50 protein-coding genes (1 of these 50 running past the window's edge) are annotated in these 57,671 nt (G+C 58.6%); 11 read left to right on the forward strand and 39 right to left on the reverse strand.

The genetic code is table 11. From position 1 onward, the window contains the following. The coding region (locus tag BMY54_RS27990) for an RHS repeat domain-containing protein (protein WP_139213449.1) at positions 1-1,440 on the forward strand (1,440 nt) is incomplete at its 5' end. After that, on the forward strand, positions 1,437-1,814 hold the full coding sequence (locus BMY54_RS27995; RefSeq protein ID WP_093441580.1) for a hypothetical protein: 378 nt from the start codon (positions 1,437-1,439) through the stop codon (positions 1,812-1,814). The genes BMY54_RS27990 and BMY54_RS27995, both read left to right, overlap by 4 nt. 43 nt (positions 1,815-1,857) lie before the next feature. Here the strand turns inward: BMY54_RS27995 and BMY54_RS28000 are convergent, their stop codons facing one another. Beyond that, on the reverse strand, positions 1,858-3,648 hold the full coding sequence (locus BMY54_RS28000; protein WP_093441585.1) for a bifunctional diguanylate cyclase/phosphodiesterase: 1,791 nt from the start codon (positions 3,646-3,648) through the stop codon (positions 1,858-1,860). 134 nt (positions 3,649-3,782) lie between these two features. Then, the gene (locus tag BMY54_RS28005) at positions 3,783-5,867 is read right to left on the reverse strand and encodes a carboxy terminal-processing peptidase (protein ID WP_175559678.1); all 2,085 of its coding nucleotides are present in this window, start codon (positions 5,865-5,867) and stop codon (positions 3,783-3,785) included. Positions 5,868-6,005: 138 nt separating this feature from the next. On the opposite strand from BMY54_RS28005, the gene BMY54_RS28010 reads away from it, so the two are divergent. Further along, entirely contained in the window at positions 6,006-6,968 is a 963-nt protein-coding gene (locus tag BMY54_RS28010; RefSeq protein ID WP_093441598.1) for a zinc-binding dehydrogenase, read from the forward strand. A gap of 145 nt (positions 6,969-7,113) precedes the next feature. On the opposite strand, the gene BMY54_RS28015 is transcribed toward BMY54_RS28010, so the two are convergent. From BMY54_RS28015 to BMY54_RS28040, 6 genes are all read right to left on the reverse strand, one after another. Continuing rightward, positions 7,114-7,767 (reverse strand): HAD family hydrolase, encoded by a 654-nt coding sequence (locus tag BMY54_RS28015; RefSeq protein ID WP_093441602.1) that lies wholly within the window; start codon positions 7,765-7,767, stop codon positions 7,114-7,116. A 34-nt stretch (positions 7,768-7,801) separates the two neighbouring features. Beyond that, positions 7,802-8,791, reverse strand: coding sequence for an ABC transporter ATP-binding protein (locus BMY54_RS28020; protein WP_093441607.1), 990 nt, complete (start codon positions 8,789-8,791; stop codon positions 7,802-7,804). Beyond that, positions 8,788-9,588, reverse strand: coding sequence for an ABC transporter permease (locus BMY54_RS28025; protein ID WP_007916333.1), 801 nt, complete (start codon positions 9,586-9,588; stop codon positions 8,788-8,790). Before BMY54_RS28025 ends, BMY54_RS28020 begins: the two co-directional genes overlap by 4 nt. After that, positions 9,575-10,411 carry an ABC transporter permease gene (locus tag BMY54_RS28030; RefSeq protein WP_175559682.1) on the reverse strand — a complete coding sequence of 279 codons (837 nt, stop codon included), beginning with the start codon at positions 10,409-10,411 and terminating at the stop codon, positions 9,575-9,577. The genes BMY54_RS28025 and BMY54_RS28030 overlap by 14 nt, the downstream gene beginning before the upstream one ends. 5 nt (positions 10,412-10,416) lie before the next feature. Further along, the gene (locus BMY54_RS28035; protein ID WP_093441617.1) at positions 10,417-11,223 is read right to left on the reverse strand and encodes an alkaline phosphatase family protein; all 807 of its coding nucleotides are present in this window, start codon (positions 11,221-11,223) and stop codon (positions 10,417-10,419) included. Positions 11,224-11,403: 180 nt separating this feature from the next. Next, positions 11,404-12,471 (reverse strand): ABC transporter substrate-binding protein, encoded by a 1,068-nt coding sequence (locus tag BMY54_RS28040; protein WP_093441622.1) that lies wholly within the window; start codon positions 12,469-12,471, stop codon positions 11,404-11,406. A gap of 351 nt (positions 12,472-12,822) precedes the next feature. Between BMY54_RS28040 and BMY54_RS28045 the strand changes: the two genes are divergently transcribed. Then, on the forward strand, positions 12,823-13,536 hold the full coding sequence (locus tag BMY54_RS28045; RefSeq protein WP_064121017.1) for a UTRA domain-containing protein: 714 nt from the start codon (positions 12,823-12,825) through the stop codon (positions 13,534-13,536). Positions 13,537-14,044: 508 nt separating this feature from the next. Here BMY54_RS28045 and BMY54_RS28050 read toward each other — a convergent pair. The 8 genes from BMY54_RS28050 to minC all read right to left on the reverse strand — a co-directional run bounded on the left by BMY54_RS28050 (position 14,045) and on the right by minC (position 22,169). After that, entirely contained in the window at positions 14,045-15,379 is a 1,335-nt protein-coding gene (locus BMY54_RS28050; protein ID WP_093441626.1) for an amidohydrolase, read from the reverse strand. A gap of 64 nt (positions 15,380-15,443) precedes the next feature. Beyond that, complete coding sequence (locus tag BMY54_RS28055; RefSeq protein ID WP_093441630.1) at positions 15,444-17,597, reverse strand: mechanosensitive ion channel family protein; 2,154 nt, start codon at positions 17,595-17,597, stop codon at positions 15,444-15,446. A gap of 77 nt (positions 17,598-17,674) precedes the next feature. Further along, positions 17,675-17,851: a hypothetical protein gene (locus BMY54_RS30700; RefSeq protein WP_175559679.1), complete on the reverse strand. Its 177-nt coding sequence runs from the start codon at positions 17,849-17,851 to the stop codon at positions 17,675-17,677. A gap of 212 nt (positions 17,852-18,063) precedes the next feature. After that, positions 18,064-19,353: a M18 family aminopeptidase gene (locus tag BMY54_RS28060; protein WP_007919200.1), complete on the reverse strand. Its 1,290-nt coding sequence runs from the start codon at positions 19,351-19,353 to the stop codon at positions 18,064-18,066. A gap of 116 nt (positions 19,354-19,469) precedes the next feature. Continuing rightward, positions 19,470-20,105 (reverse strand): RluA family pseudouridine synthase, encoded by a 636-nt coding sequence (locus BMY54_RS28065; RefSeq protein WP_007960625.1) that lies wholly within the window; start codon positions 20,103-20,105, stop codon positions 19,470-19,472. Positions 20,106-20,195: 90 nt separating this feature from the next. Next, positions 20,196-20,450: a cell division topological specificity factor MinE gene (gene minE / locus BMY54_RS28070; RefSeq protein ID WP_003223146.1), complete on the reverse strand. Its 255-nt coding sequence runs from the start codon at positions 20,448-20,450 to the stop codon at positions 20,196-20,198. Continuing rightward, positions 20,450-21,262 (reverse strand): septum site-determining protein MinD, encoded by an 813-nt coding sequence (gene minD, locus BMY54_RS28075; protein WP_007913953.1) that lies wholly within the window; start codon positions 21,260-21,262, stop codon positions 20,450-20,452. Before minD ends, minE begins: the two co-directional genes overlap by 1 nt. A gap of 169 nt (positions 21,263-21,431) precedes the next feature. Beyond that, on the reverse strand, positions 21,432-22,169 hold the full coding sequence (minC, locus tag BMY54_RS28080; RefSeq protein WP_026000431.1) for a septum site-determining protein MinC: 738 nt from the start codon (positions 22,167-22,169) through the stop codon (positions 21,432-21,434). Positions 22,170-22,286: 117 nt separating this feature from the next. On the opposite strand from minC, the gene BMY54_RS28085 reads away from it, so the two are divergent. Both BMY54_RS28085 and BMY54_RS28090 read left to right on the forward strand, forming a co-directional pair. Then, positions 22,287-23,219, forward strand: coding sequence for a lipid A biosynthesis lauroyl acyltransferase (locus BMY54_RS28085; protein ID WP_093441635.1), 933 nt, complete (start codon positions 22,287-22,289; stop codon positions 23,217-23,219). Between the two features lie 35 nt (positions 23,220-23,254). After that, a complete protein-coding gene (locus BMY54_RS28090) occupies positions 23,255-24,439 on the forward strand; it encodes a patatin-like phospholipase family protein (protein ID WP_093441640.1) in 1,185 nt (394 codons plus the stop codon). Positions 24,440-24,560: 121 nt separating this feature from the next. Here the strand turns inward: BMY54_RS28090 and BMY54_RS28095 are convergent, their stop codons facing one another. The 8 genes from BMY54_RS28095 to puuE form a co-directional block, all read right to left on the reverse strand. Further along, positions 24,561-25,346, reverse strand: coding sequence for an outer membrane protein OmpK (locus BMY54_RS28095; RefSeq protein WP_093441644.1), 786 nt, complete (start codon positions 25,344-25,346; stop codon positions 24,561-24,563). A gap of 374 nt (positions 25,347-25,720) precedes the next feature. Then, positions 25,721-26,506, reverse strand: coding sequence for an outer membrane protein OmpK (locus tag BMY54_RS28100; RefSeq protein WP_064118622.1), 786 nt, complete (start codon positions 26,504-26,506; stop codon positions 25,721-25,723). Positions 26,507-26,666: 160 nt separating this feature from the next. Then, positions 26,667-28,019, reverse strand: a complete 1,353-nt coding sequence (locus tag BMY54_RS28105; RefSeq protein ID WP_093441648.1) for a nucleobase:cation symporter-2 family protein — start codon at positions 28,017-28,019, stop codon at positions 26,667-26,669. A 168-nt stretch (positions 28,020-28,187) separates the two neighbouring features. Continuing rightward, positions 28,188-29,501 carry a urate hydroxylase PuuD gene (locus BMY54_RS28110; protein ID WP_093441653.1) on the reverse strand — a complete coding sequence of 438 codons (1,314 nt, stop codon included), beginning with the start codon at positions 29,499-29,501 and terminating at the stop codon, positions 28,188-28,190. A gap of 51 nt (positions 29,502-29,552) precedes the next feature. Next, positions 29,553-30,056 carry an ureidoglycolate lyase gene (locus tag BMY54_RS28115; RefSeq protein WP_034151759.1) on the reverse strand — a complete coding sequence of 168 codons (504 nt, stop codon included), beginning with the start codon at positions 30,054-30,056 and terminating at the stop codon, positions 29,553-29,555. A 120-nt stretch (positions 30,057-30,176) separates the two neighbouring features. Continuing rightward, on the reverse strand, positions 30,177-31,172 hold the full coding sequence (gene alc, locus BMY54_RS28120; RefSeq protein WP_007913974.1) for an allantoicase: 996 nt from the start codon (positions 31,170-31,172) through the stop codon (positions 30,177-30,179). An 87-nt stretch (positions 31,173-31,259) separates the two neighbouring features. Beyond that, the gene (gene uraD, locus BMY54_RS28125; protein ID WP_093441657.1) at positions 31,260-31,775 is read right to left on the reverse strand and encodes a 2-oxo-4-hydroxy-4-carboxy-5-ureidoimidazoline decarboxylase; all 516 of its coding nucleotides are present in this window, start codon (positions 31,773-31,775) and stop codon (positions 31,260-31,262) included. After that, entirely contained in the window at positions 31,772-32,698 is a 927-nt protein-coding gene (gene puuE, locus BMY54_RS28130) for an allantoinase PuuE (protein ID WP_093441662.1), read from the reverse strand. Before puuE ends, uraD begins: the two co-directional genes overlap by 4 nt. Before the next feature lie 421 nt (positions 32,699-33,119). Here puuE and uraH point away from each other — a divergent pair, with 421 nt between their 5' ends. Next, positions 33,120-33,473, forward strand: a complete 354-nt coding sequence (gene uraH, locus BMY54_RS28135; RefSeq protein WP_003223171.1) for a hydroxyisourate hydrolase — start codon at positions 33,120-33,122, stop codon at positions 33,471-33,473. A 133-nt stretch (positions 33,474-33,606) separates the two neighbouring features. On the opposite strand, the gene BMY54_RS28140 is transcribed toward uraH, so the two are convergent. From BMY54_RS28140 to BMY54_RS28175, 8 genes are all read right to left on the reverse strand, one after another. Continuing rightward, positions 33,607-35,493, reverse strand: a complete 1,887-nt coding sequence (locus tag BMY54_RS28140) for a hypothetical protein (protein ID WP_093441811.1) — start codon at positions 35,491-35,493, stop codon at positions 33,607-33,609. 50 nt (positions 35,494-35,543) lie between these two features. Then, positions 35,544-37,388 (reverse strand): response regulator, encoded by a 1,845-nt coding sequence (locus BMY54_RS28145; RefSeq protein WP_093441667.1) that lies wholly within the window; start codon positions 37,386-37,388, stop codon positions 35,544-35,546. An 80-nt stretch (positions 37,389-37,468) separates the two neighbouring features. Next, positions 37,469-39,142, reverse strand: a complete 1,674-nt coding sequence (locus BMY54_RS28150) for a hypothetical protein (RefSeq protein ID WP_093441671.1) — start codon at positions 39,140-39,142, stop codon at positions 37,469-37,471. A gap of 247 nt (positions 39,143-39,389) precedes the next feature. Then, positions 39,390-41,234 carry a hypothetical protein gene (locus BMY54_RS28155; RefSeq protein ID WP_093441676.1) on the reverse strand — a complete coding sequence of 615 codons (1,845 nt, stop codon included), beginning with the start codon at positions 41,232-41,234 and terminating at the stop codon, positions 39,390-39,392. 150 nt (positions 41,235-41,384) lie between these two features. Then, positions 41,385-44,930, reverse strand: coding sequence for a calcium-binding protein (locus tag BMY54_RS31105; protein ID WP_256573993.1), 3,546 nt, complete (start codon positions 44,928-44,930; stop codon positions 41,385-41,387). Positions 44,931-45,164: 234 nt separating this feature from the next. Beyond that, positions 45,165-45,794, reverse strand: a complete 630-nt coding sequence (locus BMY54_RS28165; RefSeq protein WP_038366975.1) for a LysE family translocator — start codon at positions 45,792-45,794, stop codon at positions 45,165-45,167. A gap of 90 nt (positions 45,795-45,884) precedes the next feature. Beyond that, positions 45,885-47,234, reverse strand: a complete 1,350-nt coding sequence (locus BMY54_RS28170) for an NCS2 family permease (RefSeq protein WP_093441681.1) — start codon at positions 47,232-47,234, stop codon at positions 45,885-45,887. Positions 47,235-47,525: 291 nt separating this feature from the next. Next, a complete protein-coding gene (locus tag BMY54_RS28175; RefSeq protein WP_093441687.1) occupies positions 47,526-47,972 on the reverse strand; it encodes a MarR family winged helix-turn-helix transcriptional regulator in 447 nt (148 codons plus the stop codon). An 82-nt stretch (positions 47,973-48,054) separates the two neighbouring features. Between BMY54_RS28175 and BMY54_RS28180 the strand changes: the two genes are divergently transcribed. Next, entirely contained in the window at positions 48,055-49,221 is a 1,167-nt protein-coding gene (locus tag BMY54_RS28180) for an aminotransferase-like domain-containing protein (protein ID WP_093441692.1), read from the forward strand. Positions 49,222-49,382: 161 nt separating this feature from the next. Here the strand turns inward: BMY54_RS28180 and BMY54_RS28185 are convergent, their stop codons facing one another. From BMY54_RS28185 to BMY54_RS28205, 5 genes are all read right to left on the reverse strand, one after another. After that, entirely contained in the window at positions 49,383-49,754 is a 372-nt protein-coding gene (locus BMY54_RS28185) for a glutathione S-transferase N-terminal domain-containing protein (protein WP_093441696.1), read from the reverse strand. Between the two features lie 104 nt (positions 49,755-49,858). After that, positions 49,859-50,404: a GTP cyclohydrolase I FolE gene (gene folE / locus BMY54_RS28190; protein WP_003442011.1), complete on the reverse strand. Its 546-nt coding sequence runs from the start codon at positions 50,402-50,404 to the stop codon at positions 49,859-49,861. A gap of 77 nt (positions 50,405-50,481) precedes the next feature. Continuing rightward, positions 50,482-51,039 carry a Smr/MutS family protein gene (locus BMY54_RS28195; protein WP_038366959.1) on the reverse strand — a complete coding sequence of 186 codons (558 nt, stop codon included), beginning with the start codon at positions 51,037-51,039 and terminating at the stop codon, positions 50,482-50,484. Positions 51,040-51,113: 74 nt separating this feature from the next. Beyond that, positions 51,114-51,434 (reverse strand): hypothetical protein, encoded by a 321-nt coding sequence (locus BMY54_RS28200; protein WP_093441702.1) that lies wholly within the window; start codon positions 51,432-51,434, stop codon positions 51,114-51,116. 130 nt (positions 51,435-51,564) lie between these two features. Continuing rightward, the gene (locus BMY54_RS28205) at positions 51,565-52,155 is read right to left on the reverse strand and encodes a cysteine hydrolase family protein (protein ID WP_007914026.1); all 591 of its coding nucleotides are present in this window, start codon (positions 52,153-52,155) and stop codon (positions 51,565-51,567) included. 239 nt (positions 52,156-52,394) lie between these two features. Here BMY54_RS28205 and prmB point away from each other — a divergent pair, with 239 nt between their 5' ends. Then, positions 52,395-53,303 (forward strand): 50S ribosomal protein L3 N(5)-glutamine methyltransferase, encoded by a 909-nt coding sequence (gene prmB, locus BMY54_RS28210; RefSeq protein ID WP_093441705.1) that lies wholly within the window; start codon positions 52,395-52,397, stop codon positions 53,301-53,303. A gap of 137 nt (positions 53,304-53,440) precedes the next feature. Here the strand turns inward: prmB and BMY54_RS28215 are convergent, their stop codons facing one another. Both BMY54_RS28215 and BMY54_RS28220 read right to left on the reverse strand, forming a co-directional pair. Beyond that, positions 53,441-54,232: a hypothetical protein gene (locus BMY54_RS28215; RefSeq protein ID WP_093441710.1), complete on the reverse strand. Its 792-nt coding sequence runs from the start codon at positions 54,230-54,232 to the stop codon at positions 53,441-53,443. Between the two features lie 99 nt (positions 54,233-54,331). Then, on the reverse strand, positions 54,332-55,285 hold the full coding sequence (locus tag BMY54_RS28220; protein ID WP_093441816.1) for an alpha/beta hydrolase: 954 nt from the start codon (positions 55,283-55,285) through the stop codon (positions 54,332-54,334). A 130-nt stretch (positions 55,286-55,415) separates the two neighbouring features. On the opposite strand from BMY54_RS28220, the gene aroC reads away from it, so the two are divergent. Both aroC and BMY54_RS28230 read left to right on the forward strand, forming a co-directional pair. Then, the gene (aroC, locus tag BMY54_RS28225; RefSeq protein ID WP_093441715.1) at positions 55,416-56,507 is read left to right on the forward strand and encodes a chorismate synthase; all 1,092 of its coding nucleotides are present in this window, start codon (positions 55,416-55,418) and stop codon (positions 56,505-56,507) included. A 34-nt stretch (positions 56,508-56,541) separates the two neighbouring features. Continuing rightward, positions 56,542-57,671, forward strand: the 5' portion of a protein-coding gene (locus tag BMY54_RS28230) for an MFS transporter (protein ID WP_093441720.1). 16 nt of this gene lie beyond the right edge of the window; the window shows 1,130 of its 1,146 coding nt (coding positions 1-1,130); it begins with the start codon at positions 56,542-56,544; the stop codon falls past the right edge of the window.

The following is a 57,671-nucleotide window of genomic DNA, read 5'->3' on the forward strand; positions in this document are numbered from 1 at the left end:
CTGTACCGCCGCGATTATGCCTACAGCGCCAACGGCAATCTCGCGCACATCGCCGACAGCCGCCACGGCCAGCGCACCTACGGCTACGACGCCCTCGACCGGCTGATCCGCGTCCGTCACTCACGCGACGAACTGCCGGAATCCTTCGCCCACGACCCGGCCGGCAACCTGCTGATGCAGGACCGTCCCGGCCCCAGCCAGATCCAGGGCAATCGCTTGCTGATGCAAGGCGATCGTCATTACGACTACGACGCCTTCGGCAACCTGATCCGCGAACGTCGCGGCCGCGCGCAGACTCTCGTCACCGAATACCGCTACGACAGCCAGCACCGCCTGATCGGCCTGACCCGCCCCGACGGCCAGACCGCCAGTTACCAATACGACGCCTTCGGCCGGCGCATCCGCAAAACCGTCAACGGCGAGATCACCGAATTCTTCTGGCAAGGCGACCACCTCGTCGCCGAAAGCAGCGAAAGCGAATACCGCAGCTACGTCTACGAACCCGGCACCTTCCGCCCGCTGGCGCTGCTCGACGGCAAAGGCCCGAAAAAAGCCTGCCCGTTCTACTACCAGCTCGACCATCTCGGCACCCCGCAGGAACTCACCGACTACAGCGGCGACATCGTCTGGTCCGCGCAATACGACGCCTACGGCAAAGTCGCCACGCTGACACTGGCCGGCGAGGACTACCTGAACCAGCCGCTGCGCTTTCAGGGGCAGTACTTCGACGGGGAAAGCGGGCTGCATTACAACCGGCATCGGTATTACGACCCGAGGCTGGGGCGGTATCTGACGCCGGATCCGATCAAGTTGGCGGGTGGGTTGAATCAGTACCAGTACGTGCCGAATCCGACGGGGTGGGTGGATCCGTTGGGGTTGACGTCGAACTGCCCGCCGCCGAATAAGCCGGGTTGCGAGGTGCCAGGTGGGATTGGTGGGGCTAAGGTTGACGAGGGTGAGCCCGCGCTACCGAAGATGACGGCGCAGGAGCGTAGAGCGAGGATTGATGACTTGGCGGAGGCAAATGCTTTTAGGCGTTTGGATGAAATGGAGAAAGCCACACCAGGCGCACACTTCGTAGAAAAACATGGCAAACAAACCACATTGGCCTCTCAGCAAGAACGTTCAGTGACGGGAAGAAATCCATCGACCGGAGTCATAGAGCTTTACACCAACGGAAGGCGAGCAGGGCAGCCAAAAATTCCCAGTGCAGCCACTCACTTTTTTAGTAATCGAGACCAACTGAACGCCATACATCGTGCCCAGCTTATTTTTAGGCGGAACGGACAAATCGCGTCGAAGGAGCCAATGAATATGGGCAAAATTGTAGGTGAAGGATACAAGAGGGGGGGAGTCATTTACGGACAGCAAACACATGCGGTAGTAATTCTTGATAGAGCCGGCAAGCCGATAACCTCTTATACGGATTTTATGGAATGAAACGTAAACCTGAGTATTTTGTTTTGCGTGGTCTGCTGTTTCTATTTGATATAGAAAATACTGACGACGACGCTCGTGAAAAAATCATTGTTTCAAAGAACGTGAATGATAAGAAGGAGCTTGCCGAGCTATTCGATATTCTTATGAAACCTGAGTTTCTCTCTTATAGCGTTGAAGAGCGCGAGTGGTGTGTTGAAACGTTGAAACACTATTTGGACGTCGATGATGACTTTGATGCGGTATTCACGAAAATCACCACCTATTTCGATGATGATGTAGAGGATCAACGGCAGTTTATGCAGGTTTTGTTGAGTTGTTTATTGAGGTATCAAATCGAAAATCTAAAGGTTGACCCAGTAAACAAATTTGATTGAGCTGCCTCTTCGCGCGGCCTGAGGGTTTGACAGCTTTCAGGAGTCAACATTGGCCAATTAGCTGCGATTGGCGCAGGTCGGGCGCGGCAAGACTGTCAATCACATGCACGCTGTACCCCGGAATATTCTTCGCATGATGCTTCGCCTGGGAAGCCATTTCCGCGAGTTGACTGGCATCGAGTTGTGCGCAGGCCTCGGGGTGTAGATGCACCACGCCGATGGACAGCGACAACAGCGGAAACTCCTGCCGCACTCCCTGGCGATTCGGTGCGATGAAGCAGCCAGCCTCAAGGTGTTCAGGGCGGTAGAAACGTCGGCACTGACTCTGGAAATCATCAAGCAGTTGATTAAGACGTTTGCGCCAGTCTTCCGGACCGAGGACGAGCAGGAAGTCGTCGCCGCCAATATGGCCCACGAAGTCGCGGCTCGGGTCGACGCGCTCGTTGAGGCATTGCGCCAGACACAGCAGGACTTCGTCGCCGCGCCCGTAGCCATAAATGTCGTTGAAGGGTTTGAAACTGTCGATGTCGACGTAGCAGATGACCGACTCGCGACCCTGCTGTAACAGGCGAGTCAGGCATTGTTGAATCGGCACATTACCCGGCAGCAAGGTCAGTGGATTGGCATAACGCGCCTGTTGAATCTTCAGTTCGGTGATCAGTTTGAGTACGTCGATCACCCGGCCAAGACCCAGGTAGCCGCCGTTAAGAGTAATGATGAAGTCTTCTTCGATGCGTTGCCGCGCGCGGCTAGTGATCAGGCGGCTGACCTGTTGCAGCGACTGGCTCATTTCCACGGCGAGGAAATCGTCGTTCATCAGGCGGCTGATCGGTTTACGCGCGAACAGGTCGGTGGCGAACGGTTTGAGCAGGGCATCCGACAACGAGTGGCGGTGGACGATGCCGCAGGGTTGGCCTTGTTCGTCGAGTACCGCCAGTGAGTTGAGGTTGGCCTGGCGGCGGAAGGCCTCCAGCACGTTGGCGGTGGGTGTGTCGCGGTGCACGGCCGGTTGGTCGTTGAGCAGGGCGCTGAGGTCGCTGCCTTCGTCGTTCAGCGCAACGCTGTTGCTGTCGTGTTTGGGCATCAAGGCGCGGGCGTCGCGGGGCGGATGTTCCTGAGGACGACCGAGCAAGTAACCCTGCACCAGATCGACACCCATTTCCGTCAGCACCGCGAGCTCTTCCGGCAGCTCGATGCCTTCGGCGATGACTTGTGCGCGAGAGGCTTTGGCGATTTGCAGGATTGAGCCGACGAACTCTCTCTTCAGCGCGTCCTGATGAATGCCATCGATGAAGTGTCTATCGATCTTCACGTAATCCGGGCGCAGCTCCGACCACAGACGCAGGCTTGAATAGCCGGCACCGAGATCATCCAGTGCAATGGAAAAACCCATGGCCCGGTAGTGATGCAAGGCGGTTTGCAGCAACTGGAAATCGTCGATGGGCGTCTGTTCGGTCAGTTCGATGACTACCTGACTCGGCGGAATGCCGAAATCCTGCAGCAGCTGTAACGTGCGCCCCGGTTGGTGGGCGGCTTCAAGCAAGGATTCCGGCGAGACGTTGAGGAACAGTTTGCCCGGCAGTTGTTGCTCGTTGAAGCGACGGCAAGCGCTTTGGCGGCAGGCGATTTCCAGCTCGCTCAAACGCCCGGCCTGACGGGCCACGGCGAACAGTGCGATCGGCGAGTGAAGAGGGCTGTTGGAAGGGCCGCGCGTGAGCGCTTCGTAGCCGAGAATGCGCCGTTCCGAGAGACAAATGATCGGTTGGAACAGGCTGTGTAAACCGCTTTGAGTCAGGATCGAGCTCAAGGCACTCAGCTGTTCGGTCGTGGTCATGGCAATCTCTGGCGATAAAAAAAGGACTGGGAGCGTTCTCGATGAAGAGAATGGCTCCCAGTCCTTTATTGCACGACAGAATGATGACTGTTTGATGACGATCCGGGGATCGTCAGCACTAAATTGCCATCACCTTACTTCTTGGCCACCTGATTGCTCAGCTTCAGATAATCCAGCAGCACGCGACCGGTTTCGCTCAGGTAGGCATCGTCTTCCGGTTTGACCTTGTCCGGGTCAGCGGCCGCAAGGGCGTCTTCGTCTTCCTTCTTCAACTCTTTGAGCGGCTCTTCGCCTTTGGCCTTGCGACGGATGTTTTCCATCGTCAGCTGTTTGGCGTCGATATCGGCGTGCTGGGCACGGCGCTCGGCTTCGTTGAGGCTGACGGTTTTTTCTTCCATCAGTTTCTGCGCCAGGGCGAGCTTGTCACGGATGAACACGAACTCGGCATCCTTGGCGGTGCGCGTGTCATGCTCGGACTTGAGCTGCGCCAGGAACGGCTTGAACGGATCGGCCGCCGGTTTGATCGCTGCGCGGATGGTGTCCCACGGCATGGCTTCCGGCAGAGCGCTCTCGCCGATTTCCTTGGTGTCGATCAGCGACGGGTAGTCGATGTCCGGCAACACGCCCTGATGCTGGGTGCTCTGACCGGAAACCCGGTAGAACTTGGCCAGAGTCAGCTTCAGTTCGCCATGGTTCAGCGGCTGAATGGTCTGCACGGTGCCTTTACCGAAGGTCTGGCCGCCGATGATCAGCGCGCGGTGGTAGTCCTGCATGGCGCCGGCGAAGATCTCCGAAGCCGAGGCGGACAAGCGGTTGACCAGCAACGCCATCGGGCCTTTGTAGAACGCGCCCGGGTTTTCATCTTCGAGTACGTCGACACGGCCATCGGCATTACGCACGAGGACGGTCGGACCCTTGTCGATAAACAGACTGGTCAGTTCGGTGGCTTCCTGCAAGGAACCGCCGCCGTTGTTGCGCAGGTCGATGACCACGCCGTCGACTTTGTCTTTCTGCAGTTCGGTCAGCAGTTTCTTGACGTCGCGAGTGGTGCTCTTGTAGTCCGGATCACCAGCGCGGAACGCCTTGAAGTCGAGGTAGAAGGCTGGAATCTCGATCACGCCGAGTTTGTAGTCCTTGCCGTCCTGTTTCAGGTTGAGCACGGATTTCTTCACGGCCTGGTCTTCAAGCTTCACTGCTTCACGGGTGATCGGCACGATCTTGGTGGTCTGGTCGTTCGGCGCATTGCTCGCCGGAATCACTTCCAGACGCACCACGGTGCCTTTCGGACCACGGATCAGTTTGACCACTTCGTCCAGACGCCAGCCGACCACGTCGACCATCTCTTTGTTGCCTTGGGCAACACCGATGATCTTGTCGGCCGGGGCAACCTGTTTGGTCTTGTCAGCCGGGCCTGCCGGCACCAGACGCACGACTTTCACCTGGTCGTTGTCGCTTTGCAACACGGCACCGATGCCCTCGAGGGACAGGCTCATGTTGATGTCGAAGTTTTCCGCGTTATCCGGCGACAGATAGTTGGTGTGCGGGTCGTACGACATGGCGAAGGTGTTGATGTACGCCTGGAAGATGTCTTCCGGACGGGTCTGGTCCAGGCGCGCCAACTGGTTCTTGTAGCGCTTGGTCAGGGTTTCCTGGATCTGCTTCGGCTCTTTGCCGGCGATCTTCATCCGCAGCACTTCGTCCTTGACGCGTTTGCGCCACAGGTCGTCGAGTTCAGCGGTGGATTTGAGCCAAGGTGCGTCCTTGCGATCGATCAGCAAGGTCTCCTTGGTGGTGAAGTCCATCTTGTCGACGCCTTTGTTCAGCTCGGCAAGGGCGAAGTCCAGACGCGCCTTGACGCGGTCCAGATAGCGCTTGTAGATGGTGAACCCGGCGTTGAGGTCGCCGCTTTTGAGGAAGTCGTCGAACTGGGTCTTCCACTTGTCGAATTCGGTGATGTCGCTGGCCATGAAGTAGCTGCGCGACGGATCCAGCAGCTTGAGGTAGCTGTCGTAGATGATCACCGAGCGCGCATCGTCGAGCGGCGGCTTGCTGTAGTGGTGACGCTTGAGCAACTCGACGACGTTCAGGCTGGCGATGACTTCATCGCGATCAGGCTGCAACTTGTCCCAGCTGTTGGCTGCGAATGTAGTGCCCGACACCGGCAACAAACCGATACCGATGAAAAGAGCGAGGGCGGTGCTGGGGAGCAAATGCTTCATGCTGATTCGACGCGGGGACAATTGATAACGCATATTAGGCCGTCTTTGAAGTCGCCGGTTCTACGAGAGCCGGTCGCATAATGCAAAAAGCCCGGCGCTACAGCTTCGGGCTCAGTCCAGACTCACTATGGAGGCACTGTGAAGGCATTGCAAGGCGTTGACGGTCAAGTGGCATGGGTTGAAGAGCCGAGTCCTACGTGCGATGTAGGACAAGTCCGCATCCGAGTGGCGGCAGCGGGCCTTAATCGCGCTGATTTATTACAGAAAGCGGGGCTTTATCCGCCACCACCAGGGGCCAGCCAAGTGCTCGGTCTTGAGTGCTCCGGGGTGATCAGCGAGGTCGGCGCGGGGAGTGCGTGGCAGGTCGGTGATCGGGTTTGCGCCTTGTTGGCCGGGGGCGGGATGGCCGAAGAGGTGGTCGTCGACGGGCGGCACGTGCTGCCGGTTCCCGAAGGCGTCTCGCTGATCGAGGCCGCCGCATTGCCTGAGGTTTATGCAACAGTCTGGCTGAATGTGTTTCAACTTGCGGCGCTCAAACCAGGTGAGAAAGTTCTCCTGCATGCCGGCGCAAGTGGAATCGGTTCAGCCGCCATTCAGTTGTGCAAGGCGTTCGGCAATCCGTGCTGGGTCAGCGTCGGTTCGGCCGAGCGTCTGGCTTACTGCGAAGCACTCGGCGCGCAGGGCGGGGTGGTGCGCACCGATGATCTGGAGAGCCTGCGTGATTTCGGGCCGTTCAATGTGATTCTCGATCCGGTCGGCGGTAATTATTCGGCGCTGAACCTGAAGCTGATGGCGCTCGATGGGCGCTGGGTGTTGATCGGTTTGATGGGCGGCCGTGAGGCCAAACTGGATCTGGCGCAGGTCTTGGCCAAGCGTGTGCAACTGCTGGGCTCGACGTTGCGCAGTCGTGACGATCAGTTCAAGGCGGATCTGTTGAGTGATCTGGGTCAGCAGGTGTGGCCGTTGTTTGCGGAAGGGCGCTTGAGTCCGCAGTTGGCCAAGGCGTTTGCGGTGAAGGATGCCGAGGCGGCGTTTACGGAGCTGGCGAGCAACAAGGTGGCTGGCAAACTGGTGTTGGTGATTGACGAAAGTCTGAGCTGAGACCAAGGCAAAAAGCCCCTCACCCTAACCCTCTCCCAAAGGGAGAGGGGACTGACTGAGTTGTTCTGTCGAGCTACATCGACCTGACACATGGAGTCGAACTCATGTTCGGGGTGTCAGCCTGCAATTGCAGATTAAATCTTTGTCATTTCCAGAGGTGGATTGGCCAGTTGGCCTTTTCGGCGTGTTCCAGCAGCACTGGGTCCGGATTCACCACGTGTGGGAAATCCACCTTCAGCAACAGCGGCAGATCATTGCGCGAGTCGGAATAGAAACTCGCACCTTCCAGGTTCTCTTCTTCAGCATCCAGCCATTCCAGCAAACGGGTGATCTTGCCTTCGCGGTAGGTCAGGGTGCCGACGGTATGGCCGCTGTAAACGCCATGGGCGACTTCCAGTTCAATCCCCAGAATTTCATCGATGCCCAAGCGCTCGGCAATCGGTTTGACCAGATGCGTGCCCGACGCCGAGATCACCAGAATCCGGTCGCCTGCCTTGCGGTGGGCGGCGATGGTCTTGGTCGCGTCGCTGAAGATGATCGGTTCGATAAAGTCTTCCACCCACGGCCCGACCAGATGATCGACTTCTTCTGGCGTACGGCCGATCAGCGGTTCGAGGCTGAACTCCATGTACTCTTCCATGCGCAATTTGCCATGGCTGTAGGCGTCCATCAGCTCGTTGTTCTTGCGCATGAACGACTCGGGATCGACCCAGCCCAGGCGCCCCATCTGCTCGCTCCAGAGGGTGGCGCAGTCGCCGTGGATCAACGTTTCGTCCAGATCAAAAATTGCCAGGGCCATCAGTGCAGTTCTCTCTTCAACGTCAGCAAAGTCATCAGGCTACCTCACACAGGGCCGTTGGATCGATGGAAAGTGCCAGTCGCTGACCGTCGGGATGCAGATCGGCCGCCGAGCGGTTGAGCACATCCACCACCAGTTCGACACCGCGCGCTTCGATCCGGTAGCGGATGACATTGCCGAGCAGGCTGTGGCTGCGGATCTGCGCGTCGAGTTCGCCGTCAAGGCTCAGTTCGATGGCTTCCGGGCGAATGGCGATGCGGTGGTTGATCGGGCGCTGCAACAGCTTTGATGCGTCGTCGGCATCAAGCAGGTTGTAGTTGCCGATGAAGCCGGCGGCGAACACATCGACCGGTGCGGTGTAGAGGGTTTCGGCATCGCCGCTCTGGACGATTTTTCCCTGATTCATCAGGAAAATCCGGTCAGACATGGTCAGCGCTTCTTCCTGATCATGGGTGACGAAAATCGTCGTCAGGCCGAGTTCGCGTTGAATCTGCCGGATCTGTTCACGCAAGTGTTTACGAATTCGTGCATCAAGGGCCGACAGCGGCTCATCCAGCAGCAGCAATCGCGGACGCGTCACCAGCGAACGGGCAAGGGCAACACGCTGACATTGGCCGCCGGACAACTGATGCGGATAGCGGCTGGCGAAGTCGTTCAGTTCAACCAGTTTCAACACTTCCGAAACGCGTTTATGGCTGTCGTCGGCATTGACCTTTTGCATGCGCAAACCGAAGGCGACGTTTTGCTCGACGGTCATGTTGGGGAACAGCGCGTAGCTCTGGAACACCATGCCGATCCCGCGTTTCTGCGGACTCAACGGCACGATATCGACACTATCGAGCAGGATCTTGCCGCCATCGACTGGCGTCAGTCCGGCGATGCAACGTAGCAGGGTGGACTTGCCGCAACCGGACGGGCCGAGCAGGGTGACGAATTCGCCTTTGTTAATCTCGCAGTTGATATCGCTGAACACGGTCGTGCCAGCGTAGTTTTTCTGCAGGTGTTGGACGCTGACATAGCTCATTCGCTTTTGTCCTTGTTCAAGATGTTGGCGATCCAGGTCAGGACCAGCACGAAAAAGAAATACGAGATAACCAGCGCACTGGTGAAGTGGCCGCTGCTGTTGCGCATGTTGTTCAGGTACACCTGCAGGGTTTCGTAGCGCGTGCCGACCAGAATGTTGGCAAACACGAACTCACCGAACAGGAACGAGAACGACAGCAGCAACGCGACCATCAGGCCTTTGCGCAGGTTCGGCAGCACCACCAGAAACGCCGCCTGAAAGGTGCTGGCGCCGAGCAGTTGTGCGGCGTCCATCAGGTCGCGCAGGTTGATCGCTTGCAGGTTGTTGGTGATTGCCCGGTACATGAACGGCAGTGCCACGGTGAAGTAGCAGCCGATCAGGATCCACGGTGTACCGACCATGGCCATCGGCCCGGAACCGTAAAGTTGCAACAGTCCCACCGACGACACCACCGGCGGCACCGCGAAGGGCAGCAGGATGAGGATGTTCATCAGCGCATCGAGTTTCGGAAAGTGGTAATGCACCACGAACAGCAGCGGCAGGATCAGCACCACTGAAAGCACCAGTGCGCCGACGCAGACCAGCAACGATTGACCGAAGGCGTGAAGGAAACGTGGATCGCTCCACAACTGGATGTACCACTTGAAGGTGAAACCGCTGGGCAGTATGGTCGCTGACCAACTGCTGGCGATCGAATAAACCAGCGTGCCCACGAGTGGCAGCAAGAGGATGGCGAACAACAGATAAACCACGACGCGGTGGTAGAGGCCGGCCGGGCCGGATTCAGCGCGAGACATGGTAGCTCCTCTTCAACAGCAGTTGATGCACGACAGTGACGATGGTCATCAGCGCCACCAGCACCACGGCCAGAGCGCTGGCCAGATTCGGGTCGAGGGAAATGTCGCCGGAGACCATCGCCGCAATCCGGATCGGCAGCACGTTGAAGTTGCCGGTGGTTAACGCGTACACCGTGGCGTAGGCACCGAGGGCGTTGGCCAGCAGGATCACGAATGTACCGAGCAGCGCCGGGGTCAGCACTGGCAAACCGATGTGCCGCCAGAACTGCCAGCCGTTGGCGCCAAGCAGCGCAGCGGACTCGCGCCAGTCTTCACGCAAGGCGTCAAAGGCTGGGTAGAGCAGCAGCACGCCGAGGGGAATCTGGAAGTAGGTATAGAGGATGATCAGGCCGGTTTTCGAGTACAGGTTGAAGTCCTGAATGATCCCCGACTGCTTCAACATGATGGTGATGCTGCCGTTGAAACCGAGCAGGATGATGAACGCGAACGCCAAAGGCACACCGGCGAAGTTGCTGGTCATGTTGGCAAAGGCATTCACGAAGTTGCGCAGTTTCGAATTGACCCGACGCAGGGAGTAGGCACCGAGAACGGCGATGACGATGCCGAACACGCTCGACCAGAAACTGATTTCGAGGCTGTACTGGATCGCCTGCAAATAGAACTTCGAGCTGAAGATCTTGCTGAAGTTGGCCAAACCCCAGCCGAACTCTTCCGATTGCAAGCTGTTGATCATCACCCAGACCAGCGGGGCGATTTCAAAGACGATAAAGAACAGCGCGAAGGGCACCAGGCACAGCGCCGCCAGCCATTTGCCGCGAATCATCGAGTTCACTTGAGCAACTCCCGGCACACAGGTTTGTCGTGGGGCACGCCGAGCAATTCGCAGACGGTGCCGCAGATTTCGGTCTGCTTGGGTGCGGCGCCAGCGTCGAGGCTGAACGCGTCACCGAGGACAAACAGCGGCACCTGGCGTTCTTCCGGCAACAGGCCGTTGTGCGAGCGATCGTTGTTCATGCCGTGATCGGCGGTCACCAATACCTGATAGCCAGCGTCGAGCCAGCTTTGCAGATAGTCGGCAAGGATGATGTCGGCCGAGCGGGCGCTGTTGCGGTATTGCGAGCTGTCGAGGCCGTGCTTGTGCCCGGCGTCGTCGATGTTCATCGGGTGGATCAGCAGGAAATTCGGATCGTGGCGCAGGCGCAGGTTTTCGGCGTCGGCGAACAGGTGCGAATCCGGGTAGTGATCGCTCCAGTAGAAATGCCCGTGCTGGATCGGCAGCGACAGATTGTCGGTGTGGCGGTCGCGGGCGGCGACGAAGGGCGAGCGGTTGTACAACTCGCTTACCCAGTGATACGCCGCCGCAGCGGTTTTCAGACCGGCGTCGCGCGCGTAGTGATAAATGCTGCGCTGGTTGGACAAGCGCGAGACGTTGTTGTGGACGATGCCGCTGTCGATCGGCGGCACGCCGGTGAGGATGCATTCATAAAGCGGTCGGGACAGGGCCGGCAGTTCGCACTCCAACTGATAGAGCGCGGCGCGTCCTGCGCCAACATAAGCCTGCAGATGCCCCATGGCGTGACGTGCGACCTCGTAGTTGAGACCGTCGAGCACGACAAGGATGACGTTGTGCTTCATAGGGGCAAAAACTCCGCGAAATTCAAATATTCCGAAATCAACTCAATCCCTTGTGGGAGCGAGCTTGCTCGCGAAGGCGTCATGTCAGCCAACATCAATGCTGAATGAATAACCGCATTCGCGAGCAAGCTCGCTCCCACATTTGGAACTCCAGCGGATCCCGAAGAGGGATCTACAGGCTTATTTCATCTCGACGATGACTTCTTCGTTCCACGCCTGTGGCAGGGCTTTCGAAGTCTTTTCCCACGCATCGGCGTCTTTGATCGGGGTGACCTTTTTGTACTGCTCGTTCGGCAGCAGCTTGGCCTTCACGTCTTCCGGCAGTTGCAGGTGCTCGGCGCGGATCGGGCGGGCGTTGCCACGAGCGAGGTTGGTCTGGCCGGCGTCGCTGAAGATGTATTCGCGGGTCAGCTTGGCGGCGTTCGGGTTTTTCGCGTATTTGTTGATGATGGTGGTGTAGCCGGAAATCACCGAGCCGTCGGACGGGATCAGCACCACGTAGTCATCCGGGTTGGCCATCTTGGCTTTGTAGCTCAGGCCGTTGAAGTCCCAGACCACGCCGACTTCGATCTCGCCTTTTTCCATGGTGGCGATGGTCGGGTTGGCCATCGACAGGCGACCCTGTTTGGCGATGTCGGCGAACAGCAGCAGGGCAGGCTTGATGTTTTTCTCGTCGCCACCGTTGGCCAGTGCCGCTGCGAGAACGCCGTTGGCGGCTTGGGCGGCGGTGCTCACGTCACCAATGGAGACCTTGTATTTGCCGCCCTTGAGGTCAGCCCATTTGGTCGGCACTTCGGAGCCGTGCAGCAGCTTCTTGTTGACGATAAACGCGATGGTGCCGGTGTAGGCCAGTGCCCAGTTGCCGTCTTTGTCCTTGGCCCAGTCCGGGACTTGATCCCAGGTGCTTGGCTTGTACGGTTGCACCACGCCTTGCTTGACCGCGATCGGGCCGAAGGCCGCACCGACGTCGCCGATATCGGCAGTGGCGTTGTCTTTTTCGGCGGCGAACTTGGCGATTTCCTGGGCCGAGCTCATGTCGGTGTCGATGTGCTTCAGGCCGTAGGTCTTGGCCAGGTCTTCCCAGGTGCCTTTCCAGTTGGCCCAGTCATCGGGCATGCCGACGCTGTTGACGGCGCCTTCCGCTTTCGCAGCGGCTTCGAGGGTTTTCAGATCGGTGCCGGCCGCCATGGCGGAGGTGCACATTGCAATGGTCGAGCCTAACAGTGTTGCCAGGAAAAGCTGTTTCATTCCGAAGCTCCTTGGTCGTGTTCAACGCTGCGATTGCGGTGTGTGTTGGTCTAGGTCAGCAATACCTGAGCCAATTTAAGGGGGCTGGATGACACTTTGATGTCGGTGGCCTTGTGTCAGGCCTTTTATTTGCCCGGTATTGGCGGCTGCCAGATAAGCGTAGACCATGCCCAAAGGCCCGGAGAGCAAGGGACTTGGCCGATGTATTGCAAGTCGTGAAGACGACCGTTCGGTAGTTTTGTCATCTCTTGGTCATCTGCACTGCCTAGGCTTGCAACATCAGGAAACGGCTTGATCGCCGTGCAGTTTTGCCCCGAAACAGTGCTGGTCTAGTCCAGATAGGTAACGTTGATGCGCGATGAGGCAACAAAAGCGGTGACAGCGATTGGCCAGGTGTTGCAGGAGCAACTCGATCACGGGTTGCTGGCGGCGGGCAGCAAGTTGCCGGCCGAGCGCAAGCTCAGTGAGTTGTTCGGTACGACGCGGATTACTGTGCGAGAGGCGTTGCTGCAACTGGAGGCGCAGGGGCAGATTTATCGTGAGGAGCGCCGTGGCTGGTTCGTCTCGCCGCCGCGTCTGGCCTATAACCTGATGCAGCGCAGTCACTTTCACGCGATGGTCAGTGCGCAAGGGCGGGTGCCGTCGACCGAGGTGATTTCGGCGCGTTTGCAGCCGGCTTCGGCGGCGGTGTGTGCGTGGTTGCAGTTGCCGGCGTTGTCGAGCGTGATTCAGATTTGCCGGTCGCGGCGCATTGATGGGCGGTTGGTGTTGTATGTGGAGCATTATTTGAATCCGCAGTTTTTTCCGGGGATTCTTGAGTTTGATTTGAATCAGTCGATCACCGAGTTGTATGCGCGGCATTACGATTTGCACTATGGGCGGGTGCGCTTCGAGATTGTGCCTACGTCATTGTCTGTGGATGCGGCGGCGGCTTTAAGGGTGTCGGTGGGGAGTCCGGGGTTGCGGATTGCTCGGGTCAATTATGATCAGCATGAGCGGTTGATTGATTGTGATCTGGAGTTTTGGCGGCATGATGCGATTCACGTTGGGGTTGATGTTGTTTGATCGTTTTGGGGGCATATCCGTTGCTGCGGTAACGGCGGCTTAGGGTTTCGCCCTTACGGCGACTCACTTTTTTTACAAACGCCTAAAAAAGTAAGCAAAAAAACGCTTGCTCCTGCGTGCGGCCCGCTCGCTGGGGCTCGGGGTTCCTTCGCTGCGGGATCGATCCGGGCGCAGCGTCTACGGTTTGCTTCGCTGCACCTCCTCTCGCTGTGTTTGGCTGCGCCAAACGGTCGCTGCGCTCCCACGCCCGGATCAATCCCTCCACTCAGCCTTCCGACGTCGCCCGTGGATCAAGATCAAAAGCGGTACTCGAGCTAACGCTCATTGTGTCGAGTGGGGCGGCTTTGCCGCATGGGTGTTCGCAAATTAAAACTGTGGGCGCTGCGGTGCGACGGTTCGACCTGCCAGCGATGGCGGCCTGACAGTCGATCTGTTTCTGGCAGGCTGCACACGGTCCAATTGTGGGAGCGAGCCTGCTCGCGAAAGCGCTCCCACAGTCACCTCAACCCTACTGGCCTGCCCCCGCATTGGCATACAGATAATCCGTCGCCAACGAGGCCAATGTTCTCACGCCTACCACCAGCGCCGACTCATCGACAAAGAACCCCGGATTGTGATTCGGCGCTGCCTTGCTCATGTCCTGGTCTCTTGGCGTCACGCCGAGAAACACAAACAGTCCCGGCACTTCCTTGGCAAAGAACGAGAAGTCTTCCGCGCCACCCACCAGCGGTGCATTCACCACATCATCCTTGGCCGCCCACTTCAACGTCGGCAGCATTTTTTCCGTCAGTGCCGGGTTGTTGATGGTCGGGTCGTATTTTTCGATGATGGTGACGTCGGCTTTGGCGCCGCCGCTTTCGGCGATTTTTTCCACGGTCTGGCGGACGTCGGCATGCAGTTTCTGGCGGATGCCGTAGTCGTAGGAGCGGATCGTGCCGGTCATGTCGACGGATTCGGGAATGATGTTGTAGCGCGTCCCGCCGTTGATGGTGCCGATGCTGACCACTGACGGATAAGACGAGATATCGGTGCGGCGGCTGACCACGGTTTGCAGGCCGACGATGGTTTGCGCGCCGACGGTGATCGGGTCGATGCCGTCCCATGGGCGGCCGGCGTGGGTCTGTTTGCCGAGGATTTTGATGCGCAGGTCGTCGGAGCTGGCCAGGGTGGCGCCTGGGCGGAAGGCGATCTGGCCGGCGGGAACGCCGGCCCAGACGTGCAGGCCGAAGACCGCATCGGGTTTTGGTGATTTCATCACGCCTTCCTCGACCATCATTTTTGCGCCCCAGGTGTTTTTGCCGTCGGGGATGAAGTCGCTGGGGCCTTCTTCGGCGGGTTGGAAGTAGAACACCACGGTGCCGGGCAGGGTGTCGCGCATGCCCGTGAGAATTTTCGCCGTGCTCAGCAGGATTGCGGTGTGGGCGTCGTGGCCGCAGGCGTGCATGACGTCGACTTCTTTGTCGAGGTAGGTGCCTTTGGCTTTCGAGGCAAACGGCAGGTCGGAGACTTCCTTGACCGGCAGCGCGTCCATGTCGGCGCGCAGAGCCACGGTCGGGCCGGGCAGGGCGCCTTTGAGGACGGCGACTACACCGGTGCGGGCGACGCCGGTTTTGACGTCCAGGCCCAGGGCTTTGAGTTGATTGGCGACCAGCTCGGCGGTGCGTTTTTCCGTGTTGCCGAGTTCCGGGTGGGCGTGGATGTCGCGGCGGGTTTCCAGCAGTTCGGGCTCGAGCTTTTGCGCTTGTTCGGCGATCGTTGTGCGGGTGCTTTCCAGCGTCGCGGCGCCAGCGTTGCTGGCGAACAGGCTGAGTAGAACGGCTTGGGCAATGCGCGTCAGTTGCATCGGGTTCTCCTTGCTTATTGTTGTCGGGCTTCCCTGCCTGTGACTGCAACCGCGTGCCTGAGTGCTATTCCTTCGGCTGGCCGCCACCGGCAGTGATCACTTGCACGCTCATGCGCGGCGTCGCCAGATCGAGTCCGGCTTCGTCGAGATGGCGTTTGAGCGACAGGTTGAAGGCTCGAGACACTTCCCATTGTTTGATCGGCGCGGTCTTGAACCGCGCGCGCAGAATCGCGCTGCCGGATTCGAAACTTTCGACGCCCTGAATCTCCAGCGGCGACCAGATGTTGCGCCGTTGCAGCGGATCGGTGCGCATCTTCTGCCCGACTTCGCGCATCAGTTTGATCGCGTCGTCGATTTCCATGTTGTACGGCACCGCCACGCGGAAGATTGCGTAGCCAAATTCCCGCGAGTAGTTCTTGATGCTTTTGATTTCGCTGAACGGGATGGTGTGGACGATGCCGTCGATATCGCGCAGGCGCACGGTGCGGATGGTCAGGCCTTCGACAGTGCCGAGGTGGCCGCCGACGTCGACGTAGTCATCGATGGCCAGCGAGTCTTCGATGATGATGAACAGGCCGGTGATCAGGTCCGCTACCAGCGACTGCGCACCGAAACCGATGGCCAGACCGATCACACCGGCACCGGCCAGCAGTGGCGTGACGTTCATGCCCATGTTGGCCAGCGCGACGATCAACGCAATGATGAAAATCGCCACGAACAGCACGTTGCGGATCAGCGGCATCATCGTTTGCGCGCGGGCATTGGCCAGGCCTTTGCGCGAGCGGGTGAGGGCGTGGTGCACGGCGGTGTCGGCGAGGATCCAGATCAGCCAGGAGAAAACCAGTGTGCCAATCAGGCTGAACAGTTTGACGCTGATGTCATGGCCTTCGCCTTCGGCAAAACCGATCAGCGACTGGCCCCAGACGCGCAGGCCGAGTTCGATAAAGACCAGCCAGACCAGCAGGTGCGCGAGGGTATAAAAGAAGTTTTTCAGACGCTCGGAATACAGCGCGTGACGTTTCGGCCCGCGTTGCGGTTTCAGTGAGTGGCGGCGCACGAGGCCGTTGATCACCATGCACAACACCAGCAGCACGGTGCAGATCAGCGACTGACGCAGTGCGGTGCTGGTGTCGCCGGCGGAGACGAACGTGGCGAACAGCGAGATGCCGACCAGTACCAATGCCGGCACATACCAGAAGGTGCCGAGGATTTCGATGGTATCGCTGAGGGCGCGGCGGGTCAGGCGTCGTGACAGCGGCTGGTTGCGAATCAAGTGCGCGATCGGCCGGCGGAAACGCAGGATAAACAGGCCGGTCGAGATTGCCGCGAGGACATTGGCGATGGTTGCAGCGGTGTGGGCCAGATGCACGCCGAGGCTTTCGATCAGGCGCGGATCGTTCAACGCTTCACCGAACGCGGCGAAGCTGCCGATCAGCCACAGCGGCCGGAACGCCTGATGACGCAGGATGTACAGCGCACGATGGCGGTGCGGGCCGTCGAGCAGGGAAAACGCGATCACGCAGATCGCCGAGAAACAGGTGCCGACCACCAGCGCATAGGCCAGCACCATCGCCAGGCTTTTGCCTAGCGACGACGGTAGCGCGTAGCTCATGTAGACGGTCATTACCAACGCGATCAGCCATGGCCCGAGCTTGCGTAATGCAAAGCGCAGCATGTCGAGGGCTTTGGGGTGTTGCGGCAGTTCTTCGGTGAGGCCGAAGCGCATGCGTACCCGGTGACTGAGCCAGATCAGCGCGGCGGCGAGCAGGCTCCAGACCATCAGGATCATGGCGAAACCGAAAATGATCGGCAGCCACTCGTTGGCCGGTAGCAGCATCGCGCTCAGTTCGTCCTTGGCCAGGTCGAACTCGTTGCCCCAGCGGTTGAGCGGGCTGTCGGCACCGGTGAATTGCTTTTCGAAGTTGGCGAGGGTCCCGCCGATCAGGCCGAGTACGCCTTCTTCGGGGCTGGCCTGGGCCTTTTTGGTGGCGTCGCGCAGCTTTTTCAGGTCGGTCAGCAGTTGCGCGCGTTGCTTGTCGTTTTCCAGCGACTTGATGACTTCGTCGAGGGACTGGCCGAGCGGTTCCTGGGCTTCTGGCTGGGCCTTGTTGGTGTTGAGCAGACCAGGCAAGCCGACCGCGTGGGCGGGCGCCATCGGCAGCAGTGTCATCAGGCAGACAAGGAACAGACTGGGCAAAGCAAAAAGACGAGCGAACACTAGGCGGTCAACCTCGCAAGGGGCGGATTCGCTGGAGTGTACGAGGCCCACCCATTCAATGCGAGCCGGGCGCGGATTTATTCGTTGAGTTTGGCGAGGATCTTGTAGACCACCGTGGCGAGGATCGTCAGCATGCCGACCCACATGGCAAATACCCCGGCGTTCTTGTCACGGAAGTTGAAACCGATCGCCAGCAGGATCATCCCGCTCAGAATCGGAATGAGCATGGCGTGGAACGAAGACATCGAGATCATGGAGACTGCCTTGTCGAAATGAATGATGTAAGTCTAGGTCGGTTTTGGCGGAGCTGTTCTGATGTGTATCAGAGTTGAGCCGGTTTCAAGATGAAATTTGTGCTGCCTGAACTGACGCTTTCGCGAGCAGGCTCGCTCCCACATTGGAATGCATTTCAAACTGTGGGAGCGACGGTGCGACGATTCGACCTGCTTGCGAAGCTTTTAAGCTTTTAGGGTAATTCGCGGCAGGCGTAGAACGCGCTGAGCACTTTGACCAGATGCGCCAGGTCATGGCTGCCGCACAGTTCGCGGATCGAGTGCATGGCGAAGGTCGGCAGGCCGATGTCGACAGTGCGCACACCTAGGTGGCTGGCGGTGATCGGGCCGATGGTCGAGCCACAGCCCATATCGCTGCGCACCACGAAGCTCTGTACCGGCACTTCTTCGGCCATGCACAGATGGCGGAAGAACCCGGCGGTTTCGCTGTTGGTGGCGTAGCGCTGGTTGCTGTTGACCTTGATCACCGGGCCGGCGTTGAGTTTCGGGCCGTGGTTGGCATCGTGCTTTTCCGCGTAGTTGGGGTGCACGCCGTGGGCGTTGTCGGCCGAGACCAGCAGGGACTTCTGGATGGTGCGGACGAACTCGTCACCTTCCGGCAGCAGACGACGCAGGGTTTGTTCGAGCATCGGGCCATCGGCGCCGCAGGCCGAGCAGGAACCGACTTCTTCGTGGTCGTTGCACACCAGCACGCAGGTTTCGTCGGTTTCGGCGGTCAGCAAGGCTTGCAGGCCGGCGTAGCACGACAGCAGGTTGTCGAGGCGCGCGCCGGCAATGAAGTCGCCGTTGAGGCCGATCACTGCAGCGCTTTGCGTGTCGTAGAAACTCAACTCGTAATCGAGCACGACGTCGGCGTTCAAGCCATGTTCGCGGGCCAGTTGATCGGTGAGCACGGCGCGGAAGTCGACGCGCTCGTCACCGGCGAATTGCGCGAGGATCGGTGGCAGTTCGGTCTGCGCGTTGATCGCCCAGCCCTGATTGGCTTCACGGTTGAGGTGAATGGCCAGGTTGGGAATGATCGCGATTGGCGCCTTGAAGTCGATCAACTGGCTTTCGACTTTGCCGTCGCGGCGGAAGGTCACGCGGCCGGCCAGCGATAGATCACGGTCGAACCACGGCGCCAGGAGGGCACCGCCGTAGACTTCAACACCCAGTTGCCAGAAGCCCTGACGCTGCAGTTCCGGTTGCGGCTTGACCCGCAGGCACGGGCTGTCGGTGTGCGCGCCAACCAAGCGGATACCGCCGTGCAGTGGCGAGGTGCGGCCCATTTTGATCGCGACGATCGAGGAGTCGTTACGGGTGACGTAATAGCGGCCGTTCGGCTCGGTGGTCCAGGGCTCGCGCTCGTCGAGGCGCACGAAACCGGCAGCCTCCAGACGCTGCACCAGACTGGCGGTGGCGTGGAACGGGGTAGGGGAGGCCTTGAGAAAGTCGATCAGGCCTTGGTTCAACTCTTCGCGCATAAGAAACTCCAGACAGCAGTGGGCGGGAGTTTAACGCATCGGCCGGGGAATTGAATCTGCACCGAACCCATGTGGGAGCGAGCCTGCTCGCTCCCACATGGGTTCGGTGGTGCTTGTCAGAACGGCGCAGGGCACTCGAAACGCAGGCGTTCGCCGGTTTGCGGATGGGTGAAGCTGAGCATGCTCGCGTGCAGGCACAGGCGTGGCCATGCCGCCAGCGCCTGCTCGTGGGCGTAGAGGCCATCACCGAGCAGCGGATGCCCGATCGACAGCATGTGCACGCGCAACTGATGCGAGCGGCCGGTGATCGGTGTCAGCTCAACGCGGCACCAGTCGCCGCAACGCTCCAGCACACGCCAGAAGGTCAGCGCATGCTTGCCGAATTCGTGGTCGACGACATGGCGCGGTTTGGTCGGCGGGTCGTAACGCAAGGGCAAATCGATGCTGCCACTGTCCAGTTCCGGCTGACCCCAGGCCAGTGCGGTGTAGGCCTTTTCAGTTTCGCGGTCATGAAACTGCCGTGACAGTTCGCGATGCGTATCGGCATCACGCGCCAGCAAAATGATGCCGGAGGTTTCCCAGTCCAGGCGATGGACGATGCGCGCTTCGGGGTAGCCGTTTTCCTGCAGGCGGGTAATCAGGCAATCCTTGTTGTCGTCGGCGCGACCAGGCACCGAGAGCAGCAACGTCGGTTTGTCGACCACCAGCACGGCGGCGTCCTGATGGATGATGCGGATGTTGGACAGCGGCATTAAAACAGCCTCGTAACAAATGCCAACGGCGGTTCAGGGCCATCCCGCATGGGGATGGCCCTGAACCGCCGTCGTACCTGCCGGATCGACTCAGCGATCAGGCAGGGTGATGTTGAGTTCCAGAATCGAGCAACTGCCCTGGCTTTCCAGTGCAACATGTACGTCGTCGTTGCCGATGTTGACGTACTTGCGGATCACGTCGACCAGTTCCTTCTGCAAGGCTGGCAAGTAATCCGGCGTGCTGCGCTGGCCGCGCTCATGCGCCACGATGATCTGTAGACGCTCTTTCGCTACCGAGGCGGTACTTGGCTTTTTGTTGGCACGAAAGAAGTCAAAAAGGTTCATTACCTACCTCCAAACAGGCGCTCGAAGAATCCCTTCTTCTCGACATCGAGGAAACGGTGGGCTTTTTCTTTGCCCAGCAAACGGTCGACGGTATCGCTGTAGGCCTGACCGGCATCGCTCTGGTCGTCGAGAATCACCGGGACGCCCTGGTTGGATGCCTTGAGCACCGCCTGGGATTCCGGGATCACGCCGAGCAGGGTTACCGAGAGGATTTCCTTGACGTCTTCAACGCCCAGCATTTCGCCCTTTTCAACACGCTCTGGATGGTAGCGAGTGATCAGCAAGTGTTCCTTGATCGGGTCTTCGCCACGTTCGGCGCGGCGCGATTTGCTGGCCAGCAGGCCCAGCATGCGGTCCGAATCTCGTACCGAGGACACTTCCGGGTTGGTCACGACGATCGCTTCATCAGCGAAGTACATGGCCAGGTGAGCACCTTTCTCGATGCCCGCCGGGGAGTCGCAGACGACGAACTCGAATTGTTCCTTGAGCTCCATCAGGACTTTTTCCACGCCTTCGACAGTCAGCGCGTCTTTGTCGCGGGTCTGACTGGCGGCCAGTACGTAGAGGTTTTCCAGGCGCTTGTCTTTGATCAGCGCTTGTTGCAGGTTGGCTTCGCCGTTGACCACGTTGACGAAGTCATACACCACGCGGCGCTCGCAACCCATGATCAGGTCAAGGTTACGCAAGCCCACGTCGAAGTCGACGATCACTGTTTTGTGGCCGCGCAGAGCGAGGCCGGTACCGATAGCGGCGCTGGTGGTGGTCTTACCCACACCACCCTTGCCGGATGTAACCACGAGAATCTTGGCCAAGGTGTTTCACCCCTAAGGAAGAAGGACTTTTTAGCCCCTGAAAAACATCTCTTGAAAACTACTGCAGTCGGACAGCCTTGGCTGGAATTCGGCATTGAGCCTTTTTCCTACTTCGTTTGAGCCGTTTTCGCTACGTTTTAGAGATGCTTGGAAAATGCGGCAGTATCCGTTAAAGCCGAATGATGTTCAACACGTCGCCCGACAGGCTGACCTGTACGCCCGAGCCCCACATAGGGTCGCGGCGCAAATCTTCGGAAACCTTGTAATGACCGGCGATGGAGATCAGTTCAGCGCTCAATTGCTGACAGAAAATCCGTGCCTTGGTGTCACCCTTCACGCCGGCCAGCGCCCGACCACGCATCGGGCCGTATACATGGATGTTGCCATCGGCGAGAAGTTCCGCCCCCGGACTGACCGAGGACACCACGACCAAATCGCCACCCTGGGCATATATCTGTTGGCCACCACGTACTGGCGTGGTGATGACGCGGGTCGGTTTGACCGTTGGCTCCGGCGGTTTTTCCGGCTTCTTTTTGACCTCGGCTTCGGGTGTTTCCAGCGGTCGTTCACGGGCGCCCGACGGCGGCAGCACCGGAATGTCGATAGCGATGGCGGCGGCGATATCTTCGATGCGGCTGGCGCGAATCGCCAGGGTGCGCAGGCCATGTTGACGGCAGACGCGCATCAGGCCTGGCAGATCGACGGCGCCTTCGCTCGGCGGCAGTTTGTCCAGCGCCAGAACCAGCGGCGCGTTGCTGAAGAAGTTCGGCGCCTGGGCAACTTTGGCGGCCAATTGCCGATCGAGGCTTTCGAGGTCGTTACGGGCCAGTTCCAGCACAGTAATGGCCAGCATGCTGCCCTTGAGCTGGAATACGGGATCTTGGTCTAACGGTTCGGTTTGGCTCATGTCGGCATACAACGGCTTGTCACTAAAAGTGCCGAGACTTATAACGAGAACGCCCGCAGGCCGCAAGCCGGGTCGAACGATGTAGAATGCGCGGCCACTGCATTTACGGAAGCTTTAATGGATCGCCCGCGTTTTCGAACAGCCTTTTTATCGCCACGCTTCTGGCCGCTCTGGTGCGGTCTGGGGCTTTTGTGGCTGATCGTCCAGTTGCCGTATCCGGTCTTGCTGACCATCGGTCGTGTTTTGGGCGCGCTGATGTATCGCGTGGCCGGCGACCGGCGGCGCATCGCCAAGCGCAATCTTGAACTGTGCTTCCCGGAAAAATCCGCCGCTGAGCGCAAACGCCTGCTCAAGGAAAATTTCGCCTCCACCGGTATCGCCTTTTTTGAAATGGCCATGAGCTGGTGGTGGTCGCGCGAGCGTCTGGCCAAGCTGGCCCACGTTGAAGGCCTGGAGCATTTGCAAAAGGCCCAGCGCGAAGGCAAAGGCGTGATTCTGATGGCCGCGCATTTCACCACGCTGGAAATCGGCGCGGCGTTGCTCGGTCAGCAGCACACGATTGATGGCATGTACCGCGAACACAAAAACCCGCTGTTCGACTTCGTCCAGCGTCGCGGTCGCGAGCGGCACAATCTCGACTCGCTGGCCGTGGAGCGTGACGACGTGCGCGGCATGCTCAAGCTGCTGCGTTCCGGTCGCGCGATCTGGTATGCGCCGGATCAGGACTATGGCGCCAAGCAGAGCATTTTCGTGCCGCTGTTCGGCATTCAGGCGGCGACTGTGACAGCGACGACGAAATTTGCGCGTCTGGGCAAGGCGCTGGTGGTGCCGTTCACCCAGGAGCGTCTGGCCGACGGCAGCGGTTATCGCTTGGTGATTCATCCGCCGCTGGAAGATTTCCCCGGCGAAACCGAAGAAGCCGACTGCATCCGCATCAATCAGTGGGTCGAGAGTGCGTTGCGTGCCTGCCCCGAGCAGTACCTGTGGGCTCATCGACGCTTCAAGAGCCGTCCACCGGGCGAGCCGAAGCTGTACGCCAAACGCGGTTGATTCTCCCATCCTTTCAAGCACCATGGAGTGTTGCGATGAGCCCAGCTGAACCGGTCACAGGTTTGATTCTTTCCGGCGGCGGGGCTCGGGCGGCGTATCAGGTGGGCGTGTTGGCGGCGATTGCCGAATTGCTGCCGCTGGGTGCGGACAATCCGTTTCCGGTGATCGTCGGCACCTCGGCCGGGGCGATCAACGCCGTCAGCCTCGCCAGTGGCGCTAGCGACTTTCGCGCCGCCATCGAACGCCTGACCTTGTTCTGGCAGGGCTTTCGCAGCGATCGCGTGCTGCGCAGTGACTGGCCCGGGGTTATCCGTCAGGCCAGCCGTTTTGTCAGCCACAGCCTGCTCGGCCTCGGTCGGCAACTGCCGGTGGCGCTACTCAACAGTTCGCCGCTGCGCGCTCTGCTAAATGAAAAACTGCACATGCCCGGTATCGCCGAATCGATCGCGCGCAAGCAATTGCATGCGGTGGCGGTGACGGCGTTCGGCTACGAATCCGGGCAAGCGGTGACGTTCTATCAGGGCGGCGGCAAGATCGATTCATGGCTGCGGCATCGGCGCATTGGCGTGCCGACGGAGCTGACGGTGGAGCACCTGCTGGCCAGTTCGGCGATCCCGTTGCTGTTCGCGCCGGTCAAACTCGGCGATGAATATTTTGGCGACGGCGCGGTGCGGCAATCCGCACCGATCAGCCCGGCACTGCACCTGGGCGCGAGCCGAGTGCTGGTGGTGGGCGTCAGTGGCAACCCGCGCGGCTTTGATCCGCAGCAGCCGCTGGAACGCGCCTACACCGGGCAACAGCCTACGCTGGCGCAGATTGGCGGGCACATGCTCAACAGCACGTTCATTGACAGCCTGGAGAGCGACATTGAGTTACTTCAGCGTCTCAACCAGTTCAGCCATTTGATGCCCGCCGGCACGCCGACCCGCGAGTTGGGTGTGGCGCCGGTGGAGGTGCTGGTGATCTCGCCGAGCCAGCCGATCGATGAAATCGCGGCACGGCATCGCCAGGAGTTGCCGGCGGCGTTGCGCTTGTTCTTGCGCGGACCGGGCGCGACCAAGACGAGTGGGGCAGGGGTGTTGAGTTATCTGTTGTTCGAGGCGGGGTATTGCAGCGAGTTGATTGATCTGGGGCGGCGGGATGCGTTGGCCAAGCGCGAGGAGCTGTGCCGGTTTCTCGGGATATCCGAAACGGTGGCGTCCGCCTCGAATCTTGTTTGAACCCATTCGCGAGCAAGCTCGCTCCCACAGGGTTCGGCGTCGTATGCGGAATTCGCCTTCAACATAGAACCACTGTGGGAGCGAGCTTGCTCGCGAAGGCGTCCTTGCGGACGCCGCCGGATCAGAAGTGGTACTTCACCAGGAAGCTGGTGTTGCTCTGATTGGTCTTGAACGCACCGGTGTCGTCGATGCCGTACTTGTCTTTCCAGTAGTCGTATTCCACACCGACGTACAACTGCTTCTCGCCGAGACGCAGCGCTTTGCCCAGGTCATATTTGATCTGTGGGTTGAAGTGCAGGTTGGCGTGGTACTCGCCCTTTTTGTTGACGTCGTTGTCGCTGACCCAGTCCATGAAACCGTCGATCAGGATGTTCGAGTTGCCAACCGGAATGGTGTACGACCACACCGGGGTGATCTGCCAGACGTTGTCGCCCGCACGTGGGCCTTCGGTGTGGCGCTGATAGAAGTTCAACTGGAAGTAGTCGAAGCCCGGGATGGCCAGGTCGAAACCAGGGCCGATCAGGTAAGACTCGACATCACCTTCACCGAACTCGTAGGTCATCGCCAGCAGTACGTCTTTGATCGGGCCGAATTCGATCTTCTGGTCGAGGATCTTGCCCAGCGACAGGCGCGGGCTGAACTCGCCGTAATACGTGTTGTTGCCGACGCCGCTGTCAGGCTTGCCGTTGTAGAAGATCTTGTCGACGAACAGGAAGTTGTCCCCGTACTTCCACGCATCGGCGTGCTCGAAGGTGACGGTCTGCTGGATGCGCGGGTTGACCTGGAAGTCCTTGCCATAGAGGTAGGTCAGGCTGTTGTTCTGCCACTGCAGCAGGCCTTCGGCCATGGCCTGGCCGCCGGCCAACATCGATCCCGCGAGCATCAGGCTGGTGCACATACGTTTCATTCGGTTGCTCCCAAAGTAGGTGTTCCACGTTATTTTTTTTAAGATCGGCGCTCTGGTGTGGCGCCTTTTTTCGTTGCTGCAAAAACTCATCCGATCGGTCAGCTTCGTTGCTGTTAGCAAGAGCTGAGCCAAGGCTTTCGAAAAGCAAAAAAACACCCGCTCGGCTGCTGAAAAACAGTCGATTGAGTGTGTTTTCGGGATGCCTCGGTACTGACCGGGGCCGGGATATGTTGGCTTTTCGGTCAGGAATTAAATCCGGGCTTTTTTTTAGACCGAATTCAGAAGGCCGCGGAGAATACTGACTCCTCGGCCTGCTCTCAAGTGCCCCGCAACAGAGCACCGACGACAGGTATGGGGCACGGTTGCGGGCCATCTTAGAAATGCACCTTTACCAGCAGGCTGGCGGTGTTCTGATTGGTGTCGAAGTTGTGCGTGTTTTCGACGCCGTATTTATTTTTCCAATAGCTGTATTCGGTGCCGACATACAGTTGCTTCTGGCTCCAGCCCAAAGCTTTGCCCAGGTCATATTTGATCTGCGGATTGATGTGCAGGTTGGCGTGGTAGGTGCCGCGTGAGTTCTCATCGTTGTCGACTACCCAATCGAGGTAGCCGTCGATCAGCACATCGGAATTGCCCAGGGGAAAGCTGTAGGACCAGCCGGGGGTGATCTGCCATACGCCGTCGCCGGGGCGTGGGCCTTCGGTCTGGCGGCGAAAGATGTTCAGGGTGACGTAGTTGAAACCGGGCACCTTGAGGTCGAAACCTGGGCCGATCAGGTAGGCCTCGCTGTCGCCTTCGCCATATTCGTAGGTCATGGCCAGCAGGACGTCTTTGATCGGGCCGAACTCGAGCTTCTGGTCGAAGATCTTGCCGAACGAGAAGCGCGGGGTGAATTCACCGTAGAAGGCGTGCGGGCCTTTGTTCGCGTCTTCCTTGCCGTTGTAGAAGATTTTGTCGACAAACAGGAAGTTGTCGCCGTACTTCCATTTGTCGGCGTGCTCAAAGGTCAGCGTCTGCTGGATCGATGGGTTGATTGCGAAATTCTTGCCGTACAGATAGCTCAGGCTGTTGGTCTGCCACAGCAGTAAATCGCCGGCCATGGCCTGACTCGCGGCCAGCAGGCCGCCACTCAACAGAACGTTGGTTTGCGTGCGAATCATCTGTTGCTCCCTCTTGTTTTTATTGTTTGAGGCAGGGTGTTGCACAGTCCCTGTGGGAGCGAGCTTGCTCGCGAAAGCGGTGTGTCATTCAACAGTGATGTTGACTGACATGGCCTCTTCGCGAGCAAGCTCGCTCCCACAGGGATAATCAGTAATGCTGTTAATGCGCATGGCAGTCATTGATCGCCGCGCGCTCTTTGCCGCCGAGAATGTTGAACAGCAGGTTCAGCGTCAGCGCACTGAGCGTTGCCATGGCGATGCCGCTGTGGGTAATCGGGCTCATCCACATCGGCAAATGCGCAAAAAACTCCGGACGCACCACCGGGATCAGGCCCATGCCAATGCTCACCGCGACCAGCAACTGGTTGCGCCGGTCACCGATGTCGGCTTCCTGGAGAATCTTGATTCCGGTCGCTGCGACCATGCCGAACATCGCAATCGCTGCGCCGCCGAGCACCGCCGGCGGAATCGACGCCACCAGAAATGCCGCTTTCGGCAGCAGGCTCAACACGATCAGCAAGCCACCGGCAACGATGGTTACCGAGCGGCAGCGCACGCCGGTCATCTGCACCAGGCCGATGTTCTGCGCGAACGAGGAGTGGGTGAAGGTGTTGAAGAAACCAGCGACAAACGAGGCGCCGGCATCACACAGCAAGCCGCGACGCAGCATGCGCGGGCAGACTTCCTGGCCGGTGATCTTGCCCAGCGCGAGGAACATCCCGGTGGATTCAACAAAGATGATCACCACCACCAGACACATCGACAGGATCGGTGCCAGTTCGAATTTCGGCATGCCGAAATGCAGCGGAGTGACGAACTGAACCCATGGCGCGTTGGCCATGCCGCTCAGGTCGACCATGCCAATCGCGCCGCACAGGATGTAGCCGAAGCACATGCCGATCAGTACGGAAATGTTGACCCAGAAACCGCGCATGAAGCGGTGGACCAGCAGAATAGTGCCCAACACCAATGCGGCGATGGCCAGATAAATCGGTGAGCCGAATTGCGCAGCAGCGGCGCCGCCACCGGCCCAGTTCACGGCCACGGGGAACAGCGACAAACCGATCGAGGTGATGACCGTGCCGGTCACCAGCGGCGGGAAAAAGCGCACGACCTTGGACATGAACGGTGCGATGAGCATGCCGAAGAAGCCGGCAGCGATCGTCGCACCGAAGATGCCTTGCAGACCGATACCGGGCATGCCGGCCATGGCGACCATGCTGCCGACTGCAGCAAAACTGGCGCCCATCATCACCGGCATGCGAATGCCCATCGGGCCTATGCCCATGGATTGCACGATGGTGGCGATACCGGCGACCAGCAGGTCGGCGTTGATCAGGAAGGCAATTTCTTCACGACTCAGGCCAGCGGCCTGTCCAATGATCAGCGGCACCGCGATGGCACCGCCGTACATCAGCAGAACATGTTGCAAACCGACCAGGATCAGTTGCAAAAGGGGCAATCGCTGAATGGCGGGTGCGTCGGGGATGCGCGCTTTGGACAGCTCGGACATGCAACACCTCGGATCTTTTTTATTCTTGTGATTGAACAGCTGCCGGGTTGCTCACAGCTGTTTCTTTGCATCAGGTAAAACCGCTTTAAGGCGATTCGCGAGCAGGCTCGCTCCCACAGGAAATGCGCGATCTCTGTGGGAGCGAGTTTGCTCGCGAAGCTTTGTTGCTTAGTTGGTCTGTGCTCCCTGGGCAATCCATGCACCGATCAGGTCACGTTCTTGCTGGGTCATCTGCGTGATGTTGCCCAGTGGCATGATCTGCGTGGTGATGGCTTGCGCCTGGATGCGCGCCGCGTTCTGGCGAATTTGCTCTGGGGTGTCGAACATCACACCGGCAGGCGCCGCACTGAACAGCGGGCTGGTCGGTTTGGCCGAGTGGCAAACCGCGCAACGTTCCTGAATCACGTTGTGCACTTTGTCGAAGGCCGGACCTGCGTTGGAGGCTTGCGCCGGTGCTGCTGCAGGGGCTGCGGGTGCAGCAGGTGCCGCCGCTTCAGCCGGTTTCGCGCCACCGCCCAGTGCCGTTTCCGGCAGCGGTTGGTACTCGATTTTGGCTGGTGCCTTGGCCACTTCCGGTGCGGTCGACATCGGCGTTGGGCCGGTGACGTACGCCAGGGTGATCATGCCCACCGCTGCAACCGGCAGAGTCCAGGCAAACTTGTGGCTGTCGTGACGGGTGTTGAAGTAGTGACGCACCAACACCGCCAACACCGCGATCCCGGCCAGGATCAACCAGTTGTACTGGCTGCCATAGGTGCTCGGGAAGTGGTTGCTGATCATGATGAACAGCACCGGCAGGGTGAAGTAGTTGTTGTGACGCGAACGCAGCAAGCCTTTGGCTGGCAGCGCCGGATCCGGCGTGCGGTTCTCGGCAATTGCGGCAACCAGTGCACGCTGCGCCGGCATGATGATGCGGAACACGTTACCGACCATGATGGTGCCGATGATCGCGCCGACGTGCAGGTACGCACCACGACCGCTGAACACTTTGCTGAAGCCATACGCTGCGCCGATGATCAGCACGAACAGAATGAAGCCGAGCAGAGCAGGGCGTTTGCCCAGTGCCGAGTCGCACAGGAAGGAGTAGATGAACCAGCTGAGGAATAGCGAGCCGATACCGATGGCCACGCCTTCAGGGCCGCTCAGGGTGCTGCCCGGAGCCAGCAGGTAGAGCGTTGGGTTGGAGTAGAACACCACGCACAGCAGCGCGATCCCCGACATCCAGGTGAAGTAGGCTTCCCATTTGAACCAGTGCAGGTTCTCCGGCATCGCCGGCGGGGCCAGTTTGTATTTTTCCAGGTGATAGATACCGCCACCGTGGATCGCCCACAGGTCACCGGCCAGGCCGGTTTTCGGGTTGACGCGGTTGAGGTTGTTCTCCAGCCAGACAAAGTAGAACGACGCGCCGATCCAGGCCACGCCAGTAATCATGTGAACCCAGCGCACGCTCAGGTTCAGCCATTCCAACAGATGTGCTTCCACAGTCTTTACCTCTCGCCTGTCACTCTTGTTGTCGAGTGATCAGACCTTCTCTTATTGGTGGGGGGCGAGGATCAAACGCTCATCCTCTTTGAAAAAATGCTCATCGCAGTTATTGCCTGTGCCACTGCGATCAACCACCAGGAAGTCATCCCGCTTTTCGATCGTCAGCACCGGATGGTGCCAAACGCCGCGATGGTAATTAATGCCCTGCCTGCCGTTGGTGACGAAGGCGCGGACCAAGCCTGATACAGGTTCATCGCCAACTGGCGCGACCACGATCAGAAAGGGATTGCCGAGCAGCGGAATGAAAGCCTGGCTGCCCAGCGGATGGCGTTCCAGCATGCAAACGGTCAGCGGCATGTCCTGCGCGTCGGCGCGGAAGATGCTGATGATCGCGTTGTCCTCAGGCTGAGCGGTTTCGACCGTCGCCAGTTTATGGAAGCGCATGGTCGAACCGTTGTTGATCATGAAGTGATCGCTGCCGTCGGTTTCGATCACGTCACCGAAAGGGGCGAAGGCTTCTTTGCTCAGCGGTTCAATCGTTAGTGTGCGCATGCTGTTCTTCTTATCCGAATTCTGTGTTGTTGGTTCTATTGCTTTCGCGAGCAGGCTCGCTCCCACATTTGGAATGCAGTCCCCTGTGGGAGCGAGCCTGCTCGCGAATGGCCTCACCGCTTATTTAGCGACCTTGCCCAGTACGCGCAGGCGGCTCACACCACCATCCGGGAACACGTTCAGGCGGATGTGGGTGATCGGGCCCAGCGCCTTGATCTGCTCGACGAAGGTGTGTTCGGCGTGCATTTCCAGCTTCTGGCTTGGCAGCAGTTCACGCCAGAACAGCGACTGGGTTTCGATCTGGCTGTCAGTACCACCTTTGACGAACGCACCCTGGATCGAGCAAGTGTCCGGGTAGTTGCCTTTGAAGTGCAGGGTGTCGACGACGATCTTCTCGATCTCGCCCGGGTGACCCAGCGCGACGATGACCCAGTCATTGCCTGGCGTGCGACGACGTGCAGTTTCCCAGCCGTCGCCCATGTTGATGCCACGGCCCGGGTTGAGGATGTTGCTCATGCGGCCGAAGTGTTCGTCGGAGCAGGCGAGGGCGCGGCCACCATTCAGGGCTGCTGCCAGATCGACTTGCTCGTTGTCACCCACAGCGGACCAGTCGCGGAACGGAATGCCGTACACGCGCAGACGGGCGACACCGCCGTCCGGGTAGATGTTGAAGCGCAGGTGGCTGAACGCTTGGTCGTTGCTGATTTCGTGGTAGTGGTGGCTGTTGCCCTGCAGCTCAACGGCCGACAGCACTTCAGTCCACTGGGTGTTTTCATCAGGCTCGCCCGACGCCAGGAAGCACGCTTCCAGAGAGGCCGATGGCGGGAAGTTGCCGGTGAAGAATGAAGTATCGATGTCCACGCCTTTGATCGAGCCCGGTACGCCCAGACGGATTACGGCGCTGTCGAAGCCTTCGAAGCGCTTGCGGCGTGATTCCCAGCCGTCCATCCACTTGCCGTTGTCATCGAACACGCCCTCCTTCCATACGGCCGGGGTCGGTTGGAACAGACGATTGGCGTCTGCGAACCAGTCATCGGTGACCGAAATGATTTTGGTGCCCAGACGGGCATCGGCCAGGTTGACGAATTTTTCGAAAGGTACGGCGTAAGCTTTCATTCTTCTTGTCTGCCTTTAAAAAAGTGGCTGGGGATGCTTGCAGGACCCTGGGTACTCTCCGCGTTTGATGTACTCGGGTCAGGCTTGCTAAAGAGTCAGTAAACGGAACAGGGCGATCTTGTTGATCTCCGCCAGCGCGCATTTGAACTCGGTGTCTTGCGAGTTGTGAATGCGCGTTTCGAACGCCGCGAGGATCTGATGCCGGTTGCTGCCTTTTACCGCCATGATGAAGGGAAACTTGAACTTGGCTTTGTAGGCGTCGTTCAGCTCGGTGAAGCGCTGAAACTCTTCGGCCGTGCATTGGTGAATACCGGCGCCAGCCTGTTCATTGGTGCTGGCTTCGGTCAATTGGCCCTGGACGGCGGCTTTGCCGGCCAGGTCCGGGTGAGCGTTGATCAGCGCCAGCTGGCTGGCGTGATCGGCGCTCAACAGGATGTCGCTCATGCGCTGGTGCAGGGTTTCGATCTCGTCGATCGAAGCGTCCACGCCCAGGTCGTAGGCCTTCTCGGCCACCCATGGCGAATGTTCGTAGATGTCGGCGAAGGCGTTGACGAAAGCGTCGCGGCTCAGGGTCGACGGTTGCAGGGTTTGAAAGCGGCTCATTTCGCGGCCTCTTGGTACGGGTGGGTTTCGTGCCAGTGACGCGCGATGTCGACGCGACGGCTGAACCACACCTGTTCATGACTTTTGGCGTATTCGATAAAGCGTTTGAGCGAAGCGAGGCGACCCGGACGGCCGATCAGGCGGCAGTGCAGACCGATCGAGAGCATCTTCGGCGCTTCGGCACCTTCGGCGTAAAGCACGTCGAACGCGTCTTTGAGGTATTCGAAGAAGTCGTCACCCTTGTTGAAACCTTGCACCTGGGTGAAGCGCATGTCGTTGGTGTCGAGGGTGTACGGGATCACCAGATGCGGCTTGCCGGTCGGGTTGTTCGGTTCCCAGTAGGGCAGGTCATCGTCGTAAGTGTCGCAGTCGTAGAGGAAACCACCTTCTTCCATGACCAGGCGACGGGTGTTCGGGCCAGTGCGGCCGGTGTACCAGCCCAGTGGGCGCTCGCCGGTGATTTCGGTGAGGACGCGGATCGCTTCGAGCATGTGCTCGCGTTCCTGCGCTTCGTCCATGTACTGATAGTCGATCCAGCGGTAGCCGTGGCTGCAGATCTCGTGGCCGGCATCAACCATCGCGCGGATCACGTCCGGGTGGCGTTGGGCGGCCATGGCCACGGCGAAGATGGTCAACGGAATGTCGAATTCCTTGAACAGTTTCAGAATCCGCCAGACGCCGGCGCGGCTGCCATACTCGTAAAGCGATTCCATGCTCATGTTACGCGCGCCTTGCAGCGGCTGAGCGGCAACCATTTCGGAGAGGAAGGCTTCGGATTCTTTGTCGCCGTGCAGGATATTGCGCTCGCCGCCTTCTTCGTAATTGAGTACGAACGACAGAGCGATGCGGGCATTGCCCGGCCAGTGTGGGTGAGGAGGGTTACTGCCGTAACCGATCAGGTCGCGTGGGTAGTCAGCGCTCACTGCAGTCTTCCTTCTTATTCGTTGACAGATGGGTGTGGCGGCCTGGCAGGCTGGCGTCACAGCGATGGGCTGATTGTATACAACTTTATTCGCAATTTGTAAGCCTGAATTTTCGCATTTTTCGCCGACTGTCATCTTTTCCTGGTATTGGCGTGAGCCTGCAAGAAACCTGCCTGACCAGTCAGTTAATGGATAGGAGGTGCAATGTATAGGCGTGTTGCTGGCAGAACGCGGGGAAAGCCCCGATTGGCGGGGGTGGTGTGAAAAATGTCGTTTTTATTGTGTACAATTTTTTTGAAAAGTGTCTTAATCAGTCGCTCGCCGCAGCTTTTCGTGCTCCGAATCGGTGCGGTCTCCTTTTTATCTGACTTCGGGAGGCGCGAGGTCTGACTGCTTCCACGCAGGCAGGCGCGCAGAATCAATGGGACGTTTGACAACACACGTTTTGGACGCTGCACACGGTTGCCCGGGCAGTTCGATCAAGGTCGAGCTGTACCGCGTTGAAGGTTCGCACCTGGAATTGGTCGCCAGTGCGATAACCAACAGCGATGGCCGGGTCGATGCGCCGCTGCTGCAAGGCGATGATTATCGTACCGGGGTTTATCAGGTTCAGTTCCACGCTGGCGATTACTACCGCGCCCGCGGCGTTCAGTTGCCGGAGCCGGCATTTCTGGACGTGGTTGTACTGCGCTTCGGCATCTCTGCCGAACAGGATCACTACCACGTGCCATTGCTGATTTCGCCTTACAGCTATTCCACGTACCGGGGCAGCTGACCCCCAAGCAGCTGCCCACCACCGGGAAGCGACTGCGCATATAGCTTCTTTGGTCTTTCGCCCGCTCACACTGCGGGCTTTTTTATGCCTGACTAATCTGCCCGCCTGTGCTGCAGAGAACTCCGGAGCTCATTCAGCTGTGTCGGGTGACAATAAGGTTATGTTCGTGAGTGGGGAGAGGCTCGTTGGTGCCCAGCAAAAAAACGATTCTGTTGGTGTGCAAATGCACCATCAACTCGTCTTTGACCTGTACGTCCATGTTGTCGACAAAGACTCTTTTCTTGAGCCAGGCAACTGGATCAGGGAGAAAAACAGTGTTGTTTTGAATCCTGTCCATGAACAGGATGAAAACAGGATCAACCCCCGTTCGCTTGATCAATAAGGCATTCCCCTGGTTGGCGCCGAAATCATGGGCAATGGAGTAGCCGTGCGCGCTAAGAAGATCTTTGAACAGTGTTCGCGTTGTTCGGCGACCCCTTTGGTGTTGCGAGCCGGAGAACAGTTTCGGGTTGAAGTCGATTCTTCGCAGACCTTCAGCGGAAGGTAGCGGCATACGCATGTAGCCATTTACGTCAGTCGCAAGCGGCGAGAGGAGCATTAGCGGGTCGCTCAAGTCTTGACGAGCGACTCTGTTATCGCCCGTGAAAATAGAGCGATTTTCCCAGTACTTGAACGTCTCGAACAATGCACTGATCCCGGACCCTGTCATTTTCTCGGAGTGATTAGCTCGATTGAACATCTCCCGTGCGGCTTTACTTGCAGAGTGATCGGAAAGATAGGGGAACTGATCGCTGACATATTGAGTCAGGCTTTTCTCAAATGGCCGACTCTCCACGATTCTCCATGCCTGACTGCCATGCCCCGTATTGCCCTCCCACTTCACCGCCGCCCTGGGTTGCAACTCAGGATTGCTCAGCAGCAACTGTTCGAAAGCATCGAAACGAGTAGCAGAAAACTGTGGCGGCTTGATGAAGGCAAAGGCGTCAATGGCGTGGCTCGGCTGGTCAAGTATCGCAAAGTGCTTGCCGCCGATTTCGATGGAGTCGCCGGCTGACGGTTTCGTCGTGGTTCCCCAGCCTTTCCATAATTCACTGATGCCCATGAGTACGAAGGGATTGAGAGGATCACTGTCTTCTGGCAGTCGAGGGCGTTTACTTGGGCTCGGGCCGGGCTTTTCTGACCGGGGCAGGGCACGGGAACTGCCTGCTTGCGGAGCTTGTTGTGTATCTGTAGTCGTCTGCAATTTACGGCGCCAGACGAATTGCCCGGGAATCTGCTCGAACGCTATATCCGGCACATTGATCGTTGTTGCTGAAGCCAGTTTGTATTCGCCTTGTTCGTTCCTGCGAACCAGGACGGTTCCTTCGGCGATATCGACATAGGTTTTCCCACGCGGCCCTTTGCGAATACCGTCCAGGGACTCCCGCGCGGCAGGGAGAAGGGTCGCCAGGTGCGGGTCGACGAGGATGATTGCTTGTAGTGGTTCGGCAGTCCGTGGCTGCGCAGACAGACTCCTCTGTCTGGAGTGAGCCGCGTACCACTGTGCCTCGATGCGCCAACGTGACTGGCCGTGGATTTTTTTCAGAATGGGTGGTGTCACGCCCGGAGCCGCGGGCCAGGGAATCTGGTAGTGACCGGCGGTGTTGAGTTCAACCCGGTAATGCCGGCCGTCTTCCAGGTGCGCGTAAATCTGGCCGCCCGGGGCCACGAATAACCCGTCGACGGAATTGTGCGGCTGTAGAAGAGCGGCTTGTAATACCGGCAGGGATATCTCGGCCAGTCTGGCATTGGTTTCGGTGAGCAGCGGATCCGTTATGTAACTCACCACCACGCGTGGGGCGCCTGCCATTTCACTGCCAGACGTACCGGCAGTGGAAGTGTCGGGCAGTTGTTTCGTACCTGGCGCAAAAATGTCAGAACCCTGGGTGTTTTTGAGGCTGCCATTGCCAGCGGCAGATCTGTTGATCGCCGAAGTGTCGGGCGAAGCAGGGCGGACTGTTGTCTTTGTGGGTTTGGTCATTTGAAGTATCTCTAAGCTGTTCATGTTTTTTGGTTGACTGTCCTGCGCGGTCATTGGTCTTTGAAAATGAACAGCGTTGTCTGCCCCAGAACATCTGTCTGGGTGCCGCCGAGCAGGTAGCTGATCTTTTTTTCTGTGCGGTAAGTCGACAAAGGCTTTGGTTCGCTGCTGGATGTTTGCAGCACGACTTCATTGTTCTCAAAACGCTCAGGCCGAAATCGCTGCAGGCGCCCGTCGTTAAGAGGTGGCAGTTTCAGTACGAACACGTGATCGATTTTCTCGCGGTGAAACAACAATTCGTTTTCCGCAAGCGTGTTTGTCGGGTTGCTTACCACGTAACCGTCATCCTCCAGAATCTGCCTGAACAGCCTGCGCAGATTGGCCGCAGTGGGCGTCGTGGCGTACTCGTTCCAGTGGCGAGAGAAGCGCCCGGGATCAAAATCCAGGCGCATCAGGCCTTCACCCAGCGAAGCAGGAATCGCCAGGGTGGGTTCCGGTCCGGACAGAGGGCGCAACATGAGGAGCGGGTCGGCCAGCTCTCGATTCGGTGCTCTGCGCCGATCCCTGTTGGCCCAGTAACCAAACACCTGGTTCATCAGCGCCAGACCAGGGGCAATGATGATTTCCGATCGGTTCGCCTGATTGAACATGGCCCGGGCGAGTGAATTGACGGATTGATCCGACAAGTATTTGAAGGTTCTGGCGATGTACCGGGTGATCGGCATCTCGAAGGGCACGACACTGTCGAGGACCGTCCATTGGTGGTTTTGTTTAACCGCCCACTTGGGCTGCAGCGACGGGTTGTCCCGCAGCATGTATTCGAAAGCGTCATACAGGGCGGGCGAGAACAACGGATGCTGCAGGTAGACCAGTCGCGGGTTGGCATTCAGGTCTTGTTGCATCACCCGGTAATACTGCCCGTCGATCTCGATATGCTGACCCAACGCTGGTCGGACACGGTGTCCCCAGTTTCGCCATAAACCGAAACTCAAGTTGATCGCGTCAGGGTTGTCCGAGAGCAGGCTTTCGGTCAGCGCCCGGGTGGCGTCTGTCCCTTCTTCCTGATGCGGGCGTTTGCTGGGGCCGGCCATGGGGTCCGACGTCTCGGTCGAGGTTTTGCGTTTGTCCTGCGGCGGGTGTTGTGCAGGCAAATCGGTTGGCCCGGTCTTGCGGCGCCACAGTCGCGTCCCGGGAATCTGTTCGAACAATAAAGCGGATACTTCGCGCGCCGTCGCGGAGGTCTGCTGATAGTGACCGTTGGCGTTTTTACGCACCATGACGGTTCCTTCTGCGGTATCGATATAGGTTTTTCGGTGCTTGTCGTAGCGAACGCCGTCCGGTGTTTGCAGGCGGGGGGAGAGCAGGGCGGCGGCATCGGGGGCGAGGTAGGTCGGCTGTTCCCCGGGGATACGCTCAGCGGCTGCAGCTGGCCCGTCATTGTCTGGGGTGTGCGCCAGCCAACTGGGTCGTTCGAAGGTCCAGACTGGCTGGCGCTCGGTTTTGATCAGGAAAGGACCCGCCAGATGCGGAGTGAAGTTGAAGGGAATCCGGAAGCGGCCATCGTGATGGATTTCGACCAGCAGATGCCCTGCATTTTCAACATGGGCGTACAGCTTTCCTTCCGGGCTGGTGAACAATCCGCTGTCGGGATCCAGCCGTTGTAGCAGGTGCACTTGATCGGCAGGCCAGCTGATGGCGCGCAGAGCGGCCGCTACCGACACGGGGTAGACGGCAGATGCCTCGTGGACCTGCACTGGCTGTTGACGCCCGGAATTGCTCGGCAGGTCTGCAGAGGATTGCGTGGTTTCGCCGGGGATTCTGGGGACAATGCCAGCGGCATTTGGGCGTGTGTCAGGCGCAATAACACCGGCCACACGCTTTGGTGGTTTGACCATTAACTGAATCTCTTGATTTGGATTGTGGGTGTGCAGGTGTCCGGACTTGCGGACGTACCGTTCAGGCGTTCAGCAGCGGCTCAGCCCTCTCTCACAATGAACAGCGTCGGGTAATCAGCGGATATGGGTTGTATACCCCCCACCAGATGGATGACTTCGGTGTGAGCCAACTGGCCCTCCAGCATCTGTTTTTGCGACACGCTGAGCCTCGTCAGATAGGCGGGGTCGATGAGTTCGGTACCTGCGGGTGTGGTGCGAGTAACCTGATTGCCAGCGATGGGTGGCAGCTTCAACACGAATAGAGCGGCAACGCCTGGGCGGTAAAAAATCAATGCACCTTCACTGAGTCGGTGCGTGGTCGGATTAATGCTGTAGCCGTTGTGTTGCAGGATGGTCGCCATCAATCCGCGCAGGTTTCCTGGCGTCGGCGCTGCTGCATAGGAGGCCCACTCCTGAGGAAACCGTTGTGGGTCGAAATCCAGGCGCTGTAATACGGCTGAGTTGTGCGCAGGCAGTGTGAGCAAGCGGCCGCCTGCCAGATGGCCGGGCGATGTCGGCAGTTTTGGCAGCATCAACAAAGGGTCCGCCAGTCCGTGTAGCGGGGGCTCGTGATTCACCCTGTCCAGCCAGTGGCGGAAGGTCAGCGCCATCGCCGAAAGTCCATGGGCGTTGATGCCCTGAGGCAGTGAAAGCCGATCGAATACCGCCCGCGCGAGGTTGCTGGTCGCCTGCTCGGACAGATAGTTGCAGGCGGCGGAAACATATTGAGTGGCGGACATTTCGAACGGTGGAGCGTTGTCCAGAACCTTCCATTGGCCTTCGCGTTTCAGTGCCCATTTCGGTTGGCGCGAAGGCTCGTGACGCAGCATGTTTTCGAACGCGTCATAGCGGTCCGGTGCAAATCCCGGGTGTTGCAAATAGACCAGTTCGGTATCGGCACTGACACCTTGCGTGACGATCCGAAAGTGTTGCCCGTCGATCTCTATCGATTCGCCTGAATCGGGTTTTGTGGACCTCCCCCAGTTTCTCCACTGACCGGCGGAAAGATCCAGGGCGACGCCCGGCTGGGCTAACAGATGTTCGACCAGCGTGCTGGTACCGGTCGCAACATGGCTCTGTTCGTCCAGGCGTTGGCGCTTGCTCGGGCCGGGTACGGCATCGGGCCTTTCGGTGGACAGTGGATTGATTACGGCTGGGTCGCCTTGCGGCGGCGTGTCGATTTCACGCCAGAGTTTTGTCCCCGGAATCTGTTCCACTCTTTGTCCCGTCGGGGTTGATTCCCCGGCATGTGTCTGTCGCCAGCCTTCCGCAGTTTTGCTCACCATGACCATGCCGCCGAGCATTTCGACGTAGGGTTTCTTGCGTTTGTCGTAGCGAAACCCTTCTTCAGTGCCTGGTTGCAGCTTCAGTCGGGTTGCTGATTCGGGGTCGATATAGACCGGATGCGCTGGCCTTTCGCTGCTGGAAGCACCGGCCAGCGCAGACGGTCCGGTTTCGATGGATTGCTGCCTCACCCAGTCAGAGGTTCGCGCTTCGCTCAATTGGCGATGCCGGGTAAACGGACGACCGACGATGACGCTGGGGCGGTCGGCGGGCGCTTCTGGCAATGCGTGTGATGAAGTGGCTTCGGTGTGGGGAGTGGAATGACCCGGTTCACCGGGAAGTGCTGCCAGTGGAACAGGTAAAGGATTGGTTGCCCGGCCAGACGGCTCCGGTGACGCCGTGCGAGGAATTTTCCTGGGTGGTTTTGCCATGGATTTGCTCCGATGAATCGCTGATCAGTGATGCGGCCGGATATTCGGGAAGCGGATTCGATGTGCAATTGCGCGGCATCGTGTTTGCCCGACCCATTGGCTTCAAAGGCGTGATGTTCGGCAAAAACTCGCCACGGCGTGCGGTATATATGTATGGCGATGAGGGCAATTGCTGCAGGGTGTTTCGAGGCGTTCGAAAGTCATGCCGACTCGCGCCGGCAGGGCCGGTGCGAGTCGTAGCGGGATCTCAGCGCTCCCTGAGCACGAACACCGAATCCGGAGTCGACTCAACCTTCAATACGCCCCCGATGAGCCAGACCACTTTGTTTTCCATGGTCGCGGTGGCCAGGGCGTGAAACGCCTCGTTGCCTATCCTGGCCGGCAGGCTGGGTTCTGCCAGTTCATTGCCCGGGGTGTGGGACAGGCCGACATGATCCACCACACCCAGTTTCATGAAATAAATCCGCTCACTGGTTCCGCGCCTGAATACCAGCGTTGGCATGCGGTGTTCGTATGTCAGGGGAAATATGTCATAGCCGCTGCGAACCAACAGGGCGCCAAGCAGGCGTCTGAGGTTCAGATCGGTCGGGTAGGTTTTGTAGTGGTTCCACTCGACGGGAAAATGCTTGGGATCGAAGCTGAGTCGTTGCAGTTCGCCGTCGACCTGGGAGGGTATGCGGATGAGTTTTTTTCCGTTGAAATCGATGGCGGGTGCCACTGCCAGCATGTTCAGCGGGTCGGCATACGCAGGTGCGCTGGGAAATGGCCGTTGTTTCCACTGATGCAGGACTGCCTGAATGTTGACCAGCCCGGTGCCGGTAATCGTCGGTGTGTTGTCCGCGAGTTCGAACAGCCTTCTGGCGACGGCCCGTGCCGTGTCATCAGAGAAATCAGGGAATGTCTTGGCTACCGACTGCGAGATCGGTTCATCGAAGAAACGTTTTCCAGGGTGTATTTCTCCCGGATCGTTACCGATGCGAAATGTTGCAACAGGCTGCATCGAGGGCGCCGTACGGAGCATTTGTTCAAACGCATCGAAGTGTGTTGGCACAAAGTCAGGATGTTGCACAAAGAAGACTTTGGGGTTAGGGGTGGAACCCTTCGGCACCACCGGATAATGAAACCAGCCGAGCTGCACCGACTCCACCTGCGCGGGTTTGTTCAGATGGCCCCAGGGTAGCCAGAAAAACGGTGTCTGCTCGGCTGGAGCGCTGGCGTCGAAGGTTATTGGTGCTAGTGGTTGTTCGGGGACGTTGACCCGCGCGCGTTTGCTTGGGCCGGGTTGCGGTTCGTCTGCTTCGGCCATTGGCCGCGACCTGCCTGCAGCGGGATGGTCGGGGGTTGGCAAGTGCGGATGCTTGCGGCGCCAGAGCACCGTTCCGGGAATCTGTTGAAAAAATACATCGGGCAAGTCTCTGTTTGTAGTCGAGGTCAGTTGATATTCACCTTGCTGGTTTTTCCGAACCATGACTGTGCCGTCTGCGGTATCGACGAAGGTATGTTTGAGTTTGTTGTATCGGAGTCCCCCCGTTGAGAGTTCTGCTCTGGTCAGTGTTTTTGCGTCATCGGGCGCAAGGTAGGAGAGGGACGGTGGCGTGGCAGGGGTGTCGGGGCGAGACTGTGTTGATTGCCAGCCGGGGCGCTGGATGTGCCAGCTGGCCTGGCCTTCAATCCTGGTCAGTACCGGGCCGGGAACACCCGGTGCAAAGGTCAGCGGAACGTAATAGTTGCCTTGCAGATCCCGTTCGACGACAAACCGGCCTTCGTTGCCGATTTGCGCGTAGGTTCGTTGATCCGGGCCGGTGAACAGACCCGTGTTTTCTCCGCTTGGTATCAGCTCGTGCAATCGATCCTGTGGCCAGGCGATTGCACTGCGGGCGGCACGGTAGGTATCGGGCATATCACTGACGATGACGGCGGGCGGGCGAGTGGTGGCGATACCGGGAGGTCCCGTGGTCGCGTCGACGCCCGGCAGCGCTGGGTCAGGCAGGTTTGCAGTGACGCGAGTCCCCGAGCCTGGCTGTACAGGTCTGGTTGTAACAGGGGTATCTGCTGCCACTGTCACAGGAACTTTTTTGGGTGGTTTGGCCATGTGAAGTTACTCGTTGAGTGATGATGCGCGGGCACGTAAGTGCCTCAGCGCATTTTTCAGGCGCACTCGTCCGCATCCCCGTGGAGATGTTCGGTTACTGCACTTCGGAGTGCGCACGCGGTTATCGGTTTTTGACGGGTGTGTGGCGCGTCAAGCAGGGGGAACAGTCATCAACGGCGGCTGTGCAAAGAGGGTGAGGTCTTGATGGCTGCACCGATTGACCACTTGCAGTGCTGAGTATTCAACGCGAGATTTGTCTCTGCGCAGGATCCAGCCGTGTGCGGGAAAGTTGTAACTCAGTGCCTCGTGACGATTGTCGGCGAGCACGATGTTTCTCACTTTGATCTCTTGATTGGCCATTGCTGCAAGGGCCTCGGGCAAGTCTTTTGCCGAGTCGGGGTCTTCAAAGAAGCGGGCATCCAGACCATCCAGGTAAACCCTGTCGAAAGAAAGATCGACGGTATGGACAACCCCTTTCTCGGTAATGACACGGACCTGATCGATCAGGTCTTCGCTTTCGTACTCGGGCAAATGAATAATGCAGGTGCCGATGTGCAGCTGGTTATTTTCCAGCCTGATCTCGACCTTGCCGAGTTTCGTCGCGTCGAGGTCCCAGGTGGAAGAGTAAGGCAGTCTGGCAGGGGCGTTCGCGAGTGCTCCCGGGGTAGACAATCTGATCGCTATATCGGCAACCAGATGAATCAGGTAGGTGGAACCAGTACCTTCAAGATTCTGGATCGAGGTTTGCTCGGGGTAGGAAAAAAGCGAACCGCATCCCGCCCTGTCGAATTTGAAGGGTTTGGTTTCAGGTAACTCAAAAGGCGTCTGATCTGTGCGCCGTGGCAGTGGTAGTGAGAGCTGCGTCGTCCAAGTATCAAAATCATTCGGATTATGGCTTTCAAGGGGGCAAACATCGGTTTCCGGTGTCAGCTGCAAATTGACCGTGACGCCACCTTTAAAAATGAGCACGACCCGGTAGTTGGGACGTGCGGCCATGGTTCGCAAGATCCTGATCATGTTTCTGGGGTCAAATCCACCTTCCGCATAGGCGAACAAGCCAAATTTCAGTGTGTTTTGGCCGAAGTGATAAATCAGGTCGCATCCCGCAAAAAGTTCTCCATTTGACTTCTTCTCTCCCGAGGTAAAGTGCGCTTCAACCTGTGTCAGTTCGCTGATGTCGTAATCAAGATGCAGACGAACCACCGCTTCAGCACGTTTCACCAACCGGAGTGTCGTGTTTTTCCTGGACCTTGGCAGGTAGTAACTCGCATCACGCTGATGATCGATCAGGCACTCGGGAGCGTGGAGGATAAGGGGTCTTTCGGGTGTTCCTTTTTTTACAACGACGACTTCGATTTCGAGGTTGTGGCCATTTTCGATGCTGTCGGGCAGGTCGGGGGCGTCAGGCAGTTTTAACGAGTAGCCGTCGCCGGTCATGAACGTGAATTTATTATTCTGCAATACGAAGTTGTTTGCGTCTTTCTTATACAGGCCTTGAATGATCACGACACTTTTCGGGTCGTCCGCAAATGCGAATCGGGAACTGATGATCAGCGCGCCATTCTCGATTGCCCAGCTTTCGATCAGTTCGTATTTCCAGTTGAGCAGAACAATACTTTCTTCTGTGCCGTCTTCGATGATGGCAATACGGCCTGGTTTGTGGTCAATGATGTATTCGTCAATGCCAGCCTCACCCGAGGCTGTTGCTCCGGGATACGTCAGATGGATTTGATCATTTCCGGGCCCCGCATTGATGGTGTCCTGGCCGCGCGAATTAATGATGTTGCGTTTATCCGAACCGGTCACAACACTGATGGCCCCGCTGACCGTTTCAACATTCTCGATACTTTCCAGAAGGCTGTGGAGAGTATATTTTTCACCCTCTTCGGCAGACGGATCGGTTGCGATTACCTGCAGGGTTTGGGCCAGCAGATCGACGTCATAGCCTTTTCTATCGGTGCGGCGGGTGTAATTGCTTCCAGCCAGAACAAGCGTGTCGTTGCCTGCGCCGCCTTTCAGTGTTGAATACTCAGAAATCTGGGCATCCTGTACAAGCAGATCCCCTGCACCCTCGAACACGAAGCGGTCGTCTTTCTCACCCCCGGTCAGCTGTTTTTTTCCCGATCGGTAGTGAAAGCTGTTGGGTTTGTTTTCAACGCCCTTGATTGAGTCCTGGCCCTCGCTGATGAACCAGAGAATGCCCTTGTTTTCGCCAACCGTACCCAACTCTGCACCAGGCGTATCCTTGGAAACCCCGTTGCGGGCGTCAATGATGTCATCGCCTCCCTTGATCTCGGGAACCTGGATCGTTTCCCAACTGTCTCGTTTGGTCCACCAGTTACGCTTGCGCACTCGGGAGGGTTTGAGGTGGACTTCAAACTTGCCATTAACGATGGCTTCAGTTGTGTCCTTTAGTTGCCCATCCAACAGTTTTCTGGCTGTTTCTTTCAATTGTTTCGCGTGTTGGAGCCTGGTTTTTGCCAGCAGATAGCGATTTTGCACGGCCTGGTCAGGGTCCATCATGCAGAACGAAAACCAGCCTGTGCGCCAGCGCTCGTCCAGCGTCAGTTCGATGTAGTCATCAATGTCGTCGACCACGCGTACCGCGCCATAAATTTGCGATCCGATGGCCAGGATTGCTCCAGCTGCAAGCCCGACCGGGCCTGCAAATGAAAAGCCTGCCAACGCTGCCGCACCGAGGATGACCGTCATGGCGGCGCTGGTAATACTCAATCCAGCGCTCACGTAATGGTCCATGGCTTCTTTTCCGACGGCATTTTCAGCGGCATTGATCGATCTGACAGCAGTGAAGATATCGAACGGCAATGTCAGTGCGCCGCCGATCAAACCGCCGGAGCGACCCAGCCTCAGGGCAAACCGTGTTTTGGCAAAATCCATCAGGGCGCCTTGCCCGGCCGAGAGCATATTCGACGCAATTTTGCTGACGGCGATGTCAACAACAATGGAACCCACTTCCGTACCAATACCCAAGCTGTTGATGGCGACTTCGGTGGTGTTGTTTGCTTTGATAGCATCCACCACACCGCGTAAACCCATGAATATGCCGAAAGCTTGAATGCCGACACTCGAACCGAGCGCGGCGTAACTTTTCGCCAGGGACACCCAGCGAGGATTATGTTTGGGCAGGTTTGCGTGATACAGATCCAGTTTCTGTGCAGAATCCAGCAGTTTTACCAATTTGCTACGGTAGTTACCTTCGTCTGTAGAGACTTGCGAACTTTCTCTTATCAGATGAGGGGCCGTCAGTGGGCGTTCGCTGGCCATTTCGAAAAGCAGTGTCGTCAACAAATAACTGTCCTTGCCTGTTGACGATTTCATATGGTGTTCAATGTCGACAGCACTGAACTGCAACGCGTTGATGAAAGATCGCTTGGGTACCCGGAAAAAGGTGCTTTTGCCGCTCAGTGGCTGGCCGTCAAACGTGGCGCCCAAGGCATCAAGTGACACTCGTGTTATTGAAATATTGCCGATTTGCAGCGGGCCGAATACGGAGTCGACTATTTTCAATTGATCGACTTTGCTTTTTACTTTGATGCTGGTTGTTTCATCAGTTTCGGGTTTGAAGTCAATGGTCGAAAGATGATGTTCATTGCTCTCGAAACGCATGTCGGCGATGACGACGGCGTCGGTGATTTCTGCAGTTTCCAATGACGCTTTACGTATCAGGGTGGCCATGTGAACTTCCTTGTTCTGGCGGGTTTTTATTTATTTGAGTCGTGATAGTACTGTCGCCTTTTGAACGATGTACATCAACGGGTTGTTGCTGTGTATTGCGCTTGAGGGATGCAGTTGTGGCGGCGGGGAGATGTCGCGAGCAACACGAGCGGTCGCTGCGAATGCCATCCCTGACCTGGGTTTTTCAAGTCAGGGATGGCTACAGATAAATAAAAAGTTTGTGATCCAAATGTCTCAGTGACTGCTGAGCAACGATGCCGCGCCGGCGCCTCCGAACAAGCCGGCACTGATCCGGTTGAACCAGCTCTGTCCTTTGCCACTGCGCAAGTAACGCGCTGCGCCGTGGGCTCCGAGTCCGTAGGCCAGCTTGCACAGCAGATCCAGCAGGGTCCAGGTGGCGATCATCACCAGCAACTGCGGCAGGAAGGGCTGTTCGGCGCTGAGGAATTGCGGTAGGAAAGCGGCGAAGAACAGGATGTCTTTCGGGTTGCTGGCGCCCAGTACAAAGGCGCGCCCGAACAACGCGCGAAACCGTGGAACGGCGGCAGCTTGTGGCACGACGGCGCCGACCGATGGCTGGCGCGATTGCTGCCAGCTCTGCCAGGCCAGATAGAACAGATAGAGTCCGCCGACGATTTTCAGGGCGCTGAACAGTTGCTCCGATGCCAGCAACAAGGCACCCAGCCCCAACGCCGAAGCACTGAGCAGGCAGATAGAGGCGAATACGCCACCGAGAAATGCCGGATAAGAACGGCGCAACCCATAATTCAGACTGTTGCTGATCATCAACAACGACAGTGGCCCCGGAATCAGGATCACCACCAATGCAGCGCCGCTGAACAGCAGCCAGGTTTCCAGACTCATCACTTTCCTCCTTTTTTTGTTGTACTCAAGAATGTGCAAAAGCCCCACCCGATTGGGTGAGGCTGTGTTGAAGCTTGAACCGCGTGACGCTTACAAGAAGATGAACTTGGCGATGAAGATCGCGCAGAGCACCCACAGGCTCACGGAAATTTCCTTGTACTTGCCGGTACCGGCCTTCAACGCCACGTAGGTGATGAAGCCCAGCGCGATGCCGTCGGCGACCGAAAAGGTCAGTGGCATCATGATCGCGGTGACGATGGCCGGGATGGCGTCAGTGGCTTCGTCCCATTCGATGTGGGCCATGCCGCCCATCATCAGCATCGCCACATAGATCAGTGCACCGGCGGTGGCGTAAGCGGGAATCATGCCGGCCAGCGGTGCGAAGAACATCGCCGCTATAAATAGCACACCTACGGTGACTGCGGTAAGACCAGTCCGACCACCAGCGGCTACACCAGCGGCACTTTCTACATAACTGGTGACTGGCGGAACACCGACCACAGCGCCGAAGACGCTGGACGCACTGTCGGCTTTCATCGCGCGGGAGAGGTTTTCGATACGGCCGTCAGCATTCACCAGGTTGGCGCGCTGGGCGACGCCCATCAGCGTGCCAGCGGTGTCGAACATGTGCACAAAGAGAAAGGCCAGTACCACGCTGATCATGCTGACGTTAAACACGCCGGCGACGTTCATGGCCATGAAGGTCGGAGCCAGACTTGGCGGGGTCGACATGATCCCTTCGTAGTGCACGATGCCCAAGCCCCAACCGGCCAGGGTCACGGTGATGATGCTGATGAGGATTGCGCCGAAAACTCGGTGGTAGCTGAGGATCGCGATCATCAGAAAGCAGATGGCCGCGAGCAGTGGGCTGGGTTCGCGCAGGGAGCCGAGTTTGATCAGTGTGGCCGGGCTATCGACGACGATACCCGCGGTTTTCAAGCCGATCAGGCCAAGGAACAGACCGACGCCGGCACCCATCGCAAAGCGCAGGCTGACTGGAATGCTGTTCAGCAGCCACTCGCGAATCCGCGAGAAAGTCAGGATCATGAACAGCACACCGGAGACGAACACCGCACCCAGTGCAGTTTCCCAGTTGTAGCCCATGGTGCCGACCACGGTGTAAGTGAAGAACGCGTTGAGGCCCATGCCCGGTGCCAGCCCCACTGGCCAGTTGGCGTACAGGCCCATCAACAGGCAGCCCAGCGCGGCGGCGATACAGGTGGCGACGAAGGCTGCACCGTGATCGATCCCGGCATCGGCCATGATGTTCGGGTTGACGAAGATGATGTAAGCCATGGTGATGAAGGTTGTCAGACCGGCAATCAGCTCGGTCTTCACCGTGGTGCCGTGCAAGCTGAGTTTAAACAGACGTTCCAGCAGGCCACTGCGTAATGGCGGCGAGAGGTCCAGCGTCGATGCTTCGGATTTGCGGCTTTCCACAGCGAGTACTCCTCAAGAGTTTTATTGTTATTTCCAGGGCCGGACCCATGAGGGGTGGCAGCGGCCCTTTGAGGCATACGCGAATTTGTTGACCATGCGGTCAGGAACTCGCACGCTGTGGATTATGCTTTTGTGTACAAATAAAGCAAATATTGTTTTTGGTTTTGTTTACGAAAGTTCCGTCGATAGCGATATATCGCCTGCACTGGCCCCTTTGCGAGCAGGCTCGCTCCCACGTTTGGAATGCGTTCCCCTGTGGGAGCGAGCTTGCCCGCGAAGAGGCAGTCCCATTCAATCGAGAGCCGTCTGACTTTTCCCCAGTGCCATATTCACCGCCAACCAGCCATTCACCGCCGCCTCGCCAGCCTCGGCAAACACTCGCTCCAGTAATTTCACCTGCTCACGCCGCAGCGCCTGTTCAAACTTCGCGCCTTCGGCCGTCAATTCCAGCAGACGCTTTCGCTTGTCGGCCTCGGACGCCACGCTGTCGACCAGATGCATTTCCTGTAACTGCCGCAACGGCATGTTCAAGGCCTGCTTGCTCACGCCAAGCAATCCCAGCAATTCCTTCACGCTCAAATTCGGGTATCGAGCGATGAAAAACACAATTCGCTGATGTACCCGCGACAGCCCGCGGCGCTCGAGCATTTCATCAGCCTTGGCGGTGAAGGCTTGATAGCCGAAGAAAAACGCTTCCATCGCCTGTTGTTGGCTCGCGGGGTTTTTAAGGTCAAGCATATTGACGTACTCGCTCAAGCTGTCGTAATTTCAGTCAACCAGTTTGACTCATTTTTCCCATGCCTCGCTACCGGTGACTTCCATGGCTTTTTCCGAACGTGTCGTGCGCCTTAAAAGTTCTTTGATCCGTGAAATCCTTGCCGCCGCCCAGCGTCCGGAGGTCATGTCGTTCGCTGGTGGCTTGCCGGCCGAAGCGATGCTGCCGAAGGTCGAGTGGGCTGACATGCCGCTGTCGCTCGGCCAATACGGCATGAGCGAAGGCGAACCGGCATTGCGCGAAGCCTTGGCAGCGGAGGCGAGGGCGCTGGGCCTGGAGTGCACCGCAAGTCAGGTACTGGTGGTCAGCGGCTCGCAGCAAACCCTCGATCTGGCGGCCAAGCTGTACATCGACAAGGGCACGGAAATTCTGCTTGAAGCGCCGACCTATCTCGCTGCATTGCAGATTTTCCAGCTGTTCGGCGCCGATTGCCTGACCGTGCCGCAAGAAGCCGACGGCCCGAATCTGGCGCAATTGCGCAGTCGTCTCGAACAGCACCGGCCAGCGTTCATTTACCTGATCCCGACGTTCCAGAATCCGTCCGCCGTGCGTTACAGCGAAGCCAAGCGTGCAGCCGTAGCGGCATTGCTCGACGAATTCGGCGTCACCCTGATCGAGGACGAACCCTACCGCGAGCTGACTTTCGATGGCGGCAGCGCCAAGCCGATTGCCGGACGTCTGCAGAAGGCGAGCTGGATCTACACCGGCACCGTGTCGAAAACCTTGTTGCCCGGTTTACGCGTCGGTTACTTGATCGCCAGCCCGGACCTGTTCCCGCATCTGCTCAAACTCAAGCAATCGGCAGATCTGCATACCAACCGCATCGGTCAGTGGCAGGCCCTGCAATGGATCGGCAGCGACAAGTATCAGCAGCATCTGAGCGAGTTGCGCGGCTTCTATCGGCAACGGCGCGATGCCTTCCAGGCGGCGCTGGAAACGCACTTTGCTGATCTGGCCGACTGGAACATGCCGCAGGGCGGGCTGTTTTTCTGGCTGACGTTGAAGCAGCCGCTGGATACGCGAACGTTGCTCAATGAGGCGTTGGCCAATGACGTGGCGTTTATGCCGGGGGAGCCGTTCTTTCCGGATCCGGATAACAACCTTGGGCATTTGCGCTTGAACTTCAGCCACATCGATCCGGCACGACTGGATGAAGGGCTCAAGCGATTGGCGGCGGTGGTGCACCAGGCGCTGCTAGAGAAAGCGGCCTGAAAACAAATAAACCGGCTCGAGGGCCGGTTTATTTTTGTCTGGGATTTGCGGTAGCTGAGAGGGCCCCTTCGCGAGCAGGCTCGCTCCCACAGTGGAAATGCATTCCAAAGGGTGGGAGCGAGCCTGCTCGCGAAAGCGTCAATCAACCCACCACATAATCATCAGACCGCCGCAAACCGCTTATCCAGATAATCAATAATCACCTTGGACTCATACATCCAGGTTGTCTGGCCATTCTCTTCAATGCGCAGGCAAGGCACCTTGATCCGGCCGCCCTGATCCAGCAGCGTCTGACGATCCTGTTCGTTGTTCTTCGCATCCTTCAGCGCCACCGGCACATTCAGGCGACGCAGCGTGCGGCGGGTTTTCACGCAGAACGGGCAGGCATGGAACTGATACAGGGTCAGGCCTTGCGCGGCGGCATTGACCTGGGCCTGAGTTTCGGCAGGACGCTGTTTCTTGCCCGGGCGGGTGATGAAGTCGATGAAGATAACCAGTTGGCCGAGGCCGACACGAAGCGCTTTGACGAACACGTTTAAAGCCTCACGGTGCAAATTGAGAAAGGCGCGCAGCTTACCCGATTTTTCACGGACGAAAAAAAACCGGCGATGAATGCCGGTTTTCTTCGGGCAACGAATTACTTGATGAGGCTGAGGAATTCGCTGCGGGTCGCTGCGTTTTCGCGGAACTCACCGAGCATCACCGAAGTGATCATCGACGAATTCTGCTTCTCGACACCGCGCATCATCATGCACATGTGCTTGGCCTCGATCACCACGGCTACGCCCAGCGCGCCGGTGACTTGCATCACTGCATCGGCGATCTGGCGGCTGAGGTTTTCCTGGATCTGCAGGCGACGGGCGTACATGTCGACGATCCGCGCGACCTTCGACAGGCCCAGCACTTTGCCGCTCGGGATGTACGCAACATGCGCCTTGCCGATGAACGGCAGCAGGTGGTGTTCGCACAACGAGTACAACTCGATGTCCTTGACCAGCACCATTTCGCTGTTGTCGGAGCTGAACAGGGCACCGTTGGTGACCTCTTCGAGCGTCTGTTCATAACCGCGGCAGAGGTACTGCATGGCTTTGGCGGCACGCTTTGGCGTGTCGAGCAGGCCCTCGCGGGACACGTCCTCGCCCAATTGGCCGAGAATCGCGGTGTAATTCTGTTCCAGGGACATGAAACTACCTGTGGGGATTTTCGCAAAGGGCAAGGGTACGGTGGCGGACACAACCCTGCAAGTTCGGTGTAACGCGATTATTCGTCGCGGCCTTCCATCATGGTGCGTTTGAGCATCACGTAAACCGCGCCGGCACCGCCGTGTTTCGCCTGACACGAGCAGAAACCCAGCACTTGGGCATGCTGGCGCAACCAGGTGTTGACGTGGCTTTTGATCATTGGCCGCTTGCCGTCCAGGCGCACAGCCTTGCCGTGGGTGACGCGGACGCAGCGGATTTCGAATTTAGTCGCTTCGGCAAGAAAGGCCCAGAGGGTTTCGCGGGCCTTTTCCACGCTCATGCCGTGCAGGTCGAGGCTGCCTTCGAACGGGATCTGGCCGACCTTGAGCTTGCGCATCTGACTTTCCTGCACGCCGTCACGGGACCACATCAACTCGTCTTCCGGGCCGACATCGATCACGAACTGGTCGGACAGGCCATCCACGGTAGCGGTGTCGGTGCGCACGGTGGCGGACTGGCGCAGCTTGGCGATCTGTGCGCGGTCAGCCTTGGGTTTGCCGGTGTCGGCGCGGTCGTGCTTGATCGGCTTGACGCCTTGGATCGCACTTTTGAACAGGGAAAAATCGTCGTCTTGCATGTCAGCCTCCGCGAAGGGCGGCCAGTTTACCCAAGTCGAAACAAAACGGCCCGGCAAAAAGCCAGGCCGGTGATTCAGTCGTGTTTTTTCATCAGGTGCGGGGACATGTTCAGTTCCCGCGATTGCCGGGCGCGACGCCGGCAACGACGCCACAGCGCCACGCCGAAATACAGAAACAGCAAGCCGACAACCAGAATGATCGCCGAACCCATCGGCGTGGCATTCAAATCACCGAGCGCTGGCGGGCGCCCGAGCAGGCTGGCGGCCCCGGCCATCGCCAGCAGCACACCGAACGTCGCCAGAATGGCGGCAATCGCCGCGCCGAATCGAAAACGCCAGTTGCTTTGGCCTTTGGGCCGCAAGCGGCGTGCGTCAAATCCATCGGATAACTTCATTCCGACCTTCCTCAATGGGTATCGGCCCTTCGACCGGGAGTTGACCGGGTTGTTCCTGAGGCTATGGCATTTGCGGCAAATGAGAGGATTTTGCGGATGAGCGGCGCCGTGAGCCGCTCATCAGGGTCGATCAGATCAGGTCTTGCGTCAGCGCGAGGGTGGCGAAGTTGTCCGCCATGATCGCCATTTCGGCTTCCTGTACCACAGCGGCGCTGAGCACGCGGCCCTTGAACGGCAGGTCGCGGGTGGCGCAGGCGTCTTCGACCAGGGTGCAGCGGAAACCCAGATTCTTCGCCGCACGTACGGTGGTGCTGACACTGGAGTGGCTCATGAAACCGCAGACGATCAGGTCCAGTGAGCCAAGGTTTTGCAAACGGTCCAGCAACTCGGTGCCGTGGAACGCGCTCGGCAGCAGTTTGCCGATAATGGTTTCATCGCCCTGTGGCTCGAGGCCAGGGATGAATTCGCCGCGTTCGCCCTGCGGGTCGAACAGGCCGCCGACGGTGCCGAGGTGACGCACGTGCACGATCGGCCGACCGGCTGCACGGGCTGCGGCAACCACTTGCTTGATGTTTGCGACGGCCGCGTCCATGCCGCTCAGGGCCAGCGGGCCACTGAGATATTCTTTCTGGGCATCGATGATGACCACGGTGGCATGGCTCAGTGTGGCCGCTGCGTAACCGCGACCGCTGAGTTGAAACATCGTTTTTGGAACGGACATTCTGGGGCTCCTTGGGGTGGGGCTTTTGCGACATTGTCCTCTGGCTGAGCGGTTCTGTGAATCGCTACCATCGTAGGCACCGTCGTTATTGGCCTGCAGCCTTGTCAAGTTACACGTTCTGTTCAATAGCCGATGCAAAAAACAGAAAACTCCTACCGTCGGTGCGATGTTTTTCCTGCGTCGTCGTCGCGCGTTTTGGCTGCTAGAATCGCCAGTCGTTTTTTCTGGAGTTCTGCGCCGTGATCACTTCCCGCCTTCGTACCCTGCGTGACCATATCCGTTGGGCCGTCAGCCGCTTCCATGGGGAGGATCTGTTTTTCGGCCATGGCACCGACAATGCCTGGGACGAAGCCCGGCAACTCGTACTCGGCGCGTTGCACCTGCCGTGGGAAATCGCCGACAGCTACCTCGATTGCGCGCTGGAAGACGACGAGTTGGTTAACCTGCAACGCCTGCTCAAGCGCCGTATCGAAGAACGCATTCCCACCGCTTACCTGTTGGGTGAGGCATGGTTCTGCGGCATGTTGTTCATCGTCGATGAGCGCGTGTTGATCCCGCGCTCGCCGATTGGCGAACTGATCGAAAACCGTTTCGCCCCGTGGATCGGCAATGAACCTGCGCGGATTCTCGACCTGTGCACCGGTTCTGGTTGCATCGGTATCGCCTGCGCCTACGAGTTTCAGAACGCCGAAGTGGTGCTGGCCGATCTGTCGTTCGAAGCGCTGGAAGTGGCCAACCAGAACATCGAGCGCCATGGCGTCGATGAGCGCGTCTATACCGTGCAGGGCGATGGGTTTGATGGCTTGCCGGGCCAGCGTTTCGACCTGATCGTGTCGAATCCGCCTTACGTTGATGCGGAGGATTTCGCCGACATGCCGGACGAGTATCAGCATGAACCGGAGCTGGGCCTGGCGTGTGGCGACGATGGTTTGAACCTGGTGCGACGCATGCTCGCTGAAGCGGCGGATCACCTGACCGAGAAGGGCTTGCTGATCGTTGAAGTGGGCAACAGTCAGGTGCACGTTGACGCGCTGTACCCGGAAGTCGATTTCGCCTGGCTCGAATTCGAGCGCGGCGGGCATGGTGTGTTCATGCTGACGGCGGAGCAGTGCCGCGATCATCAGGCGCTGTTCGCTTCCCGCGTCTAATCGGGCTGTATTCCGACGCGGAGCGTGGGAACGATCAAAAGCTTCGCGAGCAAGCTCGCTCCCACAGGTTCGGTGTACGACACAAATCCTGTGGGAGCGAGCTTGCTCGCGAATGGCCGCGACGCGGTTTCAAGCGATCAGCGGTGCGTGGCAATCCAGATCAGCAGCCCCGCCTGAAACACCGCAAACGCCACCAGACAGGTAATGGTGAAACGCAGCCCGGCGTCTTCACGCTTGAACTTGCTGACCTTCTCTTCCTGTTTCTTCAGCTTCACTTCCTGCTCGGCCAGATTCTGTTCGGCCTGCTGAAGCATCTGTGCCGCTTCAAGAATCTCGACGATCTGCAGCTTCTCGCTGTTCCAGTCGCCGAGCAAATCGCCGACCAACACATCCTTGACGCTGCCCTTCAAGTGCTGGGCATCGGCGTACACCACATCAAAACCATGCACCCGCAGGAAATGATCGCGACGCAGGCGGGTGTCTTCGTTCAGCGCGTCCTTGTTGTTCAAGTCCATGCCGTCAACGGTGTAGGTCGGCCAGCGCTTTTTCGCCCAATTGATGCCTTGCGCGGCCATGTAACGGCCGATGCCACGGTTCATTGGTTCGATCTGCAAGCCGCTGTCGGGGCCGAAGTGCACACGTTTGGTCGTGTGATCAACCCACACGTCCAGCTGATTCTGCTCTTTGCGCACACGCTGGCCGGGCAGCTTGATCGTCATGCGCATCAGGCTTTTTTCTTTGCTGTTGCGTTCGGCATAGCCGAATTCGACGAAGCGCAAGGGGCGGCCGCCAGTGTTGCGGTCGGTCTGCAGCGGGGCCAGGCGGAGCATCTTGTGGTGCTCGACGTGGACATCCGCCCACGGCAGCTCGACCGCTGGCGGTGCGTCTTTTTCAGCGGTGGTGTCGGGTGAAGTCGGGGTATCAGTCATAACGGCGAGATCCTGTCCAAGCCCTGCTTGTCGCCAGCCGTTGCGCTGGCGACAAAGGCTTATCGGCCGTTTTTTGCAGGACTAGAGGGTAAACAACCGTTAACGGGTGCGAAGTCCGTCAATAAACTCAATGATCTTCGCGCCAAGTTCCGCCGCCAGTGGCAAATTCGGATCCTTGTACGAAGCCAATTGCCGCTTCATATCGTTGTGGACGATGCGCATGACGTGGTTCATGCCGTCGATCACCGCCAGTTCGGCGTCGGGTTTGGCGGCTTTCAGCGCCTGCGCATCGCCAACGCCGACCTGCATGTCGTTGCTGCCCTGGACGATCAGCGCCGGCATCTTCAATTGCGCGAAGGCTTTCGCGGGATCCTGACGGAACAGCGAAATCAGATACGGCTGCACGCTCGGGCGGAAAATCACCTGCAACGGTTGCGGCACATTGTCGTCAGTGTGGCCGGCCTTGAGGCTGTCGAGCAATTCATTGCTGCGTAGCATCAGCGGAGGTGGGAGGCTGCGGGCCAGTTGCTCGCGGATCACCTGATCGACCGGGCGGGCGCTGCCGGACAGGGAAATCACCGCAGCGGCATCCACTTCCGGCGCGGCGAGGCTGGCAATCAGCGCGCCTTCACTGTGGCCGAGCAGGATCAATCTGCCGAAACGCGGATCGGCCTTGAGCTTCTGCCCCCACGCCACTGCGTCCGCCGCATAGGCCTCCACCGATAAATTGCGCTCATCCGGCGTTGCCGCCAGACTCGCCGCAACACCGCGTTTGTCGTAACGCACACTGGCAATGTTGTGTTTGGCCAGCACCCACGCCAGGCGCTTGAGGCTGTCGTTGCGCCCGCCGTCGGGGTTGTTTCCGTCGCGATCCGTAGGACCGGAGCCAGAAATAATCAGGACAACCGGCACCGGATTGTCGGACTTTGGCAGCAGCAGCGAACCGAAAAGTTCGCCGGTGCCGGTATCCAGAGTGACCGGGCGTTGTAGGACCGTCGCTTGGGCAAAGCCCGTAAAGAGGGTAAGACTCAAGATCAAAACTCGCAGCATCATCACGCCATCATTCGCCAAGGTGCCGGTTGGACTCGCCAGCACCACTAAGGTTCGAGGATGAACTACTCGGTTAGCCTGCGTATACTGGCGCGCATTACGAATTTGGGTTTGATTTCACGGAGCGTCCTGCATGTCCGGCAATACCTACGGCAAGTTGTTCACTGTCACCACCGCTGGCGAAAGCCATGGTCCGGCGTTGGTCGCCATTGTCGACGGCTGCCCGCCGGGCCTGGAGATCTCCCTCGAAGACCTGCAGCGCGACCTCGATCGCCGCAAGCCAGGCACCAGCCGCCACACCACCCAGCGTCAGGAAGCCGACGAAGTCGAAATCCTCTCTGGCGTGTTCGAAGGGCGCACCACCGGTTGCTCGATCGGCCTGCTGATCCGCAACACCGACCAGAAGTCCAAGGACTACTCGGCGATCAAGGATCTGTTCCGCCCGGCCCACGCCGACTACACCTACCACCACAAATACGGTGAGCGCGACTACCGTGGCGGTGGTCGCAGCTCGGCGCGCGAGACCGCAATGCGCGTGGCGGCCGGTGCGATCGCGAAGAAATACCTGGCCACCCAAGGCATCGTCATTCGTGGCTACATGAGCCAGCTCGGCCCGATCGAAATCCCGTTCAAGACCTGGGATTCGGTGGAAGACAACGCTTTCTTCAGCCCCGATCCGGACAAAGTCCCGGAGCTGGAAGCCTACATGGATCAATTGCGCCGCGATCAGGACTCGGTCGGGGCGAAGATCACCGTCGTTGCCGAAGGCGTGATGCCGGGTCTGGGCGAGCCGATTTTCGACCGTCTCGACGCTGAGCTGGCGCATGCGCTGATGAGCATCAACGCAGTCAAAGGCGTGGAAATCGGTGCCGGTTTTGCCTCGGTCGCCCAGCGCGGCACCGAACACCGCGATGAAATGACCCCGGAAGGTTTCCTCAGCAACAACGCGGGCGGCATCCTCGGTGGTATTTCGTCCGGTCAGCCGATCGTTGCGCATCTGGCCTTGAAGCCGACGTCGAGCATCACCACCCCGGGCCGTTCGATCGATATCCACGGCAACTCTGTGGACGTCATCACCAAGGGCCGTCACGACCCGTGCGTCGGCATCCGTGCCACGCCGATTGCCGAAGCGATGATGGCCATTGTGCTGATGGATCACTTGCTGCGTCACCGTGGCCAGAATGCCGATGTGCGCGTGAGCACGCCGGTGCTGGGTCAGCTTTGATGGCAGGCCTTAAAGCCGTCGCGGCATAACCGGCGTGGCGGCGCTCCCTTACTGGCGGCTGTCCAGTTTCTATCTGTTCTATTTCGCCTTGCTCGGGTCGACAGCGCCGTTTCTGGCGCTGTACTTCGACCACCTCGGCTTCAGTCCTGCGCGGATCGGTGAGCTGGTCGCGATCCCGATGCTGATGCGCTGTGTGGCGCCGAACATCTGGGGCTGGCTCGGTGATTACACCGGCAAACGCCTGGCTATCGTGCGTTTCGGCGCGGTGTGTACGCTGCTGACGTTTTCACTGATCTTCGTCAGCAAGACCTACGCCTGGTTGGCGATGGTCATGGCCTTGCACGCGTTCTTCTGGCACGCGGTGCTGCCGCAGTTCGAAGTCATCACCCTGGCGCATTTGCAGGGGCAGACCTCGCGCTACAGCCAGATTCGTTTGTGGGGCTCGATCGGTTTCATCATCACCGTGGTTGCACTCGGCCGATTGTTCGAATGGCTCAGCCTCGACATCTACCCGGCGGCGCTGGTGTTGATCATGGCCGGCATCGTCCTTAGCAGTCTGTGGGTGCCGAACGCGCAGCCGCCGCAAGGCAATCGGCCGAGCGGTGAGGGCTTTCTCACACAACTGCGCAATCCCGGCGTGCTGGCGTTTTACGGCTGCGTCGCGCTGATGCAAATGAGCCACGGCCCGTATTACACCTTTCTGACCCTGCACCTTGAACGACTCGGTTACACACGTGGCACCATCGGCATGCTCTGGGCCGTGGGTGTCGTTGCCGAAGTGCTGATGTTCATGGCAATGAGCCGGATTCTCGCGCGGTTTTCCCTGCGCCGGGTGCTGATGGCAAGTTTTCTGCTGGCGGCGCTGCGCTGGTTGTTACTAGGTTCGTTCGCCGAGTTCCTGTGGGTGCTGTTGTTTGCGCAGGTGCTTCACGCGGCGACCTTCGGCAGTTTTCACGCCGCTGCCATCGCTTTCGTGCAACGTAGCTTCGGCGCGCGCCAGCAAGGGCAGGGCCAGGCGTTGTACGCCGCACTGGCCGGCACCGGCGGCGCCATGGGCGCGTTGTATTCCGGCTACAGCTGGAATGCCCTCGGCGCGACATTGACCTTTAGTATTGCCAGTCTCGCGGCGCTCGCTGCTGCCGTTATCATTGCCACACGTATGCA

This window comes from Pseudomonas sp. ok266, from assembly GCF_900110195.1.
Classification (GTDB): domain Bacteria; phylum Pseudomonadota; class Gammaproteobacteria; order Pseudomonadales; family Pseudomonadaceae; genus Aquipseudomonas; species Aquipseudomonas neuropathica.

Bases quoted from the DNA above. Each gene is read 5' to 3' on its own strand.
- BMY54_RS27995 (WP_093441580.1), top strand. From the start codon at position 1,437: ATGAAACGTAAACCTGAGTATTTTGTTTTGCGTGGTCTGCTGTTTCTA.
- BMY54_RS28000 (WP_093441585.1), bottom strand. From the start codon at position 3,648: ATGACCACGACCGAACAGCTGAGTGCCTTGAGCTCGATCCTGACTCAA.
- BMY54_RS28005 (WP_175559678.1), bottom strand. From the start codon at position 5,867: ATGAAGCATTTGCTCCCCAGCACCGCCCTCGCTCTTTTCATCGGTATC.
- BMY54_RS28015 (WP_093441602.1), bottom strand. From the start codon at position 7,767: ATGGCCCTGGCAATTTTTGATCTGGACGAAACGTTGATCCACGGCGAC.
- BMY54_RS28020 (WP_093441607.1), bottom strand. From the start codon at position 8,791: ATGAGCTATGTCAGCGTCCAACACCTGCAGAAAAACTACGCTGGCACG.
- BMY54_RS28025 (WP_007916333.1), bottom strand. From the start codon at position 9,588: ATGTCTCGCGCTGAATCCGGCCCGGCCGGCCTCTACCACCGCGTCGTG.
- BMY54_RS28030 (WP_175559682.1), bottom strand. From the start codon at position 10,411: ATGATTCGCGGCAAATGGCTGGCGGCGCTGTGCCTGGTGCCCTTCGCG.
- BMY54_RS28035 (WP_093441617.1), bottom strand. From the start codon at position 11,223: ATGAAGCACAACGTCATCCTTGTCGTGCTCGACGGTCTCAACTACGAG.
- BMY54_RS28040 (WP_093441622.1), bottom strand. From the start codon at position 12,471: ATGAAACAGCTTTTCCTGGCAACACTGTTAGGCTCGACCATTGCAATG.
- BMY54_RS28045 (WP_064121017.1), top strand. From the start codon at position 12,823: ATGCGCGATGAGGCAACAAAAGCGGTGACAGCGATTGGCCAGGTGTTG.
- BMY54_RS28050 (WP_093441626.1), bottom strand. From the start codon at position 15,379: ATGCAACTGACGCGCATTGCCCAAGCCGTTCTACTCAGCCTGTTCGCC.
- BMY54_RS30700 (WP_175559679.1), bottom strand. From the start codon at position 17,851: ATGATCTCGATGTCTTCGTTCCACGCCATGCTCATTCCGATTCTGAGC.
- BMY54_RS28060 (WP_007919200.1), bottom strand. From the start codon at position 19,353: ATGCGCGAAGAGTTGAACCAAGGCCTGATCGACTTTCTCAAGGCCTCC.
- BMY54_RS28065 (WP_007960625.1), bottom strand. From the start codon at position 20,105: ATGCCGCTGTCCAACATCCGCATCATCCATCAGGACGCCGCCGTGCTG.
- minE (WP_003223146.1), bottom strand. From the start codon at position 20,450: ATGAACCTTTTTGACTTCTTTCGTGCCAACAAAAAGCCAAGTACCGCC.
- minC (WP_026000431.1), bottom strand. From the start codon at position 22,169: ATGAGCCAAACCGAACCGTTAGACCAAGATCCCGTATTCCAGCTCAAG.
- BMY54_RS28085 (WP_093441635.1), top strand. From the start codon at position 22,287: ATGGATCGCCCGCGTTTTCGAACAGCCTTTTTATCGCCACGCTTCTGG.
- BMY54_RS28090 (WP_093441640.1), top strand. From the start codon at position 23,255: ATGAGCCCAGCTGAACCGGTCACAGGTTTGATTCTTTCCGGCGGCGGG.
- BMY54_RS28095 (WP_093441644.1), bottom strand. From the start codon at position 25,346: ATGAAACGTATGTGCACCAGCCTGATGCTCGCGGGATCGATGTTGGCC.
- BMY54_RS28100 (WP_064118622.1), bottom strand. From the start codon at position 26,506: ATGATTCGCACGCAAACCAACGTTCTGTTGAGTGGCGGCCTGCTGGCC.
- BMY54_RS28105 (WP_093441648.1), bottom strand. From the start codon at position 28,019: ATGTCCGAGCTGTCCAAAGCGCGCATCCCCGACGCACCCGCCATTCAG.
- BMY54_RS28115 (WP_034151759.1), bottom strand. From the start codon at position 30,056: ATGCGCACACTAACGATTGAACCGCTGAGCAAAGAAGCCTTCGCCCCT.
- alc (WP_007913974.1), bottom strand. From the start codon at position 31,172: ATGAAAGCTTACGCCGTACCTTTCGAAAAATTCGTCAACCTGGCCGAT.
- uraD (WP_093441657.1), bottom strand. From the start codon at position 31,775: ATGAGCCGCTTTCAAACCCTGCAACCGTCGACCCTGAGCCGCGACGCT.
- uraH (WP_003223171.1), top strand. From the start codon at position 33,120: ATGGGACGTTTGACAACACACGTTTTGGACGCTGCACACGGTTGCCCG.
- BMY54_RS28140 (WP_093441811.1), bottom strand. From the start codon at position 35,493: ATGACCAAACCCACAAAGACAACAGTCCGCCCTGCTTCGCCCGACACT.
- BMY54_RS28145 (WP_093441667.1), bottom strand. From the start codon at position 37,388: ATGGTCAAACCACCAAAGCGTGTGGCCGGTGTTATTGCGCCTGACACA.
- BMY54_RS28150 (WP_093441671.1), bottom strand. From the start codon at position 39,142: ATGGCAAAACCACCCAGGAAAATTCCTCGCACGGCGTCACCGGAGCCG.
- BMY54_RS28155 (WP_093441676.1), bottom strand. From the start codon at position 41,234: ATGGCCAAACCACCCAAAAAAGTTCCTGTGACAGTGGCAGCAGATACC.
- BMY54_RS31105 (WP_256573993.1), bottom strand. From the start codon at position 44,930: ATGGCCACCCTGATACGTAAAGCGTCATTGGAAACTGCAGAAATCACC.
- BMY54_RS28165 (WP_038366975.1), bottom strand. From the start codon at position 45,794: ATGAGTCTGGAAACCTGGCTGCTGTTCAGCGGCGCTGCATTGGTGGTG.
- BMY54_RS28175 (WP_093441687.1), bottom strand. From the start codon at position 47,972: ATGCTTGACCTTAAAAACCCCGCGAGCCAACAACAGGCGATGGAAGCG.
- BMY54_RS28180 (WP_093441692.1), top strand. From the start codon at position 48,055: ATGGCTTTTTCCGAACGTGTCGTGCGCCTTAAAAGTTCTTTGATCCGT.
- folE (WP_003442011.1), bottom strand. From the start codon at position 50,404: ATGTCCCTGGAACAGAATTACACCGCGATTCTCGGCCAATTGGGCGAG.
- BMY54_RS28195 (WP_038366959.1), bottom strand. From the start codon at position 51,039: ATGCAAGACGACGATTTTTCCCTGTTCAAAAGTGCGATCCAAGGCGTC.
- BMY54_RS28200 (WP_093441702.1), bottom strand. From the start codon at position 51,434: ATGAAGTTATCCGATGGATTTGACGCACGCCGCTTGCGGCCCAAAGGC.
- BMY54_RS28205 (WP_007914026.1), bottom strand. From the start codon at position 52,155: ATGTCCGTTCCAAAAACGATGTTTCAACTCAGCGGTCGCGGTTACGCA.
- BMY54_RS28215 (WP_093441710.1), bottom strand. From the start codon at position 54,232: ATGACTGATACCCCGACTTCACCCGACACCACCGCTGAAAAAGACGCA.
- BMY54_RS28220 (WP_093441816.1), bottom strand. From the start codon at position 55,285: ATGATGCTGCGAGTTTTGATCTTGAGTCTTACCCTCTTTACGGGCTTT.
- aroC (WP_093441715.1), top strand. From the start codon at position 55,416: ATGTCCGGCAATACCTACGGCAAGTTGTTCACTGTCACCACCGCTGGC.